Source organism: Flavobacterium kingsejongi, from assembly GCF_003076475.1.
Classification (GTDB): domain Bacteria; phylum Bacteroidota; class Bacteroidia; order Flavobacteriales; family Flavobacteriaceae; genus Flavobacterium; species Flavobacterium kingsejongi.
On sequence record NZ_CP020919.1, the window covers coordinates 2,940,554 to 2,997,368 of the forward strand.

General features: G+C 39.2%; 67 protein-coding genes, 1 tRNA gene and 1 other RNA gene (2 of these 69 cut by a window edge). 46 read left to right on the plus strand and 23 right to left on the minus strand.

Annotated elements, in window-relative coordinates; genetic code table 11:
* On the minus strand, positions 1-733 hold the 5' portion of the coding sequence (locus tag FK004_RS13105) for an alpha/beta hydrolase (RefSeq protein WP_108737664.1). 122 nt of this gene lie to the left of the window's left edge; the window shows 733 of its 855 coding nt (coding positions 1-733); its start codon is at positions 731-733; its stop codon lies off the left edge, out of view.
* Between the two features lie 273 nt (positions 734-1,006).
* Here FK004_RS13105 and FK004_RS13110 point away from each other — a divergent pair, with 273 nt between their 5' ends.
* A complete protein-coding gene (locus tag FK004_RS13110; RefSeq protein WP_108737665.1) occupies positions 1,007-1,732 on the plus strand; it encodes a transporter in 726 nt (241 codons plus the stop codon).
* 81 nt (positions 1,733-1,813) lie between these two features.
* On the opposite strand, the gene FK004_RS13115 is transcribed toward FK004_RS13110, so the two are convergent.
* On the minus strand, positions 1,814-2,863 hold the full coding sequence (locus FK004_RS13115) for a glutaminyl-peptide cyclotransferase (RefSeq protein WP_108737666.1): 1,050 nt from the start codon (positions 2,861-2,863) through the stop codon (positions 1,814-1,816).
* Between the two features lie 88 nt (positions 2,864-2,951).
* Between FK004_RS13115 and ffs the strand changes: the two genes are divergently transcribed.
* An RNA gene (gene ffs, locus FK004_RS13120) (signal recognition particle sRNA small type) lies at positions 2,952-3,049 on the plus strand.
* A 91-nt stretch (positions 3,050-3,140) separates the two neighbouring features.
* Here the strand turns inward: ffs and FK004_RS13125 are convergent.
* Genes FK004_RS13125 through FK004_RS13145 form a run of 5 tightly spaced genes read right to left on the minus strand, consistent with a single transcriptional unit; the run spans position 3,141 to position 5,887 of the window.
* Positions 3,141-3,425 (minus strand): transposase, encoded by a 285-nt coding sequence (locus tag FK004_RS13125; protein ID WP_317046940.1) that lies wholly within the window; start codon positions 3,423-3,425, stop codon positions 3,141-3,143.
* On the minus strand, positions 3,418-4,401 hold the full coding sequence (locus FK004_RS13130) for an ISAon1 family transposase (RefSeq protein WP_108737667.1): 984 nt from the start codon (positions 4,399-4,401) through the stop codon (positions 3,418-3,420). Before FK004_RS13130 ends, FK004_RS13125 begins: the two co-directional genes overlap by 8 nt.
* Positions 4,394-4,741 carry an ISAon1 family transposase N-terminal region protein gene (locus tag FK004_RS13135; RefSeq protein WP_108736801.1) on the minus strand — a complete coding sequence of 116 codons (348 nt, stop codon included), beginning with the start codon at positions 4,739-4,741 and terminating at the stop codon, positions 4,394-4,396. Before FK004_RS13135 ends, FK004_RS13130 begins: the two co-directional genes overlap by 8 nt.
* Positions 4,738-5,547 carry an ISAon1 family transposase gene (locus tag FK004_RS13140; RefSeq protein WP_420358899.1) on the minus strand — a complete coding sequence of 270 codons (810 nt, stop codon included), beginning with the start codon at positions 5,545-5,547 and terminating at the stop codon, positions 4,738-4,740. The genes FK004_RS13135 and FK004_RS13140 overlap by 4 nt, the downstream gene beginning before the upstream one ends.
* Entirely contained in the window at positions 5,540-5,887 is a 348-nt protein-coding gene (locus tag FK004_RS13145) for an ISAon1 family transposase N-terminal region protein (protein ID WP_108737668.1), read from the minus strand. The genes FK004_RS13140 and FK004_RS13145 overlap by 8 nt, the downstream gene beginning before the upstream one ends.
* 208 nt (positions 5,888-6,095) lie before the next feature.
* Between FK004_RS13145 and FK004_RS13150 the strand changes: the two genes are divergently transcribed.
* Together FK004_RS13150 and fsa are read left to right on the plus strand one after the other, a co-directional pair.
* Complete coding sequence (locus tag FK004_RS13150) at positions 6,096-6,899, plus strand: SDR family oxidoreductase (RefSeq protein WP_108737669.1); 804 nt, start codon at positions 6,096-6,098, stop codon at positions 6,897-6,899.
* Between the two features lie 99 nt (positions 6,900-6,998).
* Positions 6,999-7,655, plus strand: coding sequence for a fructose-6-phosphate aldolase (gene fsa / locus FK004_RS13155; RefSeq protein WP_108737670.1), 657 nt, complete (start codon positions 6,999-7,001; stop codon positions 7,653-7,655).
* A 68-nt stretch (positions 7,656-7,723) separates the two neighbouring features.
* On the opposite strand, the gene FK004_RS13160 is transcribed toward fsa, so the two are convergent.
* Entirely contained in the window at positions 7,724-9,133 is a 1,410-nt protein-coding gene (locus FK004_RS13160; protein ID WP_108737671.1) for a TlpA family protein disulfide reductase, read from the minus strand.
* 155 nt (positions 9,134-9,288) lie between these two features.
* Here FK004_RS13160 and FK004_RS13165 point away from each other — a divergent pair, with 155 nt between their 5' ends.
* Positions 9,289-10,911, plus strand: coding sequence for an ABC-F family ATP-binding cassette domain-containing protein (locus FK004_RS13165; protein ID WP_108737672.1), 1,623 nt, complete (start codon positions 9,289-9,291; stop codon positions 10,909-10,911).
* A gap of 105 nt (positions 10,912-11,016) precedes the next feature.
* Here the strand turns inward: FK004_RS13165 and FK004_RS13170 are convergent, their stop codons facing one another.
* Positions 11,017-11,187: a phosphatidate cytidylyltransferase gene (locus tag FK004_RS13170; protein WP_108737673.1), complete on the minus strand. Its 171-nt coding sequence runs from the start codon at positions 11,185-11,187 to the stop codon at positions 11,017-11,019.
* A 280-nt stretch (positions 11,188-11,467) separates the two neighbouring features.
* On the opposite strand from FK004_RS13170, the gene pyrR reads away from it, so the two are divergent.
* From pyrR to FK004_RS13230, 12 genes are all read left to right on the plus strand, one after another.
* Entirely contained in the window at positions 11,468-12,001 is a 534-nt protein-coding gene (pyrR, locus tag FK004_RS13175; RefSeq protein WP_108737674.1) for a bifunctional pyr operon transcriptional regulator/uracil phosphoribosyltransferase PyrR, read from the plus strand.
* Between the two features lie 71 nt (positions 12,002-12,072).
* On the plus strand, positions 12,073-12,999 hold the full coding sequence (locus FK004_RS13180; RefSeq protein WP_108737675.1) for an aspartate carbamoyltransferase catalytic subunit: 927 nt from the start codon (positions 12,073-12,075) through the stop codon (positions 12,997-12,999).
* Between the two features lie 76 nt (positions 13,000-13,075).
* Positions 13,076-13,408, plus strand: coding sequence for a ribonuclease Z (locus FK004_RS13185; RefSeq protein ID WP_108737676.1), 333 nt, complete (start codon positions 13,076-13,078; stop codon positions 13,406-13,408).
* Positions 13,409-13,437: 29 nt separating this feature from the next.
* Positions 13,438-13,623 (plus strand): hypothetical protein, encoded by a 186-nt coding sequence (locus FK004_RS13190; protein ID WP_108737677.1) that lies wholly within the window; start codon positions 13,438-13,440, stop codon positions 13,621-13,623.
* 18 nt (positions 13,624-13,641) lie between these two features.
* Positions 13,642-14,547, plus strand: a complete 906-nt coding sequence (locus tag FK004_RS13195; RefSeq protein ID WP_108737678.1) for a ribonuclease Z — start codon at positions 13,642-13,644, stop codon at positions 14,545-14,547.
* Between the two features lie 25 nt (positions 14,548-14,572).
* A complete protein-coding gene (pdxH, locus tag FK004_RS13200; RefSeq protein ID WP_108738843.1) occupies positions 14,573-15,217 on the plus strand; it encodes a pyridoxamine 5'-phosphate oxidase in 645 nt (214 codons plus the stop codon).
* A 110-nt stretch (positions 15,218-15,327) separates the two neighbouring features.
* Positions 15,328-15,828 carry a SixA phosphatase family protein gene (locus FK004_RS13205; RefSeq protein ID WP_108737679.1) on the plus strand — a complete coding sequence of 167 codons (501 nt, stop codon included), beginning with the start codon at positions 15,328-15,330 and terminating at the stop codon, positions 15,826-15,828.
* Positions 15,812-17,890, plus strand: coding sequence for a polyphosphate kinase 1 (gene ppk1 / locus FK004_RS13210; protein WP_108737680.1), 2,079 nt, complete (start codon positions 15,812-15,814; stop codon positions 17,888-17,890). The genes FK004_RS13205 and ppk1 overlap by 17 nt, the downstream gene beginning before the upstream one ends.
* Before the next feature lie 68 nt (positions 17,891-17,958).
* The gene (locus FK004_RS13215; RefSeq protein ID WP_108737681.1) at positions 17,959-18,849 is read left to right on the plus strand and encodes a Ppx/GppA phosphatase family protein; all 891 of its coding nucleotides are present in this window, start codon (positions 17,959-17,961) and stop codon (positions 18,847-18,849) included.
* A 65-nt stretch (positions 18,850-18,914) separates the two neighbouring features.
* Positions 18,915-19,472: a Crp/Fnr family transcriptional regulator gene (locus tag FK004_RS13220; RefSeq protein WP_108737682.1), complete on the plus strand. Its 558-nt coding sequence runs from the start codon at positions 18,915-18,917 to the stop codon at positions 19,470-19,472.
* A 69-nt stretch (positions 19,473-19,541) separates the two neighbouring features.
* The gene (locus FK004_RS13225) at positions 19,542-20,576 is read left to right on the plus strand and encodes a saccharopine dehydrogenase NADP-binding domain-containing protein (RefSeq protein WP_108737683.1); all 1,035 of its coding nucleotides are present in this window, start codon (positions 19,542-19,544) and stop codon (positions 20,574-20,576) included.
* A gap of 135 nt (positions 20,577-20,711) precedes the next feature.
* Complete coding sequence (locus FK004_RS13230) at positions 20,712-21,287, plus strand: NAD(P)H-dependent oxidoreductase (protein ID WP_108737684.1); 576 nt, start codon at positions 20,712-20,714, stop codon at positions 21,285-21,287.
* A gap of 9 nt (positions 21,288-21,296) precedes the next feature.
* Here FK004_RS13230 and FK004_RS13235 read toward each other — a convergent pair whose 3' ends face one another.
* Positions 21,297-21,710, minus strand: a complete 414-nt coding sequence (locus FK004_RS13235; protein ID WP_227871604.1) for a DNA polymerase III — start codon at positions 21,708-21,710, stop codon at positions 21,297-21,299.
* Positions 21,711-21,720: 10 nt separating this feature from the next.
* On the opposite strand from FK004_RS13235, the gene FK004_RS13240 reads away from it, so the two are divergent.
* Entirely contained in the window at positions 21,721-21,984 is a 264-nt protein-coding gene (locus tag FK004_RS13240) for a hypothetical protein (RefSeq protein WP_157956104.1), read from the plus strand.
* Between the two features lie 10 nt (positions 21,985-21,994).
* Here FK004_RS13240 and dnaX read toward each other — a convergent pair whose 3' ends face one another.
* A complete protein-coding gene (gene dnaX / locus FK004_RS13245; protein ID WP_108737686.1) occupies positions 21,995-23,080 on the minus strand; it encodes a DNA polymerase III subunit gamma/tau in 1,086 nt (361 codons plus the stop codon).
* Between the two features lie 243 nt (positions 23,081-23,323).
* Here dnaX and hxpB point away from each other — a divergent pair, with 243 nt between their 5' ends.
* The 4 genes from hxpB to arsB all read left to right on the plus strand — a co-directional run bounded on the left by hxpB (position 23,324) and on the right by arsB (position 26,227).
* The gene (gene hxpB, locus FK004_RS13250) at positions 23,324-23,983 is read left to right on the plus strand and encodes a hexitol phosphatase HxpB (protein ID WP_108737687.1); all 660 of its coding nucleotides are present in this window, start codon (positions 23,324-23,326) and stop codon (positions 23,981-23,983) included.
* A 342-nt stretch (positions 23,984-24,325) separates the two neighbouring features.
* Positions 24,326-24,658: an ArsR/SmtB family transcription factor gene (locus tag FK004_RS13255; RefSeq protein WP_108737688.1), complete on the plus strand. Its 333-nt coding sequence runs from the start codon at positions 24,326-24,328 to the stop codon at positions 24,656-24,658.
* 20 nt (positions 24,659-24,678) lie between these two features.
* Entirely contained in the window at positions 24,679-25,152 is a 474-nt protein-coding gene (locus FK004_RS13260) for a DUF6428 family protein (protein WP_108737689.1), read from the plus strand.
* A gap of 10 nt (positions 25,153-25,162) precedes the next feature.
* Complete coding sequence (arsB, locus tag FK004_RS13265) at positions 25,163-26,227, plus strand: ACR3 family arsenite efflux transporter (RefSeq protein WP_108737690.1); 1,065 nt, start codon at positions 25,163-25,165, stop codon at positions 26,225-26,227.
* 61 nt (positions 26,228-26,288) lie between these two features.
* Here arsB and FK004_RS13270 read toward each other — a convergent pair whose 3' ends face one another.
* Positions 26,289-27,164, minus strand: coding sequence for an NmrA family NAD(P)-binding protein (locus tag FK004_RS13270; protein ID WP_108737691.1), 876 nt, complete (start codon positions 27,162-27,164; stop codon positions 26,289-26,291).
* A gap of 81 nt (positions 27,165-27,245) precedes the next feature.
* Between FK004_RS13270 and FK004_RS13275 the strand changes: the two genes are divergently transcribed.
* Positions 27,246-27,605, plus strand: coding sequence for a winged helix-turn-helix transcriptional regulator (locus tag FK004_RS13275; protein WP_108737692.1), 360 nt, complete (start codon positions 27,246-27,248; stop codon positions 27,603-27,605).
* A gap of 197 nt (positions 27,606-27,802) precedes the next feature.
* Here the strand turns inward: FK004_RS13275 and FK004_RS13280 are convergent, their stop codons facing one another.
* From FK004_RS13280 to FK004_RS13295, 4 genes are all read right to left on the minus strand, one after another.
* Positions 27,803-28,429 (minus strand): hypothetical protein, encoded by a 627-nt coding sequence (locus tag FK004_RS13280; protein WP_108737693.1) that lies wholly within the window; start codon positions 28,427-28,429, stop codon positions 27,803-27,805.
* Positions 28,430-28,433: 4 nt separating this feature from the next.
* Positions 28,434-29,798 carry an AAA family ATPase gene (locus FK004_RS13285; RefSeq protein WP_108737694.1) on the minus strand — a complete coding sequence of 455 codons (1,365 nt, stop codon included), beginning with the start codon at positions 29,796-29,798 and terminating at the stop codon, positions 28,434-28,436.
* Between the two features lie 234 nt (positions 29,799-30,032).
* A complete protein-coding gene (locus FK004_RS13290; RefSeq protein WP_108737695.1) occupies positions 30,033-30,737 on the minus strand; it encodes an SMI1/KNR4 family protein in 705 nt (234 codons plus the stop codon).
* Between the two features lie 18 nt (positions 30,738-30,755).
* Positions 30,756-31,211 carry a helix-turn-helix domain-containing protein gene (locus tag FK004_RS13295; protein WP_108737696.1) on the minus strand — a complete coding sequence of 152 codons (456 nt, stop codon included), beginning with the start codon at positions 31,209-31,211 and terminating at the stop codon, positions 30,756-30,758.
* Between the two features lie 276 nt (positions 31,212-31,487).
* Between FK004_RS13295 and FK004_RS13300 the strand changes: the two genes are divergently transcribed.
* The 4 genes from FK004_RS13300 (at position 31,488) to istB (ending at position 34,986) form a co-directional block, all read left to right on the plus strand.
* Positions 31,488-31,802, plus strand: a complete 315-nt coding sequence (locus FK004_RS13300; RefSeq protein WP_108737697.1) for a hypothetical protein — start codon at positions 31,488-31,490, stop codon at positions 31,800-31,802.
* 165 nt (positions 31,803-31,967) lie between these two features.
* A complete protein-coding gene (locus tag FK004_RS13305; protein WP_108737698.1) occupies positions 31,968-32,525 on the plus strand; it encodes a hypothetical protein in 558 nt (185 codons plus the stop codon).
* A 159-nt stretch (positions 32,526-32,684) separates the two neighbouring features.
* Positions 32,685-34,232, plus strand: a complete 1,548-nt coding sequence (gene istA, locus FK004_RS13310) for an IS21 family transposase (protein WP_108735486.1) — start codon at positions 32,685-32,687, stop codon at positions 34,230-34,232.
* 16 nt (positions 34,233-34,248) lie between these two features.
* Complete coding sequence (istB, locus tag FK004_RS13315; RefSeq protein WP_056251131.1) at positions 34,249-34,986, plus strand: IS21-like element helper ATPase IstB; 738 nt, start codon at positions 34,249-34,251, stop codon at positions 34,984-34,986.
* A gap of 107 nt (positions 34,987-35,093) precedes the next feature.
* On the opposite strand, the gene FK004_RS13320 is transcribed toward istB, so the two are convergent.
* From FK004_RS13320 to FK004_RS13350, 7 genes are all read right to left on the minus strand, one after another.
* Complete coding sequence (locus FK004_RS13320; RefSeq protein WP_108737699.1) at positions 35,094-36,044, minus strand: site-specific integrase; 951 nt, start codon at positions 36,042-36,044, stop codon at positions 35,094-35,096.
* A 265-nt stretch (positions 36,045-36,309) separates the two neighbouring features.
* Positions 36,310-36,387: transfer RNA gene (locus FK004_RS13325), tRNA-Val, on the minus strand.
* A gap of 92 nt (positions 36,388-36,479) precedes the next feature.
* Positions 36,480-36,866, minus strand: coding sequence for a DUF4258 domain-containing protein (locus FK004_RS13330; protein WP_108737700.1), 387 nt, complete (start codon positions 36,864-36,866; stop codon positions 36,480-36,482).
* A 72-nt stretch (positions 36,867-36,938) separates the two neighbouring features.
* Entirely contained in the window at positions 36,939-38,135 is a 1,197-nt protein-coding gene (locus tag FK004_RS13335; RefSeq protein WP_108737701.1) for an alanine dehydrogenase, read from the minus strand.
* 55 nt (positions 38,136-38,190) lie between these two features.
* Positions 38,191-38,802, minus strand: coding sequence for a tRNA (adenosine(37)-N6)-threonylcarbamoyltransferase complex ATPase subunit type 1 TsaE (tsaE, locus tag FK004_RS13340; RefSeq protein WP_317046977.1), 612 nt, complete (start codon positions 38,800-38,802; stop codon positions 38,191-38,193).
* Positions 38,792-40,345 (minus strand): T9SS response regulator signal transducer PorX, encoded by a 1,554-nt coding sequence (gene porX, locus FK004_RS13345; protein WP_108737703.1) that lies wholly within the window; start codon positions 40,343-40,345, stop codon positions 38,792-38,794. The genes tsaE and porX overlap by 11 nt, the downstream gene beginning before the upstream one ends.
* A 179-nt stretch (positions 40,346-40,524) precedes the next feature.
* Positions 40,525-40,746 carry a hypothetical protein gene (locus tag FK004_RS13350; protein WP_108737704.1) on the minus strand — a complete coding sequence of 74 codons (222 nt, stop codon included), beginning with the start codon at positions 40,744-40,746 and terminating at the stop codon, positions 40,525-40,527.
* Positions 40,747-40,959: 213 nt separating this feature from the next.
* On the opposite strand from FK004_RS13350, the gene FK004_RS13355 reads away from it, so the two are divergent.
* The 19 genes from FK004_RS13355 to FK004_RS13445 form a co-directional block, all read left to right on the plus strand.
* Complete coding sequence (locus tag FK004_RS13355) at positions 40,960-42,201, plus strand: HD domain-containing protein (RefSeq protein ID WP_108737705.1); 1,242 nt, start codon at positions 40,960-40,962, stop codon at positions 42,199-42,201.
* 26 nt (positions 42,202-42,227) lie between these two features.
* The gene (gene lpxD / locus FK004_RS13360; RefSeq protein ID WP_108737706.1) at positions 42,228-43,241 is read left to right on the plus strand and encodes a UDP-3-O-(3-hydroxymyristoyl)glucosamine N-acyltransferase; all 1,014 of its coding nucleotides are present in this window, start codon (positions 42,228-42,230) and stop codon (positions 43,239-43,241) included.
* A 17-nt stretch (positions 43,242-43,258) separates the two neighbouring features.
* Positions 43,259-44,647 (plus strand): bifunctional UDP-3-O-[3-hydroxymyristoyl] N-acetylglucosamine deacetylase/3-hydroxyacyl-ACP dehydratase, encoded by a 1,389-nt coding sequence (locus tag FK004_RS13365; RefSeq protein WP_108738845.1) that lies wholly within the window; start codon positions 43,259-43,261, stop codon positions 44,645-44,647.
* Positions 44,648-44,657: 10 nt separating this feature from the next.
* Positions 44,658-45,443, plus strand: a complete 786-nt coding sequence (lpxA, locus tag FK004_RS13370; protein WP_108737707.1) for an acyl-ACP--UDP-N-acetylglucosamine O-acyltransferase — start codon at positions 44,658-44,660, stop codon at positions 45,441-45,443.
* A gap of 49 nt (positions 45,444-45,492) precedes the next feature.
* Positions 45,493-46,059, plus strand: coding sequence for an elongation factor P (efp, locus tag FK004_RS13375; RefSeq protein WP_108737708.1), 567 nt, complete (start codon positions 45,493-45,495; stop codon positions 46,057-46,059).
* 66 nt (positions 46,060-46,125) lie between these two features.
* Complete coding sequence (locus tag FK004_RS13380) at positions 46,126-47,055, plus strand: UDP-3-O-(3-hydroxymyristoyl)glucosamine N-acyltransferase (protein ID WP_108737709.1); 930 nt, start codon at positions 46,126-46,128, stop codon at positions 47,053-47,055.
* An 11-nt stretch (positions 47,056-47,066) separates the two neighbouring features.
* A complete protein-coding gene (locus tag FK004_RS13385; RefSeq protein WP_108737710.1) occupies positions 47,067-47,432 on the plus strand; it encodes a nuclear transport factor 2 family protein in 366 nt (121 codons plus the stop codon).
* A gap of 114 nt (positions 47,433-47,546) precedes the next feature.
* Positions 47,547-48,419 carry a succinate--CoA ligase subunit alpha gene (gene sucD / locus FK004_RS13390; RefSeq protein ID WP_108737711.1) on the plus strand — a complete coding sequence of 291 codons (873 nt, stop codon included), beginning with the start codon at positions 47,547-47,549 and terminating at the stop codon, positions 48,417-48,419.
* Between the two features lie 75 nt (positions 48,420-48,494).
* Positions 48,495-48,992: a DNA-deoxyinosine glycosylase gene (locus tag FK004_RS13395; RefSeq protein WP_108737712.1), complete on the plus strand. Its 498-nt coding sequence runs from the start codon at positions 48,495-48,497 to the stop codon at positions 48,990-48,992.
* Positions 48,993-49,021: 29 nt separating this feature from the next.
* Positions 49,022-49,906 carry a pirin family protein gene (locus FK004_RS13400; protein WP_108737713.1) on the plus strand — a complete coding sequence of 295 codons (885 nt, stop codon included), beginning with the start codon at positions 49,022-49,024 and terminating at the stop codon, positions 49,904-49,906.
* A gap of 175 nt (positions 49,907-50,081) precedes the next feature.
* A complete protein-coding gene (locus tag FK004_RS13405; RefSeq protein WP_108737714.1) occupies positions 50,082-50,744 on the plus strand; it encodes an HAD family hydrolase in 663 nt (220 codons plus the stop codon).
* A gap of 9 nt (positions 50,745-50,753) precedes the next feature.
* Positions 50,754-51,626: a phosphoribosyltransferase family protein gene (locus FK004_RS13410; protein WP_108737715.1), complete on the plus strand. Its 873-nt coding sequence runs from the start codon at positions 50,754-50,756 to the stop codon at positions 51,624-51,626.
* Positions 51,569-52,123, plus strand: coding sequence for a TerD family protein (locus FK004_RS13415; RefSeq protein ID WP_108737716.1), 555 nt, complete (start codon positions 51,569-51,571; stop codon positions 52,121-52,123). Before FK004_RS13410 ends, FK004_RS13415 begins: the two co-directional genes overlap by 58 nt.
* A 3-nt stretch (positions 52,124-52,126) precedes the next feature.
* Entirely contained in the window at positions 52,127-52,738 is a 612-nt protein-coding gene (locus tag FK004_RS13420; protein ID WP_108737717.1) for a TerD family protein, read from the plus strand.
* 10 nt (positions 52,739-52,748) lie between these two features.
* Complete coding sequence (locus tag FK004_RS13425) at positions 52,749-53,837, plus strand: toxic anion resistance protein (RefSeq protein ID WP_108737718.1); 1,089 nt, start codon at positions 52,749-52,751, stop codon at positions 53,835-53,837.
* A gap of 14 nt (positions 53,838-53,851) precedes the next feature.
* Positions 53,852-54,838 (plus strand): hypothetical protein, encoded by a 987-nt coding sequence (locus FK004_RS13430; protein ID WP_108737719.1) that lies wholly within the window; start codon positions 53,852-53,854, stop codon positions 54,836-54,838.
* The gene (locus FK004_RS13435; protein WP_108737720.1) at positions 54,828-55,379 is read left to right on the plus strand and encodes a TerD family protein; all 552 of its coding nucleotides are present in this window, start codon (positions 54,828-54,830) and stop codon (positions 55,377-55,379) included. Before FK004_RS13430 ends, FK004_RS13435 begins: the two co-directional genes overlap by 11 nt.
* Positions 55,380-55,408: 29 nt before the next feature.
* Positions 55,409-56,068: a TerD family protein gene (locus FK004_RS13440; RefSeq protein ID WP_108737721.1), complete on the plus strand. Its 660-nt coding sequence runs from the start codon at positions 55,409-55,411 to the stop codon at positions 56,066-56,068.
* A gap of 112 nt (positions 56,069-56,180) precedes the next feature.
* On the plus strand, positions 56,181-56,815 hold the 5' portion of the coding sequence (locus FK004_RS13445; protein WP_108737722.1) for a TerC/Alx family metal homeostasis membrane protein. The gene runs 361 nt beyond the window's last position; only the first 635 of its 996 coding nucleotides appear in the window; it begins with the start codon at positions 56,181-56,183; its stop codon lies beyond the right edge, outside the window.

The window sequence follows — 56,815 nt, forward strand, 5'->3', positions numbered from 1 at the left end:
GATCCAGCCGATCTTTTAGGCGCTTTGCCTGGGTATAGGGGACCAATGGATCTTTTTGCCCATATATCGCAAGTGTGGGCGGTGCTTTGGCAGTAATGTGGGTGATAGGGCTGACGTCCTGGTAAAGTTCCGGGAATTGTTTGTATGATTTTTTTCCAATCAGGCTTTTTAGCGGATATTCATTTTTAATATGCTCCGTATAGGAGGGATCTGTAAAATCTACCGGGCCGACAAAACTGGAAACCGCTTTAATTATGGCATCCTTATCGTATTTATAACTGTATAATAGGGCGAGATGGGCTCCGGCGCTGCTGCTAACAAAAGCATATTGGCTTGAAATCCCATACGTTTGACTATTGTTTTGCAAATAGGCGATGGCCAAAGCGATGTCATCTGTCTGTTTTGGAAAACCCGGGCTATCATCGGTGGCCAGCCTGTAGTTGATATTCGCCACAGCATGATCCGGAAACTGCTTCCGCAGGTAATTCGCTATAAAATTCATCTTCTCCTTGTCACCATGATTCCAGCCGCCGCCATGAAGCAGCAAAAATACTTTTGCATTTTTTTGCGCATTCTTTTCCGGAAGATAGAGATCCATTTGCTGTTCTTTATCAGGGCCATACGCTACATCAGGGTAAACAGGAGTTTCAGGATTCATGTTTGATTTTGTTATGGCAAAACTGCCGATGCATAAACTAAAAATAAGTGCAAAGGATAATTTGATTTTCTTCATAAAATACAATTTGGACTTAAAAGTGATCGAAAGATACTGAAGATTCTAAAAATATGGTCTTTTTTGGCAATTGCATTTAATAGAAGTGCTGCTGAAATTTGAAATTTCAGTATAGCACAAGTTTCAAAATCAGGTAATAATACCATGATAGGCTGGTGTTTTTTTGAATAAAATGATTTTAAAACAGGAATTATACTATATTTAGTTTAAATTGAATGATAGTATTATTTTTTTGAACGGATAGAGGCCATAAAACCCAAAGCTATTCCACAGATGAAGCAGCATTTAATTCTTTTATTTTACCTTTTGGGCGGGACTGTTCTTTTTGCCCAGGACGAAGACTTTGCGACCGATAGGCCCGGATTGTCCGATACGCCTGATCTTGTGGTAAAAGATACCTGGCAAATTGCTACCGGTTTTGATATCTCAAAATACAATCATTACGGGATATACCAACTCTCTGAAAATACCCTTAAATACGGAATCAATTCTTTTCTTGAGGCCCGGATGGATTTTGGGCTGCAATATGATCCGGAACGCAAGACCTATGGAATATACGGGCCATCCTTTGGTGCAAAAGCCCTATTGTTGCATCAGAAAAAAGCACTGCCCAAAACTGCCTTTATTATCGAATATTACCCGCCAATTTTTAAAGCAACTCAGCGTACTTCGGGTTTGGCGGCAGAATTTTGTTTCAGTTATGACCTGTCGGACGCCAGTAGCCTATATTATAATATTGGAACCAACTGGCAGGACATCGCAAAAAAACCAATAGTCAATAATTTACTGGGGTATTCCTATACGTTCAATCCAAAACTGGGGGCTTTTGTAGAATTTTATTTGTACCAGCAACCTCATATGGAACTCAATTATGTTTCGGACATTGGGATTACTTACCAATTGGAAAAAAAATTACAGCTCGATTTATCCGCAGGCAGGGACATTGTAAAACCACAGGGGAATTATTTCTGCAGTGGTGGGATTACCTGTAATTTCTAAATTATATTTCGTCTCATTTCTAAATGCATTATATAAAAAAACCGGGCAATAGCCCGGTTTTTTGCAGCAATTACGATTGCCTCATTCTGTGATTTTGATCTCAAACATCTTGTCCCATTTTTTTCCGGTTACAAAGATGGTTTTGGTCTTCGGATTATAGGCTATTCCGTTCAGGACATCATTGGAAGGGTCCAGGTTTGGATTTACGATTTTCTTTTTCAATTCGGCCAGGTTGATGATGGCTTCTACAGCACCATTTTTAGGATTGATAACTGCAACAGCATCTTTTTGATAGATATTGCCGTATAATTTACCCTCAATCCATTCCAGTTCATTCACGTCCTTAATTTTACTTCCGGAAGTGTAGACATTGATATAATCGATTTCCTTGTAATCTGCAGGATTTACTACCCAGATTTTCTCCGTCCCATCGGATTGGTATAAGTTGGTACCATCATTGGCAAGTCCCCATCCTTCTATGTTTTTAAAATAATTGAAGGTTTTTTCTTTGGCAAAAGTATCGGCATTATAGACAAAAGCTACGTTTTCCTGCCAGGTCAACTGGTATACTTTGTTTTTCAGGATAGTAATGCCTTCCCCAAAATATTTATCTTCCAGGCTGATGCTTTTATAAGCTTTCCCGGTTTTATAATCGGTTTTTAATAACTTGGAACTGCCGCGTTGCCCGGTTCCTTCATACAACGTATCCCGATAGAATTCAAGTCCCTGAGTGTAGGAGGTAATGTCGTGTGGATAGGTATTGACAATAGTATAATTTAATAATTTCGGTTGTACGCCCGAAACCAGTTCGATACGTGCCAGGGCTTCCTGGTTTTTACCATCAGTATATACAAGTGCTTTCAGGTTTTGATAGCCTAATTTTTGATCTTTAAGTTCAAAATTAAGTTTTTCTGCGCCTTTAGCAGTACCTACTTTCTTATCATTAATATAATATACGATGGAATCAATTGTAGCATTATCCGGGTTTTGAACACCAAGGGCTACGGCTTCCTGAGGCTGGTATTGCTCTTTTAATCCTGTCGTATCAAAATTAAAAGAAATTTTTTTGTCACAACTGCCCAACAGTGCTGCGCCTAATAAAATGACTGCTAATAAGTTATATTTTTTCATAATAGATTTAAAGTGTGATACAATATACAATACAATTTTTTATATGCAATACGCCTTGCAAAAATACAAAAAGATTGTATATTTGCACCGGCAAGTCCTACACGACCAGCTCCTGCAGACTCCTCCAGGGTGGGAACACAGCAAAGGTATGTGGTCGTAGCGGTGCGATGTAGGTCGCTTGCCATTTTTTTTTCATTTGAATCTCCATAAGGAGATTTTTTTGTTTTATACCTTTTCCACTTCCCCTAAAAAACGGATCAAACGCAAAGCTTGGGGATTACCCAAAAAGATTAGATAATCTAAATAAGAAGAAATCTACTTTACGCACTCCTCTAAATTGACTTCTAAATGCTTTTACTTTAGCATTAAAAGATTCTGCTGAAGCATTTGTACTTCTATTGTCAAAATAGTTTAAGATTGACTGGTAATTAACCGTTATAGTATTTAAAAGGATATTAAAATTTTTAAACCCTGACTCCTCTACATTCCTGTACCAATGTGCCAGTTTTGTCATCGCAACGTGTTTATTGTGGATCAAACGCAAAGCTTGGGGATTACCCAAAAAGATTAGATAATCTAAATAAGAAGAAATCTACTTTACGCACTCCTCTAAATTGACTTCTAAATGCTTTTACTTTAGCATTAAAAGATTCTGCTGAAGCATTTGTACTTCTATTGTCAAAATAGTTTAAGATTGACTGGTAATTAACCGTTATAGTATTTAAAAGGATATTAAAATTTTTAAACCCTGACTCCTCTACATTCCTGTACCAATGTGCCAATTTTGTCATCGCAACGTGTTTATTGTTATGATTGTTGTAAATACCTCGTAGTTGTTGGGTTAAACTGTATGCCTTTTTAATATCGGGATATAAGCCAAATAACAATTGGGCTCGTTCATTTTGTCTTTCGGTCCATTTATCGCGGGATTTATAAAGAACATATCTACTTCTGGCGAGCAACTGTTTTACAGAGTCTCCATTAGATAAAAGATCTGGGAGATAAGTTTTTTTTTCTTTTTCCGCTTGTAATATGAATCGATTCTCAGTATCCATCGCTTCCCAACGATATTTTATTCTAATCTCCTGTAATGCTTCTAGAGCTAATTTTTGAACATGAAATCTATCGGTAACCTGTACCGCTTTTGGAAAACATTTTTTGGAAATCAACTTCATGGAATTAGCCATGTCAAGTGTTATTTCTTGAACCCAACTTCTTTTTTTGTAATCAATTTTACAGATATGTTCAATGACCTGATCTGCCTTTGTCCCTGCAATAATAGCAACTAGGCAACCTTTTTTACCTTTAGCTTCCTTATTGGTTACAATAGTAAAAAGCTCACCCTGAGACAAGGCTACTTCATCAATTGACAAGTGGGTACCTATATTTTCAGGATAAATAATCCACTCATGTGCATGTTCACGTTGAGCCCACGTACTAAAGGAGCTTAAATGTTTTTTGTATTGTCTTTGTAACTTTTTCCCATTGACTCCAAAGAAACCTCCAATGGTATGACAGTCAATAGCAGTTTTATCTATTAATTTCTTTTAAAAAAGCCGCAAACTCCTGAGTCATGCGGGTTCCCTTGGCAACTAGATTCCAATCTCTTTTAACGATCTCACTTGTGTCTTTATTGGTCCAGCGACGTCTTTTGATGTGTAGATACACGAACTTCCCTCTCAAAGGAAAGTCCTGAATAGTGATCTCATCCTGGAAACCCTTTGAGATTAACTGAAGTCCATTAAATTCTGACGGAGGTTTGGCATTCTCTTCAAAGTATAGGTGTAATATTTCTTCTGTATTAGTAGAAGAAACCACTTCAAAATGGTCAACTAAAAAATCAGGAAGCATAAACTTCAAAAGCTCTATAGGGGTCATATCAAATTCTTAGATTGCAAATTTCTGATTTTATTTTGACATTCCTCCCCAAGTTTTGTTCTTGATCCTTTATTGTTATGATTGTTGTAAATACCTCGTAGTTGTTGGGTTAAACTGTATGCTTTTTTAATATCGGGATATAAGCCAAATAACAATTGGGCTCGTTCATTTTGTCTTTCGGTCCATTTATCGCGGGATTTATAAAGAACATATCTACTTCTGGCGAGCAACTGTTTTACAGAGTCTCCATTAGATAAAAGATCTGGGAGATAAGTTTTGTTTTCTTTTTTCGCTTGTAATATGAATCGATTCTCAGTATCCATCGCTTCCCAACGATATTTTATTCTAATCTCCTGTAATGCTTCTAGAGCTAATTTTTGAACATGAAATCTATCGGTAACCTGTACCGCTTTTGGAAAACATTTTTTGGAAATCAACTTCATGGAATTAGCCATGTCAAGTGTTATTTCTTGAACCCAACTTCTTTTTTTGTAATCAATTTTACAGATATGTTCAATGACCTGATCTGCCTTTGTCCCTGCAATAATAGCAACTAGGCAACCTTTTTTACCTCTAGCTTCCTTATTGGTTACGATAGTAAAAAGCTCACCCTGAGACAAGGCTACTTCATCAATTGACAAGTGGGTACCTATATTTTCAGGATAAATAATCCACTCATGCGCATGTTCACGTTGAGCCCACGTACTAAAGGAGCTTAAATATTTTTTGTATTGTCTTTGTAATTTTTTCCCATTGACTCCAAAGAAACCTCCAATGGTACGACAGTCAATAGCAGTTTTATCTATTAATTTCTTTTAAAAAAGCCGCAAAATCCTGAGTCATGCGGGTTCCCTTGGCAACTAGATTCCAATCTCTTTTAACGATCTCACTTGTGTCTTTATTGATCCAGCGACGTCTTTTGATGTGTAGATACACAAACTTCCCTCTCAAAGGAAAGTCCTGAATGGTGATCTCATCCTGGAAACCCTTTGAGATTAACTGAAGTCCATTAAATTCTGACGGAGGTTTGGCATTCTCTTCAAAGTATAGGTGTAATATTTCTTCTGTATTAGTAGAAAAAACCACTTCAAAATGGTCAACTAAAAAATCAGGAAGCATAAACTTCAAAAGCTCTATTGGGGTCATATCAAATTCTTAGATTGCAAATTTCTGATTTTATTTTGACATTCCTCCCCAACTTTTGTTCTTGATCCTAAAAAACTTATACAGCAGCAGATTAAAAAAAACAAATGTAGGTTTCATACCATAGTTTTTTTAATTTTGAAGCACCAAACTAATATCAGGACACAGAGCATTAATATGGCTCAAAGGCCTGTACATATCCCAGTATCACATGAGTAAAGTAGTCCTTATTACAGGAGCATCATCAGGAATCGGAAAATCAATCGGGGAGTTTCTCTTTAAAAAAGGATTTACAGTCTATGGTACGAGCCGGAATCCGGAGCGTATTACAGGTTCTTTATTTCCATTAATCGCTTTAGATGTCCGAAATACAGCCAGTATTCAGGAGGCCGTTGCTACAGTTATTGCAGCTACCGGAAAACTGGATATCGTGATCAATAATGCCGGGGTTGGGATTACCGGCCCATTGGAAGAAATTCCAACAGATGAAATCCGGAATAATTTTGATACGAATTTCTTTGGGCCTGTCGAAGTGATGAAAGCCGTTTTGCCACAAATGCGGCAGCAGAAATCAGGACAAATCATTAATATTACTTCGATTGCTGCTTATATGGGCTTGCCGTACCGAAGTGTCTATTCGGCCTCCAAAGGAGCGCTGGAGCTGATTACCGAGGCATTGCGTATGGAGGTAAAATCCTTTGGGATCCATATTTCCAATGTAGCTCCGGGCGACTTCGCGACCAATATTGCATCTGGGCGTTTCCATGCACCATTAATTAAAGGTTCGGCTTATGAAGCGACCTACGGCGAAACACTGCGTACGATGAATGACCATGTCGATGCCGGAAGCAATCCCGAAGAAATGGCATTGGCAGTTTATAAAATTATACAGACCCCCAATCCTAAAATACATTATAAAGTAGGGGCTTTTATGCAGAAGTTTTCCATTGTACTGAAGCGGGTATTACCCGATAAAGTCTATGAAAAGATGCTGATGAACCATTATAAATTGTAGCTTTGTTTCCATACGCACGGATGTTAAAGACAGATCTAAATCACGACAAACCGGTACTAAAGAACGAATAATAGTAAACTTAAATAAAATTCAGACGAGATGAAATTTTTTATTGATACCGCAAATTTAGCGCAGATTAAAGAAGCCCAGGAACTTGGGGTTTTAGATGGAGTAACAACAAATCCTTCCCTAATGGCCAAAGAAGGCATTACCGGAAAAAACAATATATTAAAACATTATGTTGACATCTGTAACCTGGTAGAAGGGGATGTAAGTGCTGAAGTAAATGCAGTAGATTTGGAAGGAATGATTAAAGAAGGGGAGGAGCTGGCAGAACTGCATCCACAGATTGTGGTAAAAATTCCAATGACACTGGATGGGATCAAAGCGATAAAATATTTTTCCGATCGTGAAATCAGAACCAATTGTACTTTGATTTTTTCAGCAGGACAGGCATTATTGGCTGCCAAAGCCGGAGCAACGTATGTGTCTCCTTTTATTGGAAGGCTGGATGATATTTCTACCGATGGATTGAATCTTATTGAGGAGATTCGCGAAATTTATGATAACTACGGTTATGAAACCGAAATTTTAGCAGCATCTGTACGGCATACAATGCACATTATTAACTGTGCTAAAATTGGTGCCGACGTAATGACCGGGCCACTTTCAGCAATCCTTGGATTGGCAAAACACCCGTTAACCGATATCGGACTGGCTCAGTTTATTGCTGATTTTGAAAAAGGAAATAAATAATATGCTATCTGTTTATAATAAAAAAACTCCCGCTTGCGGGAGTTTTTTTATGCCTGTATGTTCAGGATCTATTTTAGGTTGTCTTCAAACTTTACATCAAAAAGATTAGTAAAAGCGTTAGCTATAGTGCCATCGGCATTGATGACCAGTGTGCGGTGGATTTTGGTAATCACCCATTTTGCTTTCAGGGCTTCAAAATCAGCTACGCGGTATTCCTGTACCTGTTCGAAATTATAATTCGCCAGTTCCGTTTTCCATTCTTGTTGGTCGTCGTCAAGGTTGATGGCGATAAAGGCTACATTCGGATACTTTTTCGCTAAGTTTTTGGCAATTTTGTGGGCGCTGATAATGTGGGATTTCGCTTTTTCCGTCCAGAAGAATACTACCGTTTTCTTTTTGAATAAGGAATTGGCCGCTACTTTTTCATCCTTGTCATTAAAGAGCATGATGTCTGGTAGTCTGTTGCCTGCTTTAAGGAGCTGTACCGCATCACCAATTTTACGGATTTCCTTTTCCTCTTTATTGTCTGTAGAAAGTGTATAAAAACGATCCAGGAATTTTTTGTTGTTCTGAATGTGCTGGTCTTCGAGCAAATACATGAACGCAATATTATTCAGGACACTATTTTTTATCTTTTGGGAAGTAAAGAGGCTGTCGGCAATATTTAGTTTCCGGATGTTGAGTTCCAGAGCAGCATCGCTACTATTTTGTCCCGCGACAGTTTCGGAGGCAGCGATATTATTCAGCATAACCGTAAGGTAACGGACAAAGGGAGAATAATTGGTAATCTGGTCATCATTGAAATTGATCTTTTTGCGGAAACCGTAAAAGTCTTTCGGAAGTTTATTCAGGATGTTTTTTCCAGTCCGGATTTTATGAGCCTGAGGATAAATTTCTTTCTTGGCATAATAGGGGAAGTCGACACTGGCTTGTACATACGCATCAAAATCATCACTCCACTGCTGTTCCTGTTTGTGTGTAGCAGCAAATTGTTTCGCGGAAGTATAGGAAGAATCAATATTTTTTTCAAATTTGTTTAGGTCGTAATCGAATATTTCATACATCCCGGAACGATCTTTTTCATTCTTGAGGTACAATTCCATCAGGAAATTATTCTTCTCTTCACCGCGACCGCAAAATACAACGGAGTTATCAAAATCATTAGCATTCACCCGTACCATGAGGCTGTCATTTTTATCAAAATAAACATATTGGTATTCCGGATCGTGTTTGAAGGTATAAAGGCCGGGGGTCAGGGAATCAAACTTTTTGTAGAATCGGTTGTTCTTGTCTAACGGAATCGTATCGATTAGCGTGCTGTCTTTGTATAATAGGACATACGAGGTTTTGGGATTGGACACTTCACCACCAAAATAAGCAGTGTAGTCGTTGTCTTTAAATGGTTTGTCGCATGAATTTAAAAATAGTAATACTGCAGAAGAAAAAAAAAACAATTCCCGAAAACTAAGTTGAGTCATTATCAATGTTTTGATAAACAAATTTATCGATCCGTTATTTAGCAAACTGTTAAGGCATAGTTAAATAACTTTTACGATAGAATTGTATAGTATAAGGACTCAAAACTGCACAATTTTTTCTATTTTTGCAAAACTTTTTTAAAAAACTATAATCAATGTTAACAGTAAATAATTTATCAGTTCAGTTTGGCAAAAGAATTTTGTTTGACGAAGTGAATACAACTTTTACAGATGGAAATATTTACGGTGTTATTGGAGCAAATGGCGCTGGAAAATCAACTTTCTTAAAGATCCTGGCAGGCGAAATGGATCCTACTTCCGGGCACATCCACCTGGAACCTGGTAAAAGGATGTCTGTATTGAACCAGAATCACAACATGTTCGATGAGCACACAGTTCTGGAAACGGTGATGATGGGGAATAAGAAGCTTTTTTCGGTAAAGAAAGAAATGGACGAAATATACCTGAAAGAAGACTTTTCTGATAAAGATGGAGATCGTGTTGGAGAACTACAGGTAATTTTTGAAGAGATGAATGGTTGGAATGCCGATTCTGATGCTGCTTCTTTATTGTCAAGCCTTGGTATTGGCGAAGAGCACCATTATAGTTTAATGGGGGATTTGGATAGTAAACTGAAAGTACGGGTGCTTTTGGCACAGGCGCTTTTTGGAAATCCTGATGTATTGATCATGGATGAGCCTACCAATGACCTGGATTTTGAAACCATTGCCTGGTTGGAAAACTTCCTGGCAAATTATGATAATACAGTAATTGTAGTATCTCACGACCGTCACTTCCTGGATGCAGTATGTACGCATATCTCGGATATTGACTTTAGTAAGATCAACCATTACTCCGGTAACTATACATTCTGGTATGAATCCAGCCAGTTGGCCGCAAAACAACGCGCTCAACAGAATAAGAAAGCGGAAGAGAAGAAACAGGAATTGGAGGAATTCATCCGTCGTTTCAGCGCCAACGTTGCAAAATCAAAACAGGCAACTTCCCGTAAGAAAATGATCAGCAAACTGAACATTTCTGAAATCAAGCCGTCAAGCCGTCGTTATCCTGCTATAATCTTTGACCAGGAACGTGAAGCCGGAGACCAGATTTTAAATGTGGTGGGTTTAGGTGCTTCTGTTGATGGTGAAACATTATTTACCAATGTAGACCTGAACATGGCAAAAGGCGACAAGATTGTATTGTTCTCCAAAGATTCCCGTGCAACCACCGCATTCTATGAAATTCTTAATGGAAATCAGGCTGCAGATGCCGGAACCTTCGACTGGGGTATTACGACTAATCAGGCCTACCTTCCGGTAGATAACCATGCATTTTTTGAAAATGACCTTACCTTAGTGGACTGGTTACGCCAATGGGCTAAAACAGAAGAAGAGCGTGATGAAGTATACATCCGTGGATTCCTGGGTAAAATGATTTTCTCCGGTGAGGAAGCTTTAAAAACGAGCCGTGTATTGTCAGGAGGAGAAAAAGTACGTTGTATGCTTTCCCGAATGATGATGGAACGTGCCAATGTATTGATGCTGGACGAACCAACGAATCACCTGGATCTGGAATCGATCACGGCTTTCAATAACTCTTTGAAAAACTTTAAAGGATCATTGATTTTTACCACGCATGACCACGAATTTTCGCAGACAGTGGGTAACCGTATTATCGAATTGACACCACAGGGTGCGATTGACCGTTACATGACTTTCGATGATTACCTTGACGATGATAAAGTACAGGAACTTAGAAAGAAAATGTATTCATAATACAGCAACTTCTTATAAGCATAAAAAAAACCACAACATTTACGTTGTGGTTTTTTTGTTGTAATTGGTGGTTTGGTTTGGTTTTATTTTGGTGGTTTGGTTTCGTTATTTTTTACGCAGCTTGGCTATAATAAAGATAATTACCGCTATTATGGCTACGACAATGAATATGCCAACGCCCATTCCGGCCTTGAATATACCTTCTACTGCAGCACAGCTGTTAAAGGTCAATAATACAAGTAAAAGCAAGCTGGTTCTTAAGATATACGTTTTCATAAGTTCGGGTTTTTTAGTTTGTAACTTTGTTTTTGATGTTATACAAATATCGGAAAGACCTGAAAAGTACTTCTTATATAATTATTGGATTTCGTTACAGGATTTCTGCCTACGGGGTAATAACTTAATGTTTACTCTGGAACCTCACTAATTATGGGATCAGCAATAGTATCCAATTGATGGAAGGGCAGAAAAATATTTCTCTTAATTTCTATAGAATAAATTAGGACAACTTTTAATTTTTATACCTATTTTTACGCTCCAAACACAACATACAATTATGAGTCAAAAAGTATTGCTTACTTCCAAAGAAGTCAATATCATTCTTCATCGTTTGGCCTGTCAGTTGATTGAAAAACATCTTGATTTTTCGGACACGATCTTAATTGGAATCCAGCCTCGTGGAAGTTTTCTCGCAGAAAAACTAAAAAATCTTCTGGAAAGCGAATACCAGATCAAAGATGTTTCTTTAGGGTATCTCGATATCACGTTTTTCCGTGATGATTTCCGAAGAAAAGAAAAACCGCTTGAAGCCAACAAAACCCAGATTGATTTTATCGTTGAAAACAAAAAAGTCATTTTTATCGATGATGTATTGTATACGGGACGCAGTATCCGTTCGGCACTTACCGCCATCCAGTCTTTTGGGCGGCCGTCAGAGATTGAACTGCTCGTACTGATCGACAGGCGCTTCAGCCGTCATCTTCCCATACAACCCGATTACAGGGGACGTCAGGTGGATGCGATCAATAATGAAAAAGTAGTAGTGAACTGGGCAGAACAGGAAGGCGAAGATATTGTACTCTTAGTATGATGTACTGTACATGCCACGACTGACTATTTTACCCTAACTACAACCTTTAGAAAATATACAACCTAAAAAAGATGAAAGAATTAAGCGTAAATCACTTATTAGGAATTAAATACATCAACCAACAGGATATCGTACTCATCCTGGAAACGGCAGAACATTTCAAGGAAGTGATCAACCGTCCGATCAAAAAAGTACCGTCACTTCGCGATGTTACTATTGCCAATATTTTTTTTGAAAACAGTACCCGTACCAAGTTATCCTTTGAGCTGGCGCAAAAAAGGCTCTCTGCCGATGTGATTAGTTTCTCTGCAGCCCAGTCTTCTGTTAAAAAAGGGGAGACCCTGATCGATACGGTCAATAACATACTCGCCATGAAAGTGGATATGGTCGTAATGCGCCATTCCAACCCCGGTGCTGCCGTATTCCTGTCCAAAAATGTAAAAGCCAGTATTATTAATGCCGGTGACGGTGCACACGAACACCCGACACAAGCTTTACTGGATTCTTTTACCATCCGTGAAAACCTGGGAGGCATTGCCGGTAAGAAAATCGTTATTGTGGGTGATATCCTGCATTCCAGGGTAGCATTGTCGAATATATTCGCTTTGAAAATGCAGGGTGCATCAGTAAAAGTATGCGGCCCAAAAACATTGATTCCAAAACATATTGAATCCTTAGGCGTTACGGTAGAACCCAACCTGCGAAAAGCACTGGAGTGGTGTGATGCAGCCAACATGCTGCGCGTTCAGAACGAACGTATGGATGTGAATTATTTTCCATCTACCCGCGAATATGCACAGCAGTACGGACTCGATAAAAACCTGTTGGACTCTTTGAATAAAGAGATTGTGATTATGCACCCGGGGCCAATCAACCGTGGTGTGGAGATTACTTCTGATGTGGCGGATTCGCAACAATCAGTGATCCTAAATCAGGTAGAAAATGGAGTAGCGGTACGTATGGCAGTCATTTACCTTTTGGCTTCAAAAATAAAATAAAGCAATATCCAAAAGATTATCGTTTTTTTTAAAACGAGGCATTCCCGTTTTTTGTAAATTGTATCAAAAAGAAACCATGAAAGTAGAAAAAAAAGAAAAAGACACCCTGATTAAGGATACTCAGGGTAACCTGTTCTCATTTATCGAGAAGCTGACGTCAGAATATAACACGTTTAAGGACGATAACCTGATTATCGATATCTCGGCTTATACCGATTTAAAATTAAAAGAGATCTTGGCTTTTTTGGCCTTGTCCAACACACACAGGAAAGGGCGTAAATCTTTTGTGATCGTAGTCAGTGAATTCGACTTTGATGAAGTTCCCGAAGAGATGATTGTAGTGCCTACGGTGCTGGAAGCGCATGACATTATTGAAATGGAAGAGATAGAACGCGATTTGGGCTTTTAGCCGTTTAAAAATTAATTAGTTATAAAAGCATGCAAGTATTAAAATACATACTGTTGGTAGGATCGATCCTCATGTTGGCGATCAATATCTATGATACCTTTACCGGATTACATCCTTCCTATTTCAGTATTTTCGCGAATGTGGTGGTCATTATTGCCATGGTCCTATCCATACGGTATACCAATAAACAAAAAAAGAACACGCCATTATCCTAAACGACCAATGAATTCCTGATGAATTTAACCATTTTGGGCTGCTATGCCGCTACACCCCGTACGTTCACCAATCCGACCTCCCAGGTGCTGGAAATCAAAAACCGGATGTTCCTGATCGATTGTGGGGAAGGGACCCAGGTACAGCTCCGTAAAAACAAGATTAAATTTTCCAGGATCAACCATATTTTCATTTCCCACCTCCACGGTGATCATTTCTACGGACTGGTGGGGCTGGTTTCTACTTTCATGCTATTGAATCGTGTGAATGACCTTCATATCTATGGTCCCAAAGGAATTAAGGAGGTTATATTATTGCAATTGAAATTATCCAATTCCTGGACCAACTACAACCTTTATTTCCACGAACTCGAATCGGAAGGTTCTGAAGTGGTTTTTGAAGATGAAAAGGTCATCGTAAAAACAATTCCATTAAAACACCGGGTGTATACGAATGGGTATCTATTTCAGGAAAAAACGGGAGACCGGAAACTAAACATGGATAAAATACTCAACCTCGAGATTGACCAGTGTTATTACCAAAAGATAAAAAGTGGTGGCGATGTGGTATTGGAAAGTGGGGAAGTGATTCCCAACAGCATCATGACCTTTGATCCCGAACCGGCTAAAAGTTATGCCTTTTGTTCCGATACTTTGTACAATGAAGACATATTGCCTATAATTCAGGATGTAGATGTGTTGTACCACGAGTCTACTTTTTTAGAATCAGAAGCGCCCTTGGCAGGAAAAACGATGCACAGTACCGCCAAAGAAGCAGCGACGATTGCTTTAAAAGCCAATGCCAAGCAGTTGGTTTTAGGACATTATTCCACCCGTTATGAATCGATTGAAAAATTCCGGGAAGAAGCCAGCACAATCTTTCAGAACGTACTCCTGGCAGATGACGGAAAATCATTTGAATTTTAAAGCCCATTATTTATACCCGCAGACTATGGAAGATTTAAGCAATTACAGAAAGTCCTATGAGAAAAGCGAATTGGTCGAAACCGGGATCCCGGAAGATCCTATTACACTTTTTAAAAAGTGGTTCCATGAAACCGAAGATTCCGGTGGGACCGACGAAGTGAATGCCATGACCGTATCCACTATTGGACTGGATGGTTTTCCAAAATCACGCGTGGTATTATTAAAGCAATATACGTATGAGGGATTTATCTTTTATACGAATTACAATTCCGAAAAGGGAAGAGCGATATCGAAAAATCCGCACGTCTGCCTTTCTTTCTTTTGGGCAGCAGCAGAGCGTCAGGTGATCATTAAAGGAATTGCCGAGAAAACGACTGAGAATATCTCCGACGGTTATTTCGATTCCCGTCCCGCAGGAAGCAAACTCGGGGCTATTGTTTCGCATCAAAGCGAAGTGATTGCGTCACGGGAAGTCCTGGAGCACGATTTAAAACAGTTGGAGCACGATTTTGAAGGAAAGGAAATCCCAAGGCCGGAGCATTGGGGTGGATTTTTAATACGTCCCGTGAGTATTGAATTCTGGCAGGGAAGGGCTAACAGGCTGCATGACAGGATCCGTTATGAAATACAGGAAGATTTTTCCTGGAAAACCGAACGGCTGGCACCTTAAAAGAGCATTAGAAGTAGATTAAAATCACTGTAATTAACAAATAATTATTTCTATCGTTTCAATTAATTCCCGATATTAGAGATTTATATTTCGATTTTAAAAGGAAAACTATGAAACAATTGATTATAATCAGACACGCAAAATCAAGCTGGGAAACCGCTTCAAAAGATAGGGAAAGACCACTTTCAGTACGCGGTATTCAGGATGCGCACCTCATATCATCCAATTGTTGTGAGCTCCTTCCAAAATCTTTTGTTTTTTGGAGTAGTACTGCAAAAAGAGCTTCAGAAACAGCAATTATTTTTGCTCAGAATTTATCCTGTCCCGAGGATAGTATTATTTATAAAGACGTTCTTTATACTTTTGATGAGAAACAATTGGAAAAAGCCATCAAAAGCTGTAACGACCAATTTGATAACTTAATTATTTTTGGTCACAATCCCGCAATTACTAATTTTGTTAATAAATTTACCGACGCAGCGTATGATAATATTCCGACCTGTGGATTTGTAGCCATCAATTTTGAACAGACCCGATGGCAGGAGATAAGTAATGGTGAAATACAAAAAGTAATTTTTCCCAAAGATTTAAAAAATGAACATAACGTTTGAGAATAGGTACATTGATAGAGAAAAGAGCTGGCTTGCGTTTAATGCCAGAGTATTGCAGGAAGCCGGAGATAAAAAAGTGCCATTACTGGACCGGCTTCGTTTCTTAGGGATTTTTTCAAACAATCTCGATGAGTTTTTCCGGGTGCGGTATGCAGCCATACGACGACTTCGGATGTCGGGGATTTCAGGGGAAAAAGTATTGGGGGGTATTACCGCCAAACAATCCCTGAAGGAAATTACCGCTACAGTGATCGAACTGCAGTCGGAAAGTCTCCGGATCCTGAATATCATTGAGAATGAACTCGCCAGTGAAAATATTTTCATCATCAACGAAACCGAAATCTCACGCGAACAGGAGAATTTCATCAAAGACTTTTTTATACAGAAGGTAAGCCCGGCATTAGTGACCATCATCCTGAATGACCTGGCCGAATTCCCGATACTAAAAGATGCCTCAGGGTATCTCGCTATTAAATTGGTCATGAAATCCAATGCCGATGTGCGCTACGCTATCGTGGAGATTCCTAAAACCATCAACCGTTTTGTAGTATTGCCTTCCAATAATGACAAGCAATATGTGATTATGCTGGACGATGTGATCCGGTATAACCTGCACAGTATTTTTAATATTTTTGACTATGAGCGCATTTCTGCCCACATGATCAAAATCACCCGTGATGCCCAGCTGGAAATTGACAGTGACCTGAGTAAAAGTTTGCTGGAAAAAATATCCTCTTCGGTAAAGGACAGGAGGATCGGGGAACCGGTTCGTTTTGTATACGACCAGGGGATAGAAGAAGACACACTTAAATTCTTCCTGACTAAGATGGGCATCAATTCCACCGATAGTATCATACCCGGAGGGCGCTACCATAACCGCAGGGATTATATGGATTTCCCAAACCTGGGCCGCTATGACTTGCTCTATTACCAAAATGCACCACTACCCGTGGATGGGCTCAGTCTGGAAGGAAGTATATTGGCCAAAATTGCCAAAAAAGACTACCTGATCAATGCGCCCTATCAGTCGTTTTCCTATGTAATTAAATTTTTACGGGAAGCAGCACTGGATCCGCAGGTAACAGCCATTAAGATTACCTTATACCGCCTGGCCAAGAATTCCCAGATTATCAGTTCGCTGATCAATGCAGCCAAAAACGGAAAGAAAGTGGTCGTTCAGATCGAGTTGCAGGCCCGTTTCGATGAAGCCAGTAATATTTCGTATGCCGAGCAGATGCAGCTGGAAGGGATAGAGCTTATTTTTGGGATCAAAGGCCTGAAAGTACACAGTAAAATATGCCTGATCGAGCGTAAGGAAGAAGGGAAAACCGTTCGGTACGGATTTATCTCTACCGGAAACTTCAACGAATCTACCGCCAAAATTTACACCGATGTCACCTTACTGACCAGCCACCCACAGATCCTGCGGGATGCCTCGAAGATATTTGAATTCTTTGATATCAATTACAGGCTGCACCGTTACAAGCACTTGATTGTATCGCCGCATTACAGCCGTAGCCGTTTCAATAAGCTGATCGATACCGAAATACACAATGCTATTGCCGGGAAGCCAGCGTATATGAAACTCAAAATGAATAGTTTGTCGGATTTTAAGATGATCGATAAATTATATGAAGCCAGTCGCAGTGGTGTAAAGATCAAACTGATCGTACGTGGGATATGTTCCCTGATTCCCGGTGTTCCCGGAATGAGTGAAAATATCGAGGCCATTAGTATTGTAGACAATTACCTCGAACACTCCAGGGTCTATATCTTTGGTAACGACGGCAATCCGGCAGTATTCATCTCGTCTGCCGATTTTATGACGCGCAACCTTGATGGCAGGGTAGAAGTTACCTGCCCGATTTATGATGAGGAAATCAAGCAGGAACTCATCGATACTTTCGATATCGGATGGAAAGGGAATGTAAAAGCAAGGCTCCATTCGGAATCGCTTAACAATGCCTACAAGCCGCGAAATAAAGATAAGACCTTCCGGGCACAGGTGGAAACCTTCAACTATTACAGGGACAAGCTGGAAGTCATCACCGAACAGCTATAACCGTCGGAATACGATTGCCAGGAAAATTACCATTATTCAGGATTTATTCAATCATAATATAGGACTACATGATTACTATAAAAAAATATGCCGCTATCGATATTGGATCCAATGCCATGCGTCTGCTGATTGCCAATATTATTGAACAGCCAGGTAAGGAAACTCAATTCAGCAAAAGTGCCCTGATTCGTGTTCCCATCCGTTTGGGGCAGGATGCTTTTACAGTGGGCGAGATCTCAGAAGAGAATATCGAAAGGATGATTGATGCCATGAAAGCCTTCAAGCTGTTGATGAAAGTGCATAAAGTCGAAAAATATATGGCTTGTGCCACTTCTGCCATGCGCGAAGCGTATAACGGCAAGGAAGTAGCCGATATGATCCTCGAGCAGGCCGATATTAAAATTGATATCATCGATGGGAAACGGGAAGCCAAAATCATCGCTTCTTCCGATTTGCATCATTTGCTAAAAACAGACCATACGTACCTCTATGTAGATGTGGGTGGTGGGAGCACCGAATTTACGCTGTTTTCCGATGGGCAGATGATTACATCCAAATCCTTTAAAATAGGTACCGTACGACTGCTGAATAACATGGTCAATGACATTGTATGGCAGGAGATCGAAAAGTGGATTAAAACCATCACACACGACTATCCGAATATCACGATGATTGGTTCGGGTGGAAATATCAACAAACTCTTTAAGATGTCCGGGAAGCTACAGGAAAAACCGATGAGCTATACGTACCTCAATTCGCAATATACTTTCCTGAACGGGCTTTCGTATGAACAGCGCGTATCGGAACTGGGACTCAACCCAGATCGTGCCGATGTGATTATCCCGGCAACCAAAATTTACCTCAATGCCATGAAATGGAGCGGTGCCAAAAACATGTTCGTTCCTAAGATCGGACTTTCTGACGGTATTGTCAAAGCATTATACTACAACCGTATTTAACAATAGCAAAACATCACCTCCGGTTGCAATAAGCAATCGGGAGGAGTTGTGGCGCATCGCTATAAATGAAAGAACTATTTTCGGCTTTAGCACTCCTGACCCAATCCGAACTGGACCAGCTGGACGGACTATTAACGGCCAAAAACCTAAAAAAGGGAGAATTCCTGATTCAGGAAGGGGAAGTATGCGACGAGATTGTATTCCTGCAATCCGGTGTACTGCGTTCCTTTTATAAGAACAGTGACGGAGATGAAATCACCAACTGCATTACGTTTGAAAAAGAGCTCATGGCTGCTTTTTCGAGCTTCGTCACCCAAACGCCTACCGATGAAAACATACAGGCCGTATTTGATACCGAGCTATTGGTACTGAAGCACGGACAGTTGGAAGCGTTGTACCACAACAGTATCGGTTGGCAAAAAGTGGGCAGGGTATTGGCAGAGAAGCAATATGTAGGATTGGAGCGGCGTATTGTTTCGTTCCAGAAATTCAGCGCCAAAGAACGTTATTTGGAGCTTTTTACCCTGCATCCCAATTACATACAGCGCATCCCGCAGCATTACCTGGCTTCCTTTCTGGGTGTCACACCGCGGCACCTGAGCCGTATTCGCACTACAATTTGATTTTATAGACATATGTCCGGCAGCCCTCTACTGCCGGACTTTTATTTTTGCATCAAAACTACAACGATTATGCAAAAAAACATTTTAGTCATCGGTGGGACAGGGCTTGTGGGGAAGACCATCCTTCGCATCCTTGCCGATAGGAACCCACAACACCAGCTCTATATCGGAAGCCGTAAGAGCGGCAGTACCAAAACACAGCTACAGATTGATGTCAACGATCCCAAAACTTTTGTAAACATAGCCGGACATGCCATTGATATTATTGTGCTTTCAGTTAGTGATAGCCATAATAATGTACTGCGGTATGCACTGGATCATGGAATTGATTATGTCGATGTGACCAAACCTACACCGGCCATGATCGAAGCCTATCGTTTGGTCAGGGGGCATAAACCGGAAAGTCGCCTGGTATTTGGTTCCGGATGGATGGGCGGTATTGTGAGCGGACTTATAGCTGCTGCCGTACCGGAAAAAAAGAATATCCAGGGTGTGGGCCTTTTTGTCTATTATTCCATCAAGGACCAGGCCGGGGAAAGTTCAGCGCATTTTATGGCCGAAAATGTATACAAACCTTTTGTCCGCTATGAAAATAACCGCCCGGTAACCATCCGGCATTTCCTCGATTCCGAATACCATAATTTTTCCTTTGGGATTGGAAAACGGCAGGCCTATAATTTTGATGTCCCCGATTTATTTGTACTGAACACTATTGAGGGGATACCGGATGTAAGTGTGAAGATGACTTACAATTCAAAATTCATTACGCGGCTGCTGGGTATCTTCCAGTATCTTCGAATATTCAATATGCTATCGCTAAAAGAAAGAAGGATGATTTTCGGATCGGGAGGATCGGGTGATCAAACGCTTTTTGATATTGTGATTAAAGTGCAGGACCGCACTAAAACGATCAGCGTACGCAGTGCCAAAGGGCAGGCTGAACTTACAGCACTGTCGATGGTACTGCATGTAGAAAAGTTGATCCATGGTGCATTTCCAAATGGAATTTATTTCGCCCACCAGTTGCATAAACCGCAGGAATTAATGGCGCAGTTGCAGGGACACGATGGCATAACGGTAAAATGTGAAAACGGAACGATGTAGGTCTGTAGGTCTGTAGCACTGCTACAGACCCTACAAACGAATGAAAGCGTATCATGCATTTATGCATAAACGCATACCGCATAAATGCATGATGTATAAAATATGTATAATGCATAAAAAAATAAAAAGAACAACATGAAAAAAATAGTAATTATCAACGGGCATCCCAATCCCGGGAGTTTCAATTATGCCCTGGCTGCGGCTTATAAAAAAGGAGCAGTAACATCCGGTGCCTGGGTGACGGAAATCAATATTGGTGAACTCAATTTTAACCCCAATCTTGCGTACGGCTATAGCAAAGTAATGGCGCTGGAACCGGATTTATTAGCTTCTTGGGATAAGATTGTGGCGGCAGACCATTTGGTATGGATTCATCCCGTATGGTGGGGTGGCATGCCGGCTATTGCCAAAGGATTTATAGACCGGTTGTTCCTGCCGGGAATGGCTTACAAATACCGGAAAGATTCGGTGTGGTGGGACAAACTGCTCAAAGGCAAGACCGCACATATCATTACGACACTGGATCAGCCGGGTTGGTATTATCGGTTATTTTTTGGGAGGGCAAGTGTGAATCAGCTCAGGAAATCAGTATTGCAGTTTTGTGGTATTTCACCGGTGAAGGTGAGTTATATCGGGATCATTAAAACATCCGCTGCGGTTCAAAGAGAAAAATGGCTGCAGCAGGTGTATGATTTCGGATTGAACCAGTAATATTACGAATTAGAAATCGAGGTCAAAGGTTTTTTTCAGGATTTCCAATGCCGGGTTGATTTCATTCAGTCGGTTGAATTTATCCTGTGGGGTAAAGGCAAATTTAGTCTCTACCGTCTCATTCACCACTACTTCAATAGTGATGTCATGATTGTGGAGCTTACCTCTTAAATAGCCTAATAAGCCATGTTTTTCGGTATCAAAATCAAGTTTTGAACCCTCATTCGGCAATTCATGGATGATGGTCACGCCATTCTCATGCATTTTAGGATCATTGATGAGGAGGTAGGTTTCCATGATCTTTTGGCCTTTATCACCCAATCGCTGTGCATATTTGTTCCATTGCAGCAACATATCGGTTTCGGTAAAAGCCTGGTTGATGAATTCCTGTTCTTCCCGTGCATAGAGCTTCTGGTTTTCCATCAGTTCGCGTTTGGCACGAATACTCGCTAAGGAGAATGCCGAAACTTTCTTTTCGGGTACAGGAGGCATTCCATTTTGTGGCGCAGTGGTATTCGCGGTTTCCGATGCAGGAGCGGTGTTGGTTTCGGGTGTGGCCTCAGGTGGTGCTACCGGAGCAGGAGCCTGGGGTTCCGGAACTGGAATAGCAGCGGCAGCTGTAGCAGCTTTTGCAACAGGATCAGCAATAACAACAGGTTCCTTTACTTCTATGGAAGCCGTTTTATTGATAAAATAAAATGCGGGTATTATAAATTGGTCAACTTTTTTTTTTCTCCGTCATAAGTGACAGAGGCCAGTTGCATCAGGCAAAGCTCAACCAAAAGCCGTTGGTTTTGGCTCGTTTTGAATTTGAGGTCACAGTCATTGGCGATCTCAATTCCTTTGAGCAGGAAATCCTGGGAAGCCGTTTGCGACTGTGCCGCATACATTTGCTGTGCCTGTTCACCCGCTTCCAGCAGGGTGAGGGTAGACGGTGTTTTGCATACCAGCAGGTCCCGGAAGTGGGAAGCCAGTCCGGCAACAAAATGGTGCCCGTCAAAACCTTTCGAAAGGATATCGTTATACGCCAGCAGCAGTTCGGGGATTTTATTCTCCAAAATCAGCTGGGTCATTTTAATGTAGTATTCGTAGTCCAGTACGTTTAGGTTTTCTGTAACGGCCTGGCGGGTAAGGTTGGTACCGCAATAGCTGACCACACGGTCAAAGATCGACAGTGCATCACGCATCGCACCATCAGCCTTTTGGGCAATGATATGCAGCGCATCATCCTCATAGGAAACACCCTGGCTTTTCGCAACCTCAGCAAGATGATCTTTGGCATCTTTAACCGTAATACGCTTAAAGTCGAAGATCTGGCATCGGGAGAGGATCGTCGGGATGATTTTGTGTTTTTCTGTCGTTGCCAAGATAAAGATAGCATGGCGTGGCGGTTCTTCCAGTGTTTTCAGGAAGGCATTGAATGCCGCCTGGGAGAGCATGTGCACCTCATCGATGATATACACTTTGTATTTCCCGGTTTGTGGCGGGATACGAACCTGGTCAATCAGGCTCCGGATATCGTCTACCGAGTTATTGGAAGCCGCATCGAGTTCAAACACATTAAAAGCAAAATCTTCGGTAGGGTCATCATAGCCTTCCTGGTTTATTTTACGGGCCAATATTCGGGCGCAGGTTGTTTTTCCCACACCACGGGGTCCGGTAAATAACAGCGCCTGGGCCAAATGATTGGTCTCGATCGCATTCAGTAAGGTATTGGTAATAGCCTGTTGGCCCACCACATCCTTAAAGGTCTGGGGACGGTATTTTCGGGCTGATACTATAAACTCTTCCATAAATTTTTTGCAGTGGACAAATATAGCTTTAATAATTCAGGATTAAAAAAAATTGCGATTGAAAATTGATCGATTTTAGCCAGTCCGTATACGGTCATTTGAATCTTAGGGAATTAGGGAAATGCAGGTGGCTGTTTGGTAATTATTACTGCGGCGTAGCCTGTTTCCATTAAAATATTTATCTTGGCAAAAAATTAGAAACTCGACGATAATATTATAAATAGGCAACAGTAATTAGGTACTATGAAAGAAAGGCAGAAAGCAATTATTTTTGATATGGATGGTGTCGTTGTCGATTCCGAACACCTTTGGGCACAGGCGGAATACGAAGTCTTTACCGCACTGGGTGTGGAAGTGACCGAGGAACTGGCCCTGATTACAAAATCAATGACTACCATCGGAGTGGCTTCATTTTGGTATGAGCGCTTTCCATGGGAAAAGACCACATTGCAGGAAGTGGAAGAGCTCGTTATTTCAAGGGTAATCGCGCTGATTGAAGCGGAACACTGCGAGATTGCGGGTATAAAATTGTTTCTGATGCAGCTGAAAGCAAAGGGCTACAAAATCGGATTGGCCACCAATTCCCCCTATAGGATCATTCCTGCTGTATTAGAGAAGGCCGGTATCGCCGACTATTTTGATACCATCGCTTCGGCAGAATTTGAGCCACACGGGAAACCACATCCCGGAATTTACCTGAGTGCTTCCAAAAAGCTGAATATCGACCCGGAATATTGTATTGCCATTGAGGATTCCTATTCCGGAATGCTCGCAGCCAAGATGGCAGGCATGAAAGTCGTGGCTTTTACCAATGGTGGAAGTGCAGTAGACCTAAGCCTTGCCGATCACATTATTAATGAATATGAAAACCATGAAATGGAAGCATTCCACGCGCTGCTATAGTATAAGGTACTTGTTTAAATAAGTATTTATTATAGCGATCAACTTTGATAGTACTTATTAATTTGTGTCCTGATTATCGACAAAAGGATTTAGAGCAGAACGGCTATTAATAACAAACGATTCCGAAGACCATAAATCTAAAAATCGTAGAGTCTAGTTAGTGAGGATGAATTAATAGAAAAGTGGTTTTCGAAATAGTAGCAGCAGGCACTAAACTAGTAAGTATAGTGCCTGCTTTTTTCGTTTAGTCGTGGCACTTCAGAATGCTAATTTTAAATTTTGTGTGATTTAGTTTGGCCACATTGAAAGTGTATCGTAATATTGCAATATAAAAATATAACAATGGGAGCAACTAAGACAGATTACTTTACAGCACAACAAAACGACCTGGCAATTTTGGCGAAAGCCTTAGGGCATCCGGCCCGTATTGCCATCCTGGAATATTTGATGACAGTAGATACCTGCATCTGTGGCGATATTGTCAACGAATTGCCATTGGCACAGCCAACAGTGTCACAACATTTAAAGGAACTTAAAAACGCAGGGCTTATAAAAGGCAGTATTGAAGGCAATGCCATTTGCTATTGTATCAACGAACCTGGATTTGAAAAGATCAAAGGTTTTTTTCAGCACGTAACCGATTACCTTCAGAAAAAGAAAACCGATTGTTGTTAAATCATTTAAAAATAAAAAATATGAAACTATCAGAAATAAAAAAGCATTTAGAAACTTTGGAAGCCGTAAATTTTATGCTCCCTGACGGATCCTTTGTTCCGGAATATTTTCACGTAACCGAAGTGGGGCTAATCACGAAACACTTTATCGATTGTGGCGGAACAGTACGAAAAGAAACGGTTGTGAATTTCCAGCTGTGGGATGCCAACGATTACGACCACCGATTGAAACCGGAAAAATTACTCAGTATAATTGGACTATCAGAAAAAGTATTGGGTATTCAAGATTATGAAATCGAAGTGGAATACCAAAACATCACAATTGGCAAATACGACCTTGGCTTCAACGGTGAAAATTTCCAACTCATCAACAAACAGACTGCGTGCTTAGCACAGGAACAATGTGGAATCCCTTCGGGTCAACAAAAAAGCAGTGCATCCGAAAGTAATCCTACAAATCCCAATAGCTGTACTCCCGGGGGCGGCTGTTGCTAATTGCAAAGAGATGGCAGCAACTAACTGTGCCCCTGCGGCAGAAAGAAAAAAGCTGGGATTTTTGGATCGATTCCTTACCTTATGGATTTTCCTCGCCATGGCTTTCGGTGTGGCTATAGGTTATTATATCCCTTCCAGCAGTGAATTGATCAATTCATTTTCCAGCGGTACCACCAATATCCCTTTGGCTATAGGGCTGATCCTGATGATGTACCCGCCCTTAGCTAAAGTAAATTATGGCAAGATGGGAGCCGTATTTAAAAATACCAAAATCCTGGGAGCCTCATTATTCTTAAATTGGATTGTAGGGCCAATCCTGATGTTCGTTTTGGCCTTGCTTTTCCTTAATGGCTATCCCGAATACATGATCGGCCTCATTCTGATTGGCCTGGCAAGGTGTATCGCGATGGTGGTGGTATGGAATGACCTGGCAGAAGGAAACAGGGAATATGCTGCCGGGCTTATTGCTTTAAACAGTGTATTCCAGGTATTTTTATACAGTGTATATGCCTATATCTTTATAACGGTATTGCCCTCCTGGTTTGGCTATAAAGGTTTTGATGTTACGATCAGCATCGGGCAAATTGCCGAAAGTGTCGGCATTTATTTAGGGATTCCATTCGCCCTGGGCATCCTTAGCCGTTATGTTCTCATCCGCAGCAAAGGGGAAGCATGGTTTACGAACCGATACATTCCGGCGATAGCCCCCATAACACTTATTGCGTTATTGTTTACGATAGTAGTCATGTTCAGCTTAAAAGGAGAACTGATTGTACAGATTCCTATGGATGTGATCCGGATAGCGATTCCATTGGTGCTCTATTTCACCCTGATGTTTGTACTGAGCTTTTTTACAGGCAAATATTTTGGTGCCGATTATGCTAAAAGTGCTTCCATTGCTTTTACCGCAACGGGCAATAATTTCGAATTGGCGATAGCCGTTGCAATTGGTGTTTTTGGCATCAATAGCGGGCAGGCTTTTGCCGGTGTGATTGGCCCATTAGTTGAAGTGCCGGCATTAATTGCATTGGTCAACCTGGCGTTTTGGTTCCGGAAAAAATATTACATAGCGTAAGTATAATAATAAAGCATAACTAAAAATCCCGGAAGTGAAAGCTTCCGGGATTCTGGTTTAATTAGTACTGTGATGCAAATTCCTTGGCAAAATCTTCCAGTTTGGTTTTGGACAGTTCCGGTTTGTTCTTGTTATAATCGATCCAGAGTTTTCCCGTCCGGATGGCATCACCCATTTCCACATAATTTTTGGCCACTTCTTCTGGCAATCCCGCCTGGACCATTCCGTCGAATGCCTGTTCGTTGGTAAATTCAATCCAGGGCAATTCCGGTTTTCCGATAGCTGCCCCCAGTACGCTTGCTACTTCGCCTGCCGTACGTTCGTCACTGGTGATATAACGGATGCTTTTACCCGTAAAAGGCTCCTGTATGATAGTCGCGGCAACGGCAGCGATATCATTAAGATGTGCCATAACCATAGTATCAGCGGCACCCACATTACTGCCCATGATACCCGCATGCTTGATCATGTCGATACTCGCATAAAAGTTGGTAAAGAAATAAGCCGGGCGCAGGTGGACAATCGCAACACCTTCCAGGGCATTATAAAGTTGTTCCACATCATGCAACCCTTTAATGGGGCCTGTACCATCAGTATGATCGGCACCAATGCTGCTGAGGTTTACCACATGCTGCACTCCCGCCGCCTGGATTGCCTGGGCATAGATTTTTCCCGTTCCCGAAATGTATTCCCGGTAATTGGTGGTCGCAAAAGTAGGAGGGACCATCGTATAAATAGCATCTGCACCCGTAAAAGCTTTGGTTATAAATTCCAAGTCGTCTACCGATCCAATAGCCGGGATAGCACCCAGTGCTGTGATCGCTTCCGCTTTGTCCGGATTGCTGGAAATGAGGGTTACCGTATGTCCTGCTTTAACTAAGGTGGTTGCTAAAGGTTTGCTGATCTTGCCCAATGATCCTGTTATCGTAAATTTCATGTCTTTATTATTTTGATTATTGAAATACAAAGGTATCTTTGTACTTACTTTTATACAAGTACTTACCCTAAAGTATGTAGCATGACACAAATCAAGGAGAGTTCGACTCACAATTACAATAAGGAACGCGCCATTAACAAATGCCCGATCAATTTCGTGATGAGTAAGATTGGAGGGTATTGGAAACCGCTGATTATCTATCAGCTGATGAGTGGCCCCAAGCGGTATAGCGAACTCCGGAGAGCCATTCCCGATGTTACCGAAAAAATGCTGATCCAGCATTTAAAACAATTGGAAGCCGATGATCTCGTGATCCGGGAAGCTAAGCCTGTCGTGCCGCCTTTTGTAACCTATAGTTTGAGTGCTTCCGGGAGGGAACTCAGCCATACACTCGAAGCGATGGCCGAATGGGGGCTACGGTATAATACAGAGGCATTGTAGCGATTATTATAGAAGTAATGAATAGATTCAGGAAATGTACTTGCTTGTTTACTTAGGGATCTTATTCCTCAGCATAAAACTCCTATTCGAATTATTTATTTAATATATTACAGATTCAAAATAATGTCAACATGTGGACTTTGGTACAATAAAATTTAAAATACTTTACTTCTTATTATAAAAATATATTTACTAAGCTATGATAAAAAAGTGCTCATTATTTTTTTGAGACTTTTTTCAAAGTCAATGAAAGAATCTAAACTTCTCAATGGGGAATAATCATCAATGTTTTCAGATAATAAATGTACAGTTTCATGAGGATTGAATTTATCTAAATTACGGCCTTTTAGTCCACTCACTTCTTTCAATAAATCATGTAGTATTGATTTAGGGTTTGTTTCTTTTTCGAGCATTTTTAATGTAGGTAGTTGTATAGATTTCTTATAATTCCTATTTCCAGCAGCTTTTTTGATGGCGTCTGTATCAATTAATAACCAAGTCTCCATCATTCTAACCGGTATGATTGGTATAGTTACGGCTTTTATTTCGGGTGTTAATTGTTTATCTAACTCAAGTTTTCGTGATTCTATATCATGGGACTCAGCATCTCTGTGTAAAAACAAAATTTGAAAAGGAAAAAGTTGCTCTGCCATTTTTATTTTGCTTTTTAAATCTTTAGGAGGCTTTTGAAGATTTCTAAAATCTGCAAACTGACTTTCGATGGCAATTTTTGGGTATAAATCATTTAGAGACCAGTCTATAATTCTAATTAAATTTTTATCTGAACTGCCATCAGCTATAAGAGTATATTTTAGTTCTGTCATAAAATTATGATTGAAAATTTAACCTCAGTTGATCAATACTTTCGCCAACTGTCCTTTTACCATTACCTTTATCTTTTTTAGGATTTGGATTATGTATATAACCTTTGTCTAAATATGATATTATTTCACCAATACTTGTATGTTCAGCTAAGCCGTTTTCAGTTTTCCAAGTATTTTGTAATGCAGAAAAAGCGGTTCTATTTATCTTCATTTCGAATTCAGACATGTACATTTCTTTTTTCTTCGCTAAATACAAGCTTTCATCTGGTACTGCACTAACTACGATCGGTGAGTGGGTATTAATTATAACTTGACGTAACGGGTTATCATCATCAACAGGGTAATCAGTATCGCTAGCCATACCTTTAAGTAATTCAACCATTTCATTAACCTTTTTTGGATTTATTCCATTTTCAGGTTCTTCTAAGCATATCAATCCACTGCTGTTACTGTCTAATTCGATAACTGCTAGTCCTAAGAATCTTAATGTTCCATCCGAAAGAGATTGTGCAGGTAATGTAAGACCTCCTTTAAAACCTAACTGTAATGTTAATAAATCTCGTTTTTCATCCTTATCAACAGATATCTCATTTACCTCTTCAACAAGACCTTTTAATTTATTTGTTAGTTTTTGGTATATGTCTTCTTTTTCTTTATCTAAATGTAGCCTATACAAAGTTGCAGGAAGATTGGAACCGTTTGGTTTAATTTCAGCATTCTTAATTTCATAAACAAAATTTGGTTGTCTTAAGGCACTTGGTTCAAATTGAAGCATCATCCAATGACGCATCTCTTTTCTCGCTAAAAAGGCTGTTGGAGATTCAGCAGTTACTGTAGAGAGAAGTGTTCTTGGCATCTTTTGCGCTATGAAATCTGTAGTTCGCCCTTTGTTGCCATCCTGATGCAATTTTATTTTTTCCCCTTCTGAAGAAATAAATGGAATTTTAGTAGATCTTCTACCATGTAATAAAGAATTTAGCCATGATTTTTCATAACTAAAATGTAGATTTTTTTTTGTCTCAGTTTGAGTAATAGGTAAGAGTTGTTCAGAAACGATTTCAATAGGTTCATTAACACCATTGTCATTGAGCTTTAAAGTTAGGAAATATCTCAATGTTGTTATAGTTGCCTCAGCAACTTGACCTAAATCATCTTCAGCTTTTAATGGTACTATCATGTCAATTTCAAATGACATTTCTTTTAGATACTTTGAGCCATTTCTAAAAAAAATATCTTGTATATTTGAGTGTTTTTGATCTTCACTACGGATTGATTTAGCAGAATGTAATATAGTATTGTCCGCTAAATGAGATAAAAAAATTAATGCATCAAAAAAGTTTGATTTTCCAATCGCATTTGCTCCAGCAATACATGTAAATGGACCAAAAAAAGTTCAGTATTAACTAAGCTTTTAAAACCATTAATTTTAATCCTTGTAATCATAATTTTATAGGTACGTTATCTTAGATTGTTGCAGTTTTATTTTAAACATTTTCAAAATTACAATTTATATAATCTAAAACTTAAAATATTATAACTAAATATTATACAATTAATTAAAAAAGTAAAATCTATTTGTAGGTGAATTGATAAAAATTAACTACTATTCCTCAGCATAAAACTCCTGATCCAGTTCCGGGAAGGCAATTTCAGCGTGTACTATAGTGGCCAATTCATCATAGGTAAGCAGGCCGCGGTAGGTAAATGTTTTACCGTTGGGTTGTATTTGATGTTCGTAGGAGAATAAAGCCCTGGCGTAAATTCCACTAACGATTTCCTGTTGTTTTGGGCTTAGGTACTTGGAATGCGTGTGTAGCATATTCCGGATGTCCTGCATAAAGTTGGCTTCCGAAACATCTTCTAAATAAGGATCGGTGACGGCTTCCAGCATATTCCTGAAAATAAAATCCTGTAGATTCTTTGCCAGATAGGTGACTTCACTGCTGTAAAAGGAAACGAATACTACAGGAATATCATCTCCTTGTTGACCATTGAGGTAAAAACAATACAGGTCGCCACCACCAGAACTACCAAAAGGAATAAAACGATAGTCACTGCTGATTTCCCATTCATCCGGATCGGAAAAGGAATTAATCTTGGCGACTATAGTATCAGGATAGAGCAGTTCAAAATCATTTCCAAATAGGAGCAGTGGTGGATTGAGGCGGTATTTTGGATATTCAACCTCATACCAATTGGGCGCCAAAACGCCGTTATACAGCATATCGTCCTGACTCAGCTGCCGGTAAAGGGCGGGATACTGAAAGTCAAAGTGGGTTTCTATCTTTTCTAATTCAGGTAGCGTCATAGCAGCATATATAAGAGCTTATAACTTCAATAATTTTTCTAAGTAGGCCACTTTATCCTGTTCTGCTTTTAGGAGTTGTTGTTCCAAAGCCAACAGCCGCTCATAAAGGTTTTTATTTTCTTCCTGAATTTCAATTAATTTATCCAGTGGATTAAAGGTGGTTGTCAAATCAGAGCCTAAAAATATACCGCTTTCATTTAAATCATTATCTGTAAAAGAATTATTGGTGATTTCCGTAAAATAGTTGGTAGTATTTTCCTCTGCAAAATTCTTTATTTCCTCGGAGGTAACGCCCAATATTTTGGCCACTTCTTCCAGTTTTTCATCATCTATTTTGGCACTTCTTTCGAGTTTGCTTATTGCCTGTTGGGTAATCCCAAGACCAATGGCTAAGGCTTCCTGTTTAATCCCTTTAATTTCGCGAATCCGGCTGATTTTTCTTCCGATGTGGTTGATTGGTGTCGTTGTGCTCATAAGTCAAAGATAAATAAATTGCTAATTCGATTTGGTTTTAAAAAACAAATTAGCGGTTGTTATCTACAACCAGTTGGTTGTGCGATGTCCTATTAATTTGTATTTACTTGCAGGGGTGTTACAAAAATACATTTTTTAGCATAATTTCCATCCCCCGGAACTTAAAAAAATGTCTCACTACTATAATTTTCCCGAATACCGGTTATAGTCCAGTTGTTTTTTACAAGTGGTTACCATAGCCTTAGTACGATCAAGTCAATTCTAAAAGCAATCGATATGGAACCCAAAGAAATTCAAAAATTTAAAGAAGTACAGCAACGTGCCAAACAACACCTGACTACGTTGGAATCAAAATCCAATACTCCGGGAGACTATTTTATACCACTCCCTGTGGAGGGCTATCAGGATTTGCAGAATAAATTATACAGCCTGATCAAAGTTTCCCTATTGGCACTGGAAGCCGATGATAAAGAACGGGCAGAAATATTGGAAGATCCCATCAACAGTGTATGTGCCGTACTCGAAATGGCACTTCATTTAATACCGTATGAAGAAGCCGAGTTTCTGGATGAGGTACGAAGTGCGATTTAAGGTTCCTGTTTTTTGTAACATAAAGGGCTAATTATGTGTGAAATAATGTGATTCCGAATGCGCATAAATGGCACAAAAATCACATTTGTTGTTTTATTACATCCCTTTTATTTGAATCAATAAATTATTCCTATAGGTTTGATTTTGGATAAAATATTTGATGATATGAGAGTACTATTCTTTTTTTCGTTGTTGTGTGTGATATTCCTGTCCTGTAAAACCAAGCGTATCCCGGAGAAAGGGAATGCTACCGTAGTAGAACCCGAGCTGAATTACATCCCCTATTATTTGACGATGTATAAAGCCGACAGCCTGTTCCTGATTGATGACTTTAAAGGGAGTTATAGGCTATTGGATAGTCTGTTTAAAATTTATCCGCCATTGGATACCGATAATTACGTAGAATATAGTATCTACCTAAATTCTGCTGTGATGTCCGGTAATGTGGAGGATGTTGAGGCTAAAGTGCGTTACGGTTACCGGCATTTTGGCGGTATAGTAGCGCTGCATAAAAATAATTATGAAATGCATATCGCAGTAGACAGTGCTGCAAAATTGACTGAAACGGATATTGCGCAATTAAAGAAGGAGTATGCCAATAGCCTCGATCACGGATTACGTGAAAGACTAAGAAGAATGCATTATGAGGATCAGGCAATCCGCCTTAATGGAGGCAGTTATGAAGAGATGGGGCTTATTGATTGGAAAAACCGGTCAATTTGACCACCTAATTCCGGAGTAAATTGACCACCCGTTCCGGAGCAAACTGACCACCTAATTCCGGAGCAAATTGACCACCAAGTTTTGTGGTGAATTAAGTATTAAAAACTATTGATTTTTTCATGTTGTTAGAACCATACATTCGTTAAAAATTTACGGATTATGGCAAACAAAATAACAGACATGAGTAAAATTAGAAAAGTAATTAAATTCTATTGTAATGGAAAGAGTAAGTTATTTATAAGTAGCTACTTATCCCTTTCAAGAAATACGGTAAAGAAATATATTTCTTTATTTGAAGTTCTCGAATTAAGCTTTGAATTAATCGACCAAAAAACCGATGCAGAGCTGGAACTTTTATTCTCCCAGACTAGTGTAGAGGCCATTAGCCCGAGATTACAGACACTTTATGATTTTTTTCCTAAAATGGAACGTGAACTAAAAAAAGTTGGCGTTACCGTACAGCATATGTGGGAACAATATATTGCTGTAAATCCTGATGGTTATCGAACTTCACAATTTCATTATCATTACAATATATGGGGCAAACGAGTTAATCCGGTCATGCATATGAACCATAAGGCTGGTGATAAAATGTATGTTGATTATGCCGGAAAGACACTCTCAATTATTGATATAGATACTGGAGAAGTCAAAGAAGTACAATTTTTTGTAGCAATATTGGGCGCTAGCCAATACACGTATGCTGAAGCTTCCATGAGCCAGCAAAAGGAAAACTTTGTTGACTCGGTAGAAAATGCCATGCGCTTTTTTGAAGGCACTCCTGCCGCCATTGTTCCAGATAATTTAAAATCTGCCGTAATAAAAAGCAGTCGTTTTGAACCGACAATCAATGAAACCCTGGCTGATTTAGCAGAACATTACGAAACCACAATTTTACCTGCCAGAGCTTACAGGCCCAGAGACAAGTCACTAGTTGAAGGAGCTGTTAAGATATTATATCGAAGGATTTATGTAACCATAAAAGAAACTAAGTTCTTTTCTCTGGAAGAATTAAACCAGCAGATCTGGGATTTACTTGACTCTCACAATAACAGAAAACTGACAGGACGCCCTTATTCCCGCTTTGAATTATTTTTAGAAGACGAGAAAGAAAAACTGCGTCCACTCCCACAAGATCGTTTTGAAATTAAATACCAGTCTTTTGCAACAGTAATGCAAAACGGTCATGTTCAATTAAGCCAGGACAAAAACTATTACAGCGTTCCGTATCAATATGTAAAGAAGAAAGCCAAGCTGTTATATACCAAATCAACAGTAGAGATTTATTATAAATACAATCGAATAGCTGTACATCCAAGAAACTACAAACCTTATGTCTATACAACAACTCCTGAGCATTTAGCCAGTACACATCAATTTGTAGCCCAATGGAGTGCTGCCCGCTTCATTGAATGGGCTAATAATATTGATGAGTCAGTAGGAGAATATATAATGCAGATAATCGAAAGCAGAAATCATCCAGAACAGGCTTATAAAAGCTGTTTAGGAATACTGAATTTTGAAAAAAAGGTAGGCAGACAGCGATTAATAAATGCCTGCAGGCGGGCACTTGATTTTAAAATTTACAATTTTAAGACCATACAAAACATTTTAGAAAACAACTTGGATCATATTGATTTTGATCAAGAACCTGAGCAGGAACTTCCCGATCACAGTAACATAAGAGGAAAACACTATTATAACTAAATTAAATCTTGAAAAAATGAATGAATCCACAGTAACCAAAATGAAACAAATGAAGCTTTATGGCATGTTTAATGCTTTTAAAACAGCCATTGAAAGCGGGAAAACAGATCATTATACCCTTGACCAGTTTGTATCGATGATTATTGATGCAGAATGGGATGAAAGGTACAATCGTCGTATTGAACGAAGTATCACTAATGCCAAATTCCATTACAAATCAAATATTGAAAGTATCAATTTTGATGTATCACGTAACCTGGACCGAAACATGGTACTGCGTCTGGCAGAATGCGAATTTATAGAGAAAAACGAAAACATTTTAATCACTGGAAGCACCGGTGTCGGTAAAAGTTATTTAGGTACTGCATTAGGTTATCAAGCCTGTATACAGGGTTTTAAGGTAAGTTATTTTAATACCTCAAAATTGTTCGCTAGACTAAAAATGGCTAAAGCAGATGGTACTTATCTACGGGAACTTACCAAAATACAAAGACAGGATGTTATAATACTTGATGATTTTGGACTCCAGGCACTTGACAGCCATAACCGAATTACTCTTTTAGAGATCATAGAGGACAGGCATAATAACGGCTCTATAATCGTGACATCACAAATACCAGTTCAAGGCTGGTATGATATAATTGGAGAAAAAACGATAGCCGATGCAATATTAGACAGACTTATACACCAATCTCATAGGCTTGAATTACATGGAGAATCCATGAGAAAGAAAAGAGGAATAAACAAAGAGTGATATTTTATTATATTTGAATACTAATTAACAGATGAAAAAATATAGTTTTTAATCAAAACGGAGGTGCTCACTTTGCACCGGAATTAGGTGGTCATTTTGAACTGGAATCAGGTGCTCACTTTAAAACGGAATGGGGTGATCAATATAACCGGAATTTGCACTTTGGGTAGCAATGGAATATTTGTTTCTGATTCTGTTTTTTGGCGTTCTGACATAATCCAGTATTCACCATCTATGCCTATCTTGATATCTTCTTTTTTTAATTGGAAGGCATCAATGTACGCAAGGCCAGTATAACATTGGAAGATAAATACGTCACGTATAACAGTCAATCTTGGAGTAGAAAAAGTATAATTTTCAATCTTATGCAATTCAACTGCTGTTAGTGGTTTTTTCCTTGTTTTTGTCTTTTTCCCTTTAAACTTTTTGAAAGGGTCTTCCTTGATGATTTCCTTATCAATTGCTAGTCTTACAATTTTTCTGAAATTTGTAATGTACTTTAATGCTGTGTTGTTATTGCAACTCTTTACTGTTTTAAGATAAAACTCATAATCTTTTATGAATTCATAATTCAGGTCACGAAACTCAATATCTTCCAAGTTAAATTTGTACAAAAGGAACTCTTTTACATGTTTTTTCGATATTTCAAATCGTTTATGTGTTCCAATGGCATATTCCCCCACATCCACAAGTGCGCGCAATTCGTTATTATGCTTAAGAAATTCTTCAAGCACTTTTACTTTGGGAGCTAGTCGTCCCATAATAAAGTCTATTATTTTTTGTGATGTAATAGAATGTTCCGCATAAAGTAAGTCATTCCTATATTGGTTGACCTTAGATTCAATTGAAGTAAGGAAAAAATTAATGGCATTGGCATCTTCCTTTGTTCCTATAGCTCTTTCAGCTTTTTGATCCCATCTGGTAATATCCCATTTACGTTTGGTAGAAGTTTCCTTGGGAATGCAATCAACCGTAATTCTCAGGTAGATATACCTGATATTGCTTTTTTTTCGGGGAACCTTCAAAAAGAAGGTTAATCCATAGCTGCTTTCTAACATAATTCAACAATTTAAATAGTAAATATCGAACTATAGTATCTTAAAATCAAGTCGTTAAGCTGGTTTACATGTTGTGTATCAATTACTTGAATCCATATTTGTGGCACTTTTTTTTAAATTTAATTGTGCCACGAAATTGCATCTAAACTTTACGCATTTTTGCAAATTCTGGAGGAAACAGGTAGAAATAAAAAACCCTGCAAATGTAATGTTTGCAGGGTTTTAAAAAGATTGTGGAATGTTATGTACTCATTCCTAAAATAAGTGGTGGGCGATAAGGGATTCGAACCCCTGACCCTCTGGGTGTAAACCAGATGCTCTGAACCAACTGAGCTAATCGCCCTATTTTGCAATGCTTCCAAGTGTTTCGTTGTCGTTATTGCGTGTGCAAATATACATCAACAATTGGGATTTGCAAGCATTTTTTTAAAAAAATTACTCTTTTTTTATGTCTTTTAATACCGCACGATCCTGGTAATTGATCACTTCGATTATAATAGGCTCATTAGCAGTATTTTTTCCTTCTACCACATATAACTTCCCGTTTTCAAAAGGGACATTACTTTTGCTGAAATCAACGTCACCATAGCGTAATGTTTTACGAATGTCGGCTGTGTCGGCAATTTTCTGGTTGATTTGGGCGGTAGCTTCCTCAGAATAGTGGAAAGGTTTGCTTCGGAGGTCTTTAAGCACTCTACAGTTCGGAAGGTAACAATATTCGGTATCGGTGCCCTGGGTTTTACCTTTAAAGAAAAAAACTAAAAACATGGTTCCTAATAATAGTCCAAAGAGGTAATAGGCTAAACGCTGGTAAAATTTCATGATGCGGTTTAAATTTCTGCAAAAGTAACTAAACTTTATGGGTTACAGCGGGCAGTTGCTTTGAAAGTTGCTTTAAAAAACAATTAAATTAATATCCCTGTACGTCAGGTCAAACCATTCGGCTATGGATTTATTGGTATGGAGCCCATGATAGGTGTAGATTCCGTTTTTCAGGCCATCATCGCGACGGATGGCGCTTTCGATACCACCATCATCCGCAATCTGGATCAGATAGGGCGTAAGGATATTACTAATGGACAGTGAAGCCGTTTTAGAATAGCGGGAAGGGATATTGGGTACACAGTAATGGATCACATTATTTTTGATAAAGGTCGGTTTTTCGTGCGTGGTCACTTCTGAAGTTTCAAAGCAGCCGCCGGTATCAATACTTACGTCGACTATTACAGCGCCTTTTTTCATATGTTCCACCATAGTTTCCGTCACTACAATCGGACAGCGGTTTTTGCCCCGCATTGCCCCAATAGCCACATCACAGCGCATTAAAGCTTTTAATAACGTCTTGTGTTGTATGGTAGAGGTAAAAACCCGATGGTTCAGGTTGTTTTGCAGCCTACGGAGCTTGGTGATCGAATTATCAAAAACTTTGACACTGGCACCAAGGCCAATGGCAGTTTGTGCGGCAAACTGGGCTACTGTCCCGGCACCCAGGATTACGATTTCGGTAGGAGGTACGCCTGTGATATTTCCCAACAACAATCCTTTACCAAACTTTTGATTGATCATTAGTTCGGCAGCGATAAAAATAGAAGCGGTCCCGGCAATTTCACTAAGGGATTTTACGGCAGGATAGGAACCGTCGACATCTTTGATGAACTCAAAGGCCAGTCCGGTGATTTTCTTTTTGGCCAGGGCTTCAAAATAGGATTTCTTCTGTGTCTTGAGCTGTATGGCTGAAATAATAAGCGATTGCGGATTCATCATTTCAATTTCTTCCAGTGTGAGTGGTTCTACCTTTAATATGATAGGACAGCCAAATACTTTTTTGGTATCGCTGGTGATTTCGGCGCCCGCTTCACTGTATTCTTTATCAGTATAACTGGAACTTTGCCCGGAACCGGATTCCATCAATACACGGTGGCCGTGCGATGTCAGTGAATTTACGGCATCCGGTGTCAGGCATATCCTTTTCTCCTGATAAGAGGTCTCTTTGGGAATACCAATAAAGAGTTCGCTCTTATGTTTTGCAATTTCCAGCATCTCTTCCTGTGGAAGCAGCTGTTGTTTTGTAAAGGGAGTAGTTATTGACATAGCACTGATACTAAATAAGGGTACAAATTACGAAAAAAAAATATTAAAGTAATGACTATTTCATCAACAAATAACGTTGGTTATCAGTCGTTATTTTCAGGGTAATGGTCGTGTGGTCTTCCGGGATGAGATTTGGAATTTTTTCGGGCCATTCGATAAGGCAGATTTCATCAGAATACAAGTATTCGTCGATTCCCATATCATAGGCTTCTTCTTCCTTTTGCAAGCGGTAGAGATCAAAATGGTAAATGGTCCCATTATCTTTTGTCTGGTATTCATTGACCAGTGAGAAAGTAGGGCTGCTCGTAGCATCGGTTACACCCAGGGCTTTGGTCAGTGCTTTGATTAATGTTGTTTTTCCTACGCCCATAGGACCGTGGAATAAAATTATTTTTTTGGGATGATTGGCAATTATTTGGTCAGCAACCTTAGTGATGGTGTCTAACCTGAATTCGATTTCCATTGTTGAATAGGTTTTGAATGTTTTTAATGAGGAACGCCGGAATAAGGGTAATTCGTTTTCAAATAGCCCTGACAGCAGCGGTATCTTTTTTGCGGCTCCGTAGTGGAATGATCCTGCTATGGTAGTGCAAAAAAATAAAGCGAATGGCAGGAACAGGGTAGTAGGCCTGCCCCGGCCATTTGCTCCCGTATACTTATTTCGGATTGAATACTAAAAAGGGGACAATCATTTCTTCCAGCGAAATTCCACCGTGCTGGTAGGTATTCCGGTAATAACTGACATAATGATTGTAGTTATTGACATAGGCGAGGAAATGGTCATTTTTAGCAAAAATATAGGAACTACTCATGTTAATGGCCGGAAGATGCAGTTTCTTCGGATCTTTAACCGCATAGACATCACGCTCTTCATAGGTGAGGCTGCGTCCTGTTTTATAGCGTAGGTTCAAGCTTGTATTTCGATCCCCGATTACTTTTGAAGGATTCTTTACGTTAATGGTCCCGTGATCAGTGGTAAGGATCAGCTTAAAGCCCATTTGCTGTGCCTGCTGGATGATTTCCAAAAGAGGGGAATTACGGAACCAGCTCAAGGTTAGCGAACGATAGGCTTTGTCATTGGACGCCAGTTCTTTAACGACCTCCATTTCGGTTTTGGCATGGGAAAGCATGTCTACAAAATTATAGACGATGGTAATCAAATCGTTGTTTTTCATCGACTTGAAATTCTCTACTAACTTTTTACCACCGGCATAACTTGTGATTTTATGGTATTCCTGCTTGATATCGATACGCAATCTTTTCAGTTGCTCTGTAAGGAATTCTGCTTCATAGAGGTTTTTACCGCCATCTTCCACATCGTTCTTCCAGTATTGCGGGTATTGTTTTTCCATTTCCAGCGGCATAAGCCCTGAAAATATAGCATTGCGGGCATATTGCGTCGCAGTGGGAAGTATCGCGTAGTACGGTGTTTCCTTTTCTAATTTGTAATAATTATTGACAATGCCTTCAAAAACCTTCCACTGGTCGTATCGTAAATTGTCGATCACCACAAAAAGGATGGGTTTGTCTTTCTTCTTGATTTCCGGAACTACCAATTCTTTGAAAAGCGTATGGGAAAGTACCGGCTTGTCTCCTTTCGGATCGAACCAGTCTTCGTAATTGCGTTCGATGAATTTGGCAAACTGGGAATTGGCTTCTACTTTTTGGGATTCCAGGATTTCGATCATCGACTGGTCGTTGATATTCTCCAGTTCAATTTCCCAAAAGACCAGTTTTTTATATAATTCAACCCATTCTTCATACGAATTTACCATGGCCATGTCCATTGCAATTTTTCGGAATTCTTTTTGGTAGTCAAGGGTTGTTTTTTCAGAAATCAGCCTGGAGTGGTCCAGATTTTTCTTTAAGCTCAATAGAATCTGATTTGGGTTGACCGGTTTGATCAGGTAATCGGCAATTTTGGAACCGATGGCTTCTTCCATGATATATTCTTCCTCACTTTTGGTAATCATAATTACCGGAATGGAGGATTTTTTTTCCTTGATTTCGGCAAGCGTTTCCAGTCCGCTTAATCCGGGCATATTTTCGTCTAGAAAAACCACATCGAAATTTTCCTCTTCAAATAAGTCAATCGCATCCTGTCCATTGTTACAGGTGGTTACTTTATAATTTTTTTTCTCTAAAAAGAGTATATGAGGCTTTAAAAGATCGATCTCATCATCGACCCAAAGTATTTTTATTTCGGTCATAGTGAACTGGATTTATAGGTCAGTAATAGTTAGGCAATTTAACATAGTTTCTTTGGTTTCTTCCTAATTTTTTTATAAAATATTTGCTACTTTTATCACTGTTGAATTCTACAGGTACTAACAAAAAAAGGTTCCGCAATGGGAACCTTTTTTACTGAGATGCTTGACGTCAGGACGTCTTATTTACTGTCTTTTTTTTCTTTTCTAAGTTTCTCGTCTTCTTTTTTCATCTCATCAATACGTCTTTTTTCGGCATCAGCTTCTTTTTTCATAGCATCTTTACGAGCTGCTTTTTCATTTTGTGCCTGTACGTTTTTTGCGTCTTCCTGTTTCGGATTCTCCTGTGCCGATGCTATTCCTGTAAGAAAACAAAAGGCAATTATCATAAGTGAATTTTTCATGATAGGTAATTTTGGTTGAATTAAAAGATTAAAAAATATTTTTTCTGAGTTGGGGAGATTGAGCGGACTAATATATTAACTTTTTTTTAACCGTGACCCATTATTATAAAATGTTTTTGTTAAGAATGCAATTTGCGTGCCAATTAAAACAATTGAGCCTGAAATGTTAATTCGGCCGGATTTTATTATATTTGTAACCCTTATTAAAAAAAAGTGATCGAAATCAACAAACTCAAAATATTGAATGACCCCATTTATGGGTTTATTTCTATTCCCAATACCTTAGTCTACGACCTGATCCAGCATCCTTATTTTCAGCGGCTTCGCAGGATTAGCCAGATGGGAATGTCCTATCTCGTATATCCCGGAGCACACCACACGCGTTTCCACCATGCGCTTGGCTGTATGCACCTGATGCAAAAGGCCGTTCAGGTTTTGAAAATAAAAGGGGTTGCAATTTCAGAAACGGAAGAAAGTGCCTTATACATTTCCATTTTGCTGCATGACATTGGCCATGGCCCTTTTTCGCACGCTATGGAGCATAGTATAGTGGAAGATGTGAATCACGAAGCCATATCCTTATTGTTTATGGACAAACTGAATCAGGAATTTGACGGGCAATTAGATCTGGCCATCAAAATTTTCAAAGGGGAATACGAACGGAAGTTTATGCTGCAGTTAATTTCCAGCCAATTGGATATGGACCGCCTGGATTACCTGAAACGGGATAGCTTTTATTCTGGTGTGGCAGAAGGTAATATCAATTCGGAGCGTTTGATCCAGATGATGAATGTTCAGGACGACTGGTTGGTTATTGAAGAAAAAGGGATTTATTCGGTGGAGAAGTTCCTCGTAGCCCGCAGGCTAATGTACTGGCAGGCGTATCTGCATAAGACGAGCCTGGTTGCAGAACAAATATTGACCAAAGTATTGAAGCGGGCAAAAGAGCTGACCCAAAAGGGAATAATGCTGGAATGTAGTAAGCCGTTGCAGTATTTTTTGGAAAATAAAGTGACCCTCGAATTATTTTCTGAGGATATTTTAGATAGATTTGCGCAACTGGATGATTTTGATATTGTTAGTGCCTTGAAAAACTGGCAGTTTCATAGTGATTTTGTACTGAGTTCCCTGAGCCGTATGATTATCAACCGGGATTTGTTGAAAATTCGCCTGAGCAGTGAGAAATTTACACAGGAAGAAATAGGAGAATTGCAGCAACTTTTTTCGGAAAAACATCATTTGTCGGTGCAGGATACGGCATATTTTATCTTTAAAGGAAAAATAAAGAACCAAGCCTATAATAAATTGGGAGATCCAATACGAATTATGAAGAAAGACAGGACAATTGAAGACGTATTAGAGGCTTCTGACCAGTTGAATTTGAAAGCATTATCGAAGCCGGTGACGAAATATTTCATATGTTTTCCAAAAGACTTGTTGAAAACTAAAGTTTAAATTCAATTTTTTATATTTTTGTCGCAATGAAATTTACAGCAGAACAAATAGCAGGTATCTTGGGAGGTGATGTGGAAGGTAATCCGGAAGCGGAAGTTTTTAAGCTATCAAAAATTGAAGAAGGGTCTGAAGGTTCACTAACTTTCCTGGCAAATCCGAAATACAACCATTATATATATTCAACACAGGCGAGTGTTGCCATTGTCAATAAAACTTTTATTGCTGAATCGGAAATTAATACTACGCTGATCCGTGTTGATGATGCCTACAAGTCATTTTCCACACTGCTGGAGTATTACAATCAGGTCAAATTAAGCAAATCCGGTATCGAACAGCCATCCGTAATTTCGGAGAATGTAGTGTATGGGGAGCAGTTGTACCTGGGGAGTTTTTGTTATATCGGTAAGAATGTGACGATAGGGGAGAATGTAAAGATTTATCCGAACTGCTTTATCGGCGATAATGTTGTTATTGGCGATAATACGATACTTTTTGCAGGTGTGCGTGTGTATTCTGAAACCGAGATCGGCAAAAACTGCCTGATCCATTCCGGAACCGTATTGGGCTCGGATGGTTTTGGATTTACTCCAAATGAAGAAGGCGTATACAGTAAAGTACCGCAGATTGGAAACGTGATTATTGAAGACAATGTCGACATTGGTGCTAATACAACGATTGATAGGGCGACATTAGGGTCTACAATCATCCGTAAAGGGGTAAAGTTGGATAACCAGATCCAGATTGCGCATAATGTTGAAATAGGAGAGAATACCGTAATTGCCTCGCAAACGGGTGTAGCGGGTTCTACTAAAATTGGAAAAAATTGTATGATCGGTGGGCAGGTTGGCATCGCCGGGCATTTAACAATTGGAAACGGTGTACGCATCCAGGCACAGACAGGTGTCGGGAGAAGTGTCGTTGATGGTGAGAAGATTCAAGGTTCACCAGCATTAAGCTATGGCGATTTTAATAAATCGTACGTGCATTTTAAAAACTTGCCGAAAATTGTTTCCGATTTAGAAGAAATAAAAAAACAATAAAACAAAAATAAATGACAATGGTTAAACAGAAAACCATCAAGAACGAAATTTCTCTAACCGGAGTCGGACTTCACACAGGGAAGGAAGTAACGATGACTTTCAAACCTGCACCAGTCAACAGCGGATTCTCATTTGTGAGGGTAGATTTAGAAGGACATCCCGTTATTGAAGCTGATGCAAACTATGTTGTAAACACTCAGCGCGGCACTAATTTAGAGAAAAAAGGAGTAAAAATCCAGACTTCTGAGCATGTCCTGGCAGCTTTTGTTGGCTGCGATGTGGATAATGTTATTATTGAACTGGATGCTTCTGAACCTCCTATCATGGATGGTTCCTCAAAATATTTTGTGGAAGCGATTGAAAAAGCCGGAATCCAGGAACAGGATGCCGTACGAAATGTGTATGTTGTTAAAGAAGTAATTTCCTATACTGATGAAGTTACAGGAAGCGAAATATTAATCATGCCTTCTGATGATTATCAGGTGACTGCCATGGTGGATTTTGGGACTAAAGTTTTAGGAACCCAAAACGCAACGATGAAGAGCATCAGTGATTTTAAGAAAGAAATTTCCGAATCCCGAACATTCAGTTTTTTACATGAAATCGAAACCTTGCTTGAGAATGGCCTTATCAAAGGCGGTGACCTGAACAATGCGATCGTATATGTCGATAAAGAAATTTCTGCTGCTACAGTAGAAAAATTAAAAGTGGCTTTTGGAAAAGAAACAATTTCGGTAAAACCGAACGGAATCCTGGATAACCTTACACTGCATTACCCTAACGAAGCTGCGCGCCATAAACTATTGGATGTGGTTGGTGATTTGGCATTAGTAGGGACTAAAATCAGGGGTAAAGTAATTGCCAATAAGCCAGGGCATTTTGTAAACACCCAATTCGCTAAAAAATTATCTAAAATTATAAAAATCGAGCAGCGCAACCAGGTTCCGGTGTATGACCTGAATCAGGAGCCGTTGATGGATATTCATAAGATTATGAGTATCCTTCCGCACCGCCCACCTTTCTTGCTGATCGATAAAATTATCGAAATGTCAGACAGCCATGTGGTAGGCTTGAAAAATGTAACGATGAATGAAAATTTCTTCGTAGGGCATTTTCCGGGAGCACCTGTGATGCCGGGAGTACTTATCGTTGAAGCAATGGCTCAATCGGGCGGAATCCTGATTTTAAGCTCTGTGCCGGATCCGGAGAACTACCTGACCTATTTCATGAAAATTGATAATGTAAAATTCAAGCAAAAAGTACTTCCCGGAGATACATTAGTATTCAAATGTGACCTTATTTCCCCAATCAGAAGAGGGATTTGCCACATGCAGGCCAATGCCTATGCGAATGGAAGACTGGTTGCTGAAGCTGAATTAATGGCACAAATTGCCAAAAAGAACTAAAAATTAAAGTATGAATCAACCCTTAGCATACGTTCATCCGGGAGCAAAAATCGCAAAAAATGTGGTTATTGAACCTTTTACCACGATCCATAATAATGTTGAAATTGGGGAGGGGACATGGATCGGCTCCAATGTAACAATTATGGAAGGTGCCCGAATCGGTAAAAACTGTAATATTTTTCCAGGTGCTGTAATTTCTGCAGTACCACAAGATTTAAAATTTGGTGGCGAAGATTCATTAGCTATTATTGGTGACAACACCACAATCAGGGAATGTGTAACGATTAACAGGGGGACGATTGCTTCAGGACAGACCAAATTAGGCAAAAACTGCCTTGTGATGGCAACTGCGCACATCGCCCACGACTGCCATATTGGAGACAATGCAATCATCGTAAATGGTGTGGCATTGGCAGGACATGTAACTGTAGGTAATTTTGCTATTATTGGCGGACTTGCTGCGGTACACCAGTTTATTAATATTGGTGATCATGCCATGATTTCCGGTGGCTCACTGGTTCGTAAAGATGTACCTCCTTTTACCAAAGCGGCAAAAGAACCGCTTTCGTATGTTGGGATCAATTCTGTAGGATTGAGAAGAAGGGGATTTACACCTGAAAAAATCAGGGAAATCCAGAATATCTATAGAATCTTATACCAGAAAAATTATAATACCACACAGGCTTTGGGAATTATCGAAGCAGAAATGGAAGCAACACCGGAACGGGATGAAATTATCCTTTTTATCCGCAATTCTTCCCGTGGGGTAATGAAAGGGTATTCCGGAATCTATTAGGAGAATCACTGTAAAATTGAAATAAACGAATTATAAAATAAAAAAATAAATGGCCAGTACATCAGACATCAGAAACGGATTGTGTATCAAATTCAATCACGATATTTATAAAATCATCGAATTCCTTCACGTAAAACCAGGAAAAGGCCCTGCATTCGTACGTACAAAATTAAAAAGCCTTACAAACGGAAAAGTATTGGACAATACCTTTTCTGCAGGTCATAAAATTGAAGAAGTACGTGTAGAGACTCATAAATTCCAATACCTGTATGCTGAAGGAGATGACTATAACTTCATGCATATTGAAACGTTTGAGCAAATTGTATTGAACAAAGATATTCTGGATGCTCCGGGTTTATTGAAAGAAGGAGAAAATGTGATGGTAATCATCAATGCCGAAACAGAAGCACCACTTTCTGTGGACATGCCGGCTTCTGTAGTATTGCAAGTGACCTATTCTGAGCCAGGTGTAAAGGGGAATACTTCTACCAATGCCACTAAACCCGCCACGGTGGAAACAGGCGCAACCATCAATGTGCCTTTGTTCATTAACGAAGGGGACAAAATTAAAATTGATACTGCGACAGGTTCCTATATGGAACGTGTAAAAGAGTAATATTTTTAAAATCCCTTTCGGAAGCGAAAGGGATTTTATATTTTTATAAAGCCTGATATCCATCCCATGAAATTTTCAAAAATTCATTCCCTTAAACAAATTGCAGATCTTATTCAATGCGAATTTGTAGGTGATCCTGAATTCCCAGTATTGGGAATGAACGAAATCCATGTCGTAGAAAGTGGTGATATTGTTTTTGTCGACCATCCGAAATACTATGATAAAGCATTACAATCGGCAGCAACGATTATTTTAATCAATAAGCACGTTGATTGCCCAGAAGGAAAGGCTTTATTGATTTCTGATGACCCTTTTCGAGATTTTAATGTGCTGACGCATCATTTTCGCCCGTTTCAGGCGACCAACACGAGTATTTCACTTAGTGCCACTATCGGTGAAGGGACTTTTATCCAGCCCAATTGTTTCGTAGGAAACCATGTGACTATTGGAAAAAATTGCGTTATTCATTCGAATGTATCGATTTATGACAATACTGTTATTGGAGACAATGTCATTATTCACGCTGGAACCGTATTGGGAGCTGATGCTTTTTATTATAAGAAAAGAGAAACCGGTTTTGATCAGCTGCTTTCCGGAGGTCGCGTTGTAATTCAGGATAATGTGGCAATCGGCGCACTTTGTACTATTGACAAAGGTGTTACAGGAGATACAACCATCGGTGAAGGTACAAAAATAGACAACCAGGTGCATGTAGGCCATGATACAGTAATCGGAAAAAAATGCCTCATTGCTTCACAAACCGGAATTGCGGGCTGTGTTATTATTGAAGATGAAGTTACCCTGTGGGGACAAGTGGGGACTACCAGCGGGATTACCATCGGTGCCAAAGCGGTTATTTTAGGGCAAACAGGAGTTACAAAGTCCGTAGCCGGAGGAAAATCGTATTTTGGAACGCCTATAGAGGAATCCCGGGAAAAACTCAAACAATTAGCGAATATCAAGAAAATACCGGAATTGCTCAAAAAAAACAAATAATTCTCAGAACGATGAAAACCCCAAAAGATATTGTTTTAGAAGTTTATGCCTCAGATGCGATCCGAAATCCGGAAGCAATGAAAAATTTCCTGCATCCGGAAGCGGTTGTAGAGTGGAATAGTAGTAAGGGATTTCTGAAGCTTGACTATGAGTTGGTTATAGAGATGACCGGTGAATTGGAGAGATCTTATTTGAATTCCAGAGCAGAAATTCACCACATATTGGCTGAAAACAATCTGGTGACCGTACGTTTTACCCATTATGTTACCGCGATTGAAAATCCGGGAGAAGAAACAGCACTGGCTAAATTCTTCATCATTTGGGAAATAAAAGACGGGCAATTATACAGGGGTTTTCAAATGAGCCAGTTGCCATAAAGCGGGTATTTTTAAATTAAATTTATCTCAAATTTAAATTCAAAAAGCTTTATTGTTCGCCCGCAAAAGTCTATTTTTGCATCACAAAATAAAAAATAATTAAAATAATATATCATGAGTGTTTTAGTTAACAAAGATTCTAAAATAATTGTTCAGGGATTTACAGGAAGTGAAGGTACTTTTCATGCTTCCCAAATGATTGAATACGGAACAAACGTTGTAGGTGGTGTGACTCCAGGAAAAGGGGGAACAACGCATTTAGAGCGTCCAGTTTTTAATACTGTTAAAGATGCAGTAGATCAGGCCGGTGCAGATACTACCATTATTTTTGTTCCACCAGCTTTTGCTGCGGATGCTATTATGGAAGCTGCAGATGCAGGTATCAAAGTAATTATTACAATTACAGAAGGTATTCCTGTTGCTGATATGATTAAAGCTTATGATTATATTCAAGGAAAAGAGTGCCGTTTAATCGGTCCTAACTGTCCTGGTGTTATTACTCCTGGAGAAGCTAAAGTTGGTATCATGCCAGGTTTCGTTTTCAAAAAAGGAACTGTAGGGATTGTTTCTAAATCAGGAACATTAACTTATGAAGCAGCAGATCAGGTTGTAAAACAAGGATTAGGAATTACTACAGCTATCGGAATTGGTGGTGACCCGATTATCGGGACTACTACAAAAGAAGCAGTAGAATTGCTGATGAATGATCCTGAAACAGAATGTATCGTTATGATTGGTGAAATCGGTGGTCAATTGGAAGCAGATGCTGCACAATGGATTAAAGCGGATGGAAACAGAAAACCGGTTGTTGGCTTTATTGCAGGTGAAACTGCACCAAAAGGAAGAACAATGGGGCATGCTGGTGCGATTGTAGGTGGTGCAGACGATACTGCTGAAGCTAAAAAACGCATCATGAGAGAAAATGGTATCCACGTAGTAGATTCTCCAGCTGAAATTGGTAAAAAAGTAAAAGAAGTTTTAGGATAATTTCCGAAACTCTTAACGCTATAGAAGTCCCGCAATTGCGGGACTTTTTTTATATTCGTAATTCAGCCCTCACCTATGAAAAAAGCCTTTGCCCCAATCGTGAATCCCGATTCCAAAATTTTAATCCTCGGCACAATGCCGGGCGAAAAATCATTAGAACTACAGGAATATTATGGCAACCGGGGAAATAGTTTCTGGAAGCTGCTTTTTACCCTTTTTGACCAGGAGGTTACTTATGATTATACCATCAAAAAAGCCCTCCTGAAAACGCACCATATAGCCCTTTGGGACGTACTCGAATTCTGTGAACGTACCGGAAGCCTTGACAGCAATATCAAAAATGAAATCGCCAATGATTTCAATACATTTTATAAACAGTATCCTCAAATTGAGCATGTTTTCTTTTCCAGTAAAAATGCAGCAAAATACTATGATGAGTATGTAGGCAGGCATACAGGTATTCAGTATACCACATTGCCATCACCCAGCGGTGCCAATGCCTCCAAAAGTTTTTTACAAAAGCTGGAGGAATGGAAAGCCATTTATGAAGCTTTGCAAGTAAAAAAATACTAAATTTAAGGCTCAATTTAAACTCATATGTTATGTCAAATATTGATTTGATTATTGAAGAACGCCCACGGGATATCGGAGATTTTCTGGTTGGACGGCTGTTGCCTTTTCGTAAAAAGAGAACAGTAGGGCCTTTTATTTTTATTGATCACATGGGGCCGGCTACAATTGCAGCATCACACTATATGGATGTAGACCAGCATCCGCATGTGGGATTGGCTACTTTGACATTTTTGCTGGACGGCGAAATCATGCATAAAGACAGTATTGGAACCGTTCAGAAAATAGCTCCGGGTTCTGTAAACTGGATGATTGCCGGTAATGGGGTAACCCATACGGAACGTACTCCCGAAACACTTCGCAATGGATTGGATCATACCATCCACGGCTACCAGATTTGGGTGGCCCTGCCAAAAGATAAAGAAGATATTGCTCCTGAGTTCCATCATTTTGATCGAAATGACTTACCCAGCTGGAACGATGGTACTACCGAATTTACACTGGTTGCCGGAAAAGGATATGGTAAAGAATCTCCGGTTCCTGTGCATTCGGAATTATTTATGGTAGAAATAAAGAATACCGAAGAATATGTACTGCATACCGAGGGCCAGCTTTTTGGTGAAATCGGGATTTGTGTGGTGGAAGGAGCCATTCAGGCTTGTGAACACCATGTAGAAAAAGGAAATATGCTGGTGTCAAAATTAGAAGATGCCTGTAGCCTGACCATGGCGCCCAATACCCACCTGATCCTTTTTGGCGGACAACCATTACCAGAAGAGCGTTTTATTTATTGGAATTTCGTTTCTTCCAGTAAAGATAAACTGGAAGCAGCCAAAGAGCGCTGGCGTAAAAAAGAATTCCCTAAAGTTCCGGGTGATACTACCTATGTTACGATGCCGGAAGAGATGAAACGATAAGATAAACAATGTAATTATTAGATCAAATAGTGCAGCCTGTATTGTGATAATTCATTTTAAATTTTATATTTACAACAATATAGTAATTTTTATAGCTTTTTATCAATCCTCACTCTTTTAGTGAATTGAGCAGCGCTGTAACGATTCATTTTTAAACAGTGTTTTTTACAGTGATATGATACAGCAATTATCGAATTACCAGCATATTTCATTTGATTTATGGCTTACCCTCATCCGGTCGAATCCTCAATTTAAAATAGAGCGCAACCGGCTTTTTCGGGATTTTTTTAAAATTGAAAAATCTATCGAGGAAGTAAGCACTGTAATTCGTAAATATGATGTGTTGACGAATTATATCAATGAAAGGGTAGGAAAAAATTTTGATACACTTGAAATCTATTTCCTTATCCTTGCTGCTCTCGATGTCGATTTGAATGCAATAGAAATGAAAGAATTCGATGAGTTTTATGCTTTGACGGAGTCACTTCTTTTAACGCACAAACCGCTATTGCTGGATGAGAAATTCCCACAAAAGCTGGAAGCGCTTCACAACCAGGGAAAATCCATGAATATATTGAGCAATACTGCTTTTATAAAAGGAAGTTCCCTGCGTAAAATCCTGCAGCATTACGATATGGAAGCCTATTTTTCATTTCAGATTTATTCCGATGAAGCTGGTTTTTCCAAACCGAACAACAGGATTTATCAGTTGGCCTATGATGAGATTGTAAAAATCAAAGCAATGGAGAAAAAAGATATCATCCATGTAGGAGATAACAGGATTTCAGATTTTGATGGTGCAAAAAAGTTTGGATTTAATGCTTATTTAATGGTTTAATTTATTTTAATGATTACAAATTACAGTCTACACCGTATTACGGATCAGGAGTATTCTCCATTTTCGGAATCAGATTACAGCAAGTTTAAATTTGGTGATGATGCCATTGCTAAAACATTTGCCGATGCCTTATTTGAAGGATTCATCAGTGAACATGCCGACCTTATTTTGCAGCATGAGGAAATTGTCATATTGCCAAGTCCGTATCTCGCCATTCCAACAGCTTCCAATCGTCTCAGTTTTTATTTCAAAACACGAATGAACCAGTTTCTGTTTGAAAATGAAAAGATGGCGTTAAAGGAATCAAAGATCTACCGAAATCAAACGTATGTGACGGATTATGGCGCATTGGATTATACCGAAAGGGTAAAGCTGATTTCCAATGATACCTATTATATTGATAAAAATATTGTCGAAGGCAAGCTTTGTATTTTTATGGACGATATCAAAATAACGGGAAGCCATGAATTTATCATCAAAAAAATACTGGATGAATATAAGGTCCAGGGCCATTTTGTATTCGTGTATTTTGCAGAATTATTAAATAAAGACATACACCCTAATATTGAAAACCATTATAATTACTTCCATGTGAAGACAGTGGAGCATATTATAGGGCTCATCAACCAAAAAACATTTGATTATAATACCCGTATTGTGAAGTACATTTTACGGCTGGAAGTTCCGGATCTCATTCTTTTATTGCAATCCATACCGCAATCGAGAATCGATACCCTTTTTCATCTGGCAGTGAGTAATAACTACCATACGATTACAGAATACAAAGAAAATTTAAAATCAATACATAAAAAAAACAGCAGATTATGGCTATCAATTTACAAAAAGGACAACGTGAAACACTTAACGCTCCCAAGTTTATAATTGGATTGGGATGGGACACTAACAGCTCCAGCACAGGGGCATCTTTTGATTTGGATGCGTCAGTATTTATTATGGGAGAGAATAAAAAAATTCTTTCTGATGAGCATTTTATCTTTTACAATAATTTAAAATCGCCGGATGAAGCGGTAGAACATAAAGGAGATAACCTTACGGGTGATGGCGATGGCGATGACGAACAGATTATTGTCGATTTGTCTAAGATTGATCCGAGGACTTCTGAAATTTGCGTGGTAGTAACCATACACGATGCAGATGCCAGAAAACAAAATTTTGGTCAGGTGCGAAACTCATTTGTCCACATTCTGGATGCTTCCAATAATACAGAATTGGTGAAATATGAACTGGAAGAGGATTTTTCAATAGAAACAGCGGTAGAGTTCGGAAGGATCTACAAGCGCAATAATGAGTGGAAATTTGAAGCTGTTGGCGTAGGAATGAAAGGCGGACTTCAGGATTATTTAAATAAATATAACTAAGCTATGGCAATCAATTTAGAAAAAGGGCAACGGATCAACTTAGAAAAAAGTAACGGTACAAAACTTCAGAATATCTGCGTAGGCGTAAACTGGGGGGCAATTGAAAAGAAAGGTATCTTTGGTGGTATCACTAAAGTGCCAGTAGATCTTGATGCCAGTTGTGCGGTATATGATGCGTCGAAAAATAATATTGATACGGTAAGTTTCAGGAAATTGCGTTCCAATGACCAGGCGATCAAACACAGTGGGGATGATTTAACCGGGGATATGAGTGGTGATGACGGACTTGACAATGAAGTGATAACTCTTGATTTTACAAAATTATCGCCTTCGGCAAATTATGTCGCTTTTTTCATCAATAGTTTCCGCGGCCAGGATTTTAAAGATATTCCTTTTGCCTCCATCCGCATTTATGAAGGCCTGCCAACGCGTGTAACAGAAGTTTTCGCAAAATACGATATTGCACATGACAAATCATTTGAAGGGGCAGTATCCATGGTCTTAGGGGTATTTTATAAAAGAAATGAAGAATGGAAATTCAGTGCCATCGGTACACCAACGAGAGACCGTAAATTAGAGGAAACCGTAATCACAATTCAGCAAAATCACCTGTAATAGAGCAAAAATGGAAAACAATCAAATAATTGTACAGGAAAATAACAGCCTGATTGACAAAGAAGGTAATGTTAATTTGCAAAATGCTACAGACGCCGATATTTCAAATTACAAATCCTTATCAGGCCAACTGAATGAAAATGACGTCAACTCCATATTAAATTTTGGAGCCGAAATCCAAAATTCCATTTCCAAACAGAGTGATACTTTTTTATCCTCAGTAAGGACATATAATTCCGGTGAAGTAGGGACACTGATCAATGATCTTTTGACCGAACTGAATTATGTGGATGTGGATCAGTTGAATCAAAGCCCATTCAAGCGTTTTATTTCCAAAGTGCCCCTTTTGGGCAAATTGGTGGTGGATGTGCAGAAACTTTTCCAACAGTATGATAAGATTACCGTAAATGTTGATAAAATAAGCAACAAGGTAAAAGCCGGAATGATCAATTCCGTAAGGGATAATTCTTCGTTGCAAACCATGTTTGATGGCAATGTCAACCTGATAAAGGAAATGGAAAAGCATATTATTGCCGGACAAATCCGTTTCAAAGAGCTGAATGAAGAACTGGCAGTGATGGAAGGAAATAGTAGCCAATATCAGGATTATCAGATTTCAGATAAGAAAAACTACATTAACAGGCTTGATAAGCGCCTGGCAGATATGAAGATCGTTCGTTTTATCATGCTACAATCTCTGGCGCAGATACGGGTTGTACAAAATAATAATACTTCTATTGCAGAAAAAGCACAGTCGATTTTAACAACAACGATGCCGGTATGGAAAAACCAGCTTACTTTGGCGGTAGCTTTACAACGTCAGAAACAAAATATTGAAGTACAGCGCCGTGTTTCGGAAACGACCAACACGATCTTACAGAAAAATGCTGAAATGCTGAAACAAAACAGTATTGAAGTAGCGAAGGAAAATGAGAATACTATTGTTTCGCTTGAGACTTTGAAAATGACAACCAAATCGCTTATTGATACGCTTACAGAAGTAAAACAAATCCATGAGCAGGGTGCTGAAACCAGAAGGCAACTGGATGCTGGTTTACAAAGCCTGGAAGCAGAATTAAAAAAAGGAGTTATAAATTAAGGGGAGGATCGTAGATGCATCAGGACGATGATGAAATATTTATTCCAATTATCAGGGATAGCAAAAAGAAATTACAGACGTTAAAAATAGTATCCAATTTTTTTAACCATCCCGTTCTTTTTGCTGTTTTGATACGCACCAAAGTCATTCATAACCTGTTTGAAAATAATCGAAGCCTGGATAGTAATAAGCTGGAATTGTTCCACCTGCAATACACCCAAAGCCTGATTGATCTTTTTCAAAAGCTAAAAAAAACAAAGGAACAGAATTATTTGCTACTGGCCGATGAGATCTATATTAATGATGATTTTATCGGAAAGCTGAAACTCGAAATCGATGCCAGTTTTTTCCGGGATGTAGCCTATAGCCATGCCAAAAACCTGTCATTGAAAATTGAGCAACTGTACAAAGGTTTTGCCTTTGAGAATCTTGAAGTATTCCATTGGAATGAAATTACTGAGTTTTCCTCCCGGAGAGCAAATGAGTTTTACCGTGAAATAAGCAAAGAACAGTTTGACCAGTTAGTTGCCCATCATCACAATAATGTATATGAAAACAAATTTGTGACTATTGAGAAGAAACTTCTGGGAAGGCTCAACATCCATAAGTTCCGGATCAAATTCACCTGCGGATTAAAGCAGGGAAATGAACTCCTGGAGATCTATGAGTTTGTAGATTCCAATGATCGTTTTGTATTCCATATCAGTGAAAAATCATTTTACTTTTTAGATGATGACAATACCAAAGGAATTGACTTGTCAAAAAACCAATCGGTAAAAAAGCAAATTATCGATGGGCTTCAGGAAAAAAACAGGCAGCTCACAGCACAGCAGGAAAGTCTTAAAACACAACTGTCAAGCGAAGTTGAGGCCGTTTTAGAGAGTTATGCCGCGAAGATTTCAGAAGTGGAATTCCTGAATGATTTGCAGAATGTAGATGAGCAAACCAATATTTTAAAAGCAATGTTAAACATAAATATTAATTCAAATAATGGCAATTAATTTAGAAAAGGGGCAACGTCAGCAAATTAGCGCTCCAAAATTTACAGTAGGCTTGGGGTGGGATAATAATTCCAGTGCAACCGGTGAAGCATTTGATCTGGATGCTTCTGTTTTTATTATTGGTGCCAATGGTAAAATTCTAAGCGATAATCACTTTGTATACTACAATAACCTAAAGTCACCGGACGAATCTGTAATCCATACGGGAGATAACCTTACCGGTGATGGCGATGGTGACGATGAAAAAATATTGATAGACCTTTCCAAAATTTCAGCAGATGTAGTGGAAATCTCTTTTGTTGTTACGATTCACCAGGCAGAAGCCAGAAGACAGAACTTTGGACAGATTAGAAATTCCTTTATGAGGATAATCGATACTAACAATACGGAATTGGTGAAATACGAGTTGGACGAGGATTTTTCAATTGAAACTGCTGTAGAATTCGGAAGGATCTATAAGCGTAATAATGAATGGAAATTCGAAGCAGTAGGTTCCGGAATGAAGGGCGGATTGCAGGATTTCCTGAGCAAATACAATTAAAGAGCATAACCTAATCAAAAATGATACGCATGGCAATTAATTTAACCAAAGGTCAGAAAATTGACCTGACTAAGGAGAATGGGGATAAACTGACTAATTTTTGCATCGGGGTGAACTGGGGGGCTATAGAAACAAAAGCCTTTTTTGGACTCTCTAAAAATGTTCAAAAAATCGATTTGGACCTAAGTTGTGTTTTGGTCGATGGTAACAATACCATTTGTGATCATTTATATTCTCTATTATACCGTGTGGAAGTTTTACAGCAATTTGGACTTCCAAAAGGGAAATTGCTGACATCAGATGGAGCTATGAAACATACTGGAGATGATCTGGAAGGTGATACAGGTGGTGATGATGGTATTGACAATGAAATTATTACAGTGGATTTAAGCCGGGTAAATCCAAATGTTTCCCAGATATTCTTTTTCCTGAACAATGCGGGGAAAGAAGATTTTTCACAAATTCCATATGCTAAAATCAGGATGTACGAAGGGACACCGACTCGTGTAAACGCTGTTTTTGCTTCGTATAACGTGGCTGCAGAACCGCAATACAGAGGAAAACAATCCATTATTATGGCAAAACTGTACAAGAGAAACGGCGAATGGAAATTTAGTGCTGTTGGCGATCCCACAGAAGATACTTTTTTAGGACAAACAATTCAGCGCATTGTAAAATCCTATCTCTAATTAGAGACTTCTGGATCGATGTATGGTGAGCAGGTCCATCCATGAATTGAACAATACAATAAACAATCAAAAAACATAATCAAGTAACCAATTTTTTTTAATTTCATATATAATGGATAATTTAATTAATCACCCCGGCCTTATAGGAACATTTGCCGTTGTAGTTTTAGTCATGCTACTCTTAGACTTAGGTGTTTTTAACAAAAATAGTCATGTGGTCACCAATAAAGAGGCGATCATCTGGTCTGTGGTATGGATCAGCCTTTCCATGCTTTTCAGCGGATTCGTATATCATTATGCCGGAATGGAAAAATTTTCCCAGTTCCAGTCTGCTTATTGGATTGAAAAAGCACTATCGGTCGATAACTTATTCGTATTTATTCTCGTATTTGGCTTCTTTAATGTACCCAAAGAAAATCAGCATAAGGTATTGTTCTGGGGTATCATCGGGGCATTAATATTAAGGGCTTTCTTCATCTTTACCGGTGTAGGGCTTATTAAGCTGACGTACCTTCCGGAGATGGTTATTTTTGGTTATAGCGTTCAAATCAATGTCATACTGACTTTATTTGGAGCATTCCTGATTTATGCCGGCATAAAATCCTGGTTTGCAGAAGATGATGATGATGAAAATAAAGATTTTAGTAAAAGCCCGGGAGCCCGAATGGTAACCAAACTTTTCAAAGTGAGTAAAAACTATGATAAAGACAAATTCTTCACGATAGAGAATGGAAAGAAGCTCGCTAC

Coding starts and splice junctions, on each gene's coding strand:
- FK004_RS13165 (WP_108737672.1), top strand. CDS start 9,289: ATGTTAACAGTAAATAATTTATCAGTTCAGTTTGGCAAAAGAATTTTG.
- FK004_RS13415 (WP_108737716.1), top strand. CDS start 51,569: ATGGCTATCAATTTACAAAAAGGACAACGTGAAACACTTAACGCTCCC.
- FK004_RS13280 (WP_108737693.1), bottom strand. CDS start 28,429: ATGACAGAACTAAAATATACTCTTATAGCTGATGGCAGTTCAGATAAA.
- FK004_RS13305 (WP_108737698.1), top strand. CDS start 31,968: ATGAGAGTACTATTCTTTTTTTCGTTGTTGTGTGTGATATTCCTGTCC.
- FK004_RS13400 (WP_108737713.1), top strand. CDS start 49,022: ATGTCAAATATTGATTTGATTATTGAAGAACGCCCACGGGATATCGGA.
- FK004_RS13170 (WP_108737673.1), bottom strand. CDS start 11,187: ATGAAAACGTATATCTTAAGAACCAGCTTGCTTTTACTTGTATTATTG.
- FK004_RS13145 (WP_108737668.1), bottom strand. CDS start 5,887: ATGACCCCAATAGAGCTTTTGAAGTTTATGCTTCCTGATTTTTTAGTT.
- FK004_RS13150 (WP_108737669.1), top strand. CDS start 6,096: ATGAGTAAAGTAGTCCTTATTACAGGAGCATCATCAGGAATCGGAAAA.
- hxpB (WP_108737687.1), top strand. CDS start 23,324: ATGAAAGAAAGGCAGAAAGCAATTATTTTTGATATGGATGGTGTCGTT.
- arsB (WP_108737690.1), top strand. CDS start 25,163: ATGGCAGCAACTAACTGTGCCCCTGCGGCAGAAAGAAAAAAGCTGGGA.
- efp (WP_108737708.1), top strand. CDS start 45,493: ATGGCCAGTACATCAGACATCAGAAACGGATTGTGTATCAAATTCAAT.
- FK004_RS13230 (WP_108737684.1), top strand. CDS start 20,712: ATGAAAAAAATAGTAATTATCAACGGGCATCCCAATCCCGGGAGTTTC.
- lpxD (WP_108737706.1), top strand. CDS start 42,228: ATGAAATTTACAGCAGAACAAATAGCAGGTATCTTGGGAGGTGATGTG.
- FK004_RS13430 (WP_108737719.1), top strand. CDS start 53,852: ATGCATCAGGACGATGATGAAATATTTATTCCAATTATCAGGGATAGC.
- FK004_RS13115 (WP_108737666.1), bottom strand. CDS start 2,863: ATGAAAAAATATAACTTATTAGCAGTCATTTTATTAGGCGCAGCACTG.
- porX (WP_108737703.1), bottom strand. CDS start 40,345: ATGACCGAAATAAAAATACTTTGGGTCGATGATGAGATCGATCTTTTA.
- FK004_RS13195 (WP_108737678.1), top strand. CDS start 13,642: ATGAATTTAACCATTTTGGGCTGCTATGCCGCTACACCCCGTACGTTC.
- FK004_RS13405 (WP_108737714.1), top strand. CDS start 50,082: ATGATACAGCAATTATCGAATTACCAGCATATTTCATTTGATTTATGG.
- FK004_RS13185 (WP_108737676.1), top strand. CDS start 13,076: ATGAAAGTAGAAAAAAAAGAAAAAGACACCCTGATTAAGGATACTCAG.
- FK004_RS13160 (WP_108737671.1), bottom strand. CDS start 9,133: ATGACTCAACTTAGTTTTCGGGAATTGTTTTTTTTTTCTTCTGCAGTA.
- FK004_RS13435 (WP_108737720.1), top strand. CDS start 54,828: ATGGCAATTAATTTAGAAAAGGGGCAACGTCAGCAAATTAGCGCTCCA.
- FK004_RS13205 (WP_108737679.1), top strand. CDS start 15,328: ATGAAACAATTGATTATAATCAGACACGCAAAATCAAGCTGGGAAACC.
- FK004_RS13225 (WP_108737683.1), top strand. CDS start 19,542: ATGCAAAAAAACATTTTAGTCATCGGTGGGACAGGGCTTGTGGGGAAG.
- FK004_RS13425 (WP_108737718.1), top strand. CDS start 52,749: ATGGAAAACAATCAAATAATTGTACAGGAAAATAACAGCCTGATTGAC.
- pdxH (WP_108738843.1), top strand. CDS start 14,573: ATGGAAGATTTAAGCAATTACAGAAAGTCCTATGAGAAAAGCGAATTG.
- FK004_RS13350 (WP_108737704.1), bottom strand. CDS start 40,746: ATGAAAAATTCACTTATGATAATTGCCTTTTGTTTTCTTACAGGAATA.
- FK004_RS13380 (WP_108737709.1), top strand. CDS start 46,126: ATGAAATTTTCAAAAATTCATTCCCTTAAACAAATTGCAGATCTTATT.
- istA (WP_108735486.1), top strand. CDS start 32,685: ATGGCAAACAAAATAACAGACATGAGTAAAATTAGAAAAGTAATTAAA.
- FK004_RS13255 (WP_108737688.1), top strand. CDS start 24,326: ATGGGAGCAACTAAGACAGATTACTTTACAGCACAACAAAACGACCTG.
- FK004_RS13320 (WP_108737699.1), bottom strand. CDS start 36,044: ATGTTAGAAAGCAGCTATGGATTAACCTTCTTTTTGAAGGTTCCCCGA.
- pyrR (WP_108737674.1), top strand. CDS start 11,468: ATGAGTCAAAAAGTATTGCTTACTTCCAAAGAAGTCAATATCATTCTT.
- fsa (WP_108737670.1), top strand. CDS start 6,999: ATGAAATTTTTTATTGATACCGCAAATTTAGCGCAGATTAAAGAAGCC.
- FK004_RS13215 (WP_108737681.1), top strand. CDS start 17,959: ATGATTACTATAAAAAAATATGCCGCTATCGATATTGGATCCAATGCC.
- FK004_RS13335 (WP_108737701.1), bottom strand. CDS start 38,135: ATGTCAATAACTACTCCCTTTACAAAACAACAGCTGCTTCCACAGGAA.
- FK004_RS13275 (WP_108737692.1), top strand. CDS start 27,246: ATGACACAAATCAAGGAGAGTTCGACTCACAATTACAATAAGGAACGC.
- FK004_RS13235 (WP_227871604.1), bottom strand. CDS start 21,710: ATGGAAAACCAGAAGCTCTATGCACGGGAAGAACAGGAATTCATCAAC.
- FK004_RS13420 (WP_108737717.1), top strand. CDS start 52,127: ATGGCAATCAATTTAGAAAAAGGGCAACGGATCAACTTAGAAAAAAGT.
- FK004_RS13385 (WP_108737710.1), top strand. CDS start 47,067: ATGAAAACCCCAAAAGATATTGTTTTAGAAGTTTATGCCTCAGATGCG.
- FK004_RS13330 (WP_108737700.1), bottom strand. CDS start 36,866: ATGAAATTTTACCAGCGTTTAGCCTATTACCTCTTTGGACTATTATTA.
- FK004_RS13290 (WP_108737695.1), bottom strand. CDS start 30,737: ATGACGCTACCTGAATTAGAAAAGATAGAAACCCACTTTGACTTTCAG.
- FK004_RS13365 (WP_108738845.1), top strand. CDS start 43,259: ATGGTTAAACAGAAAACCATCAAGAACGAAATTTCTCTAACCGGAGTC.
- FK004_RS13395 (WP_108737712.1), top strand. CDS start 48,495: ATGAAAAAAGCCTTTGCCCCAATCGTGAATCCCGATTCCAAAATTTTA.
- FK004_RS13440 (WP_108737721.1), top strand. CDS start 55,409: ATGGCAATTAATTTAACCAAAGGTCAGAAAATTGACCTGACTAAGGAG.
- istB (WP_056251131.1), top strand. CDS start 34,249: ATGAATGAATCCACAGTAACCAAAATGAAACAAATGAAGCTTTATGGC.
- ppk1 (WP_108737680.1), top strand. CDS start 15,812: ATGAACATAACGTTTGAGAATAGGTACATTGATAGAGAAAAGAGCTGG.
- FK004_RS13110 (WP_108737665.1), top strand. CDS start 1,007: ATGAAGCAGCATTTAATTCTTTTATTTTACCTTTTGGGCGGGACTGTT.
- FK004_RS13410 (WP_108737715.1), top strand. CDS start 50,754: ATGATTACAAATTACAGTCTACACCGTATTACGGATCAGGAGTATTCT.
- FK004_RS13270 (WP_108737691.1), bottom strand. CDS start 27,164: ATGAAATTTACGATAACAGGATCATTGGGCAAGATCAGCAAACCTTTA.
- lpxA (WP_108737707.1), top strand. CDS start 44,658: ATGAATCAACCCTTAGCATACGTTCATCCGGGAGCAAAAATCGCAAAA.
- FK004_RS13295 (WP_108737696.1), bottom strand. CDS start 31,211: ATGAGCACAACGACACCAATCAACCACATCGGAAGAAAAATCAGCCGG.
- FK004_RS13190 (WP_108737677.1), top strand. CDS start 13,438: ATGCAAGTATTAAAATACATACTGTTGGTAGGATCGATCCTCATGTTG.
- sucD (WP_108737711.1), top strand. CDS start 47,547: ATGAGTGTTTTAGTTAACAAAGATTCTAAAATAATTGTTCAGGGATTT.
- FK004_RS13220 (WP_108737682.1), top strand. CDS start 18,915: ATGAAAGAACTATTTTCGGCTTTAGCACTCCTGACCCAATCCGAACTG.
- FK004_RS13135 (WP_108736801.1), bottom strand. CDS start 4,741: ATGACCCCTATAGAGCTTTTGAAGTTTATGCTTCCTGATTTTTTAGTT.
- dnaX (WP_108737686.1), bottom strand. CDS start 23,080: ATGGAAGAGTTTATAGTATCAGCCCGAAAATACCGTCCCCAGACCTTT.
- FK004_RS13300 (WP_108737697.1), top strand. CDS start 31,488: ATGGAACCCAAAGAAATTCAAAAATTTAAAGAAGTACAGCAACGTGCC.
- FK004_RS13260 (WP_108737689.1), top strand. CDS start 24,679: ATGAAACTATCAGAAATAAAAAAGCATTTAGAAACTTTGGAAGCCGTA.
- FK004_RS13180 (WP_108737675.1), top strand. CDS start 12,073: ATGAAAGAATTAAGCGTAAATCACTTATTAGGAATTAAATACATCAAC.